Source organism: Herbidospora galbida, from assembly GCF_005233835.1.
Taxonomy (GTDB): domain Bacteria; phylum Actinomycetota; class Actinomycetes; order Streptosporangiales; family Streptosporangiaceae; genus Herbidospora; species Herbidospora galbida.
In genome coordinates this window covers 223,006-279,925 of the sequence record NZ_SZQA01000001.1, presented here as the reverse complement: position 1 = coordinate 279,925, position 56,920 = coordinate 223,006, and the positions used below count along the sequence as shown (strand labels likewise).

Sequence of the window (56,920 nt, the reverse complement as noted above, 5' to 3'; positions counted from 1 at the left end):
ACCAGGTCACGGCCGTAGAGGAACAGGTCGGCCAGACCCTGCTCTGAGCGGGCGCGGTCGGTGACGTCCGCGGCGGCCTGGCTCCAGGCGCGGAACCGGTCACGGTCGTCGTAGGGCACGCCGAGAAGTTCGCAGATGACGGCGATCGGCAGCGGCAGGGCCAGAGCGCTGTGCAGATCGGCGGGGGAGCCGGCGGCCTCCATCTCGTCGAGCAGCGCTGCGGTGAGGGCCTTGATCCGGGGCCGCAGCGCCCGCATGCGCTTGGGTGAGAAGTGGGGCTGGAGCAGGGCGCGCATGCGGCGATGGTCGCTCTGCTCGGTGTCGAAGTTTCCGAGGGGTCCGCCGAAGAGGGCCGACTCTCCGCTGCGGGAAGCGCGTTCCGGCTCGGGATGGGCCCGGCCGAAGCGGTCGTCGGCGAGCAGGCGGCGGACTTCCTCGTATCCGGTGACGAGCCAGGCGGGGTCGCCGACCGCCGTGGTCACCGCGTGCACCCGACCCTTTTCCTGGAGTTCGCGCAGCTCAGGAGGGCGGCGCAGCGGGCCTTCTGACTGTTCGAACGGAAGCGTGGACATGGGACCTCCCGATAAGTAGACACCCATTTGTATACTCCGGCGTATAAGAATCTAACTTGTACACTTTGGGGGATACAAGAGGAGGGGTCTGGATGGTCGACCAGGCGGCCCCGGTCCGGCGGTTGCGGCGCGCCGAGCGGCGCGAACAGATCCTCGACGCGGCCACCCGCGCCTTCGCCCGCAACGGGTTCGCCGACACCGGCCTCGACGACATCGCCGCCGAGGCGGAACTGACACGGGCCATGCTTTACCGGCACTTCGAATCCAAGGCCGACCTCTACCGGGCCGTGCTCGACCGGTCCTGCGCCCGACTCATCGAAGCCACCGGCTCCGGCAACTACGACGACCGTGCGATTCCCGCTCTGGTGGAGGCCGCGAGCGCCGATCCCGACGGGTTCCGGTTGTTGTTCCGCCATGCCGCGCGCGAGCGCGAGTTCCGCGACCTGACCAACTTCATGGCAGTCGCCTCCCGAGAGGTCGCCCATCGCAACCTCGCCCGCGTCATCCCCCCGGGCCCGTGGCTGGAGTGGGCCGCCGACTTGATTCCGGCCCTCACCGTCGAGGCGGTCATCGCCTGGCTTGACGCCGGACGACCCGATCCCGACCAGGTGGCCGACCGTATCGCCGGGGTGGTGCACGGTGTCATGGCCGCAGCGGGAGCACCCTTGCGAACGGCCGTGCTCTGATGGTCATGTACGACTGAGCCGTGCCCTCGGAGACCAGCAGCCTGTTCTTGGGACGTCGAGTTCATCGGCGGCCTGGTTCATGGATGAGGCCACGCCCTGCGCAACCCAGCATGGCGTCGAGGGCGAGGAGTTGGAGAACGTCGTCGTGATCGATGACTCCGCGTGGCACCTCTCCAAGATGGGCAACCTGCTTGCGGGCCGGGACACCGGAGCCTCCACTGGTCCCGGGCTGCTTCAGGGTCAACTGGATCGGGTGGATGAGCGGATCGCCACCTAAGCCCGTAACCCGAACCCTTATAGCTCTCTAGGCGATCGAACACCCTCGGCGAGCCTGGTGGCGTGCTGCTCGCCCGTCGCTCACTCTCGGATCCGAGCGAGATCGCTTACCACGTCTGCTACGGACCCCGCCGCTCGACGCTGCTGGACCTGGCGTGGATGGCTGGGACTCGCCGGCGGATCGAGGAGTGCTTCCAGCGGGCCAAGAACGAAGCCGGACTCGATCAGTATCAGGTCAGATCCTGGCGGGCGCGGTATGCCCACATCACCCGGCTACCGTCACGATGGAGGGCTCCATGTACCAGGCGCCTTGGTGTTCTCCGATGTGTCTTCGTGGATTTCCGGTGGACCAGTTAGGTCGTCCGGGCGATGGTGGTGCCCGGGAGGGCGTACTCGCGCTGGGTGGGCGCTTTGCCCGCGAGCTGGTCGGTGATGAGGTCGGCGACCTTGAGGGCCACCGCGTCCCAGTCCTGCTTCACCGTCGCGTAGAACGGCCCGGCCTTCTGGATCTCGGCCAGCGCGAAGTCCTGCCCGTCGACGCCGACGACCGCGATCCCCATGCGGCCCGCTTGCCGGATGGCCTGGGTGGCGCCCAGAGCCGGTTCGTCCCAGGCGGCCCAGATGCCCTTGAGGTCGGGAGTGACGGCGAGGAGGTCGGTGGTGAGCTTTCTGGCGCCCTCGACCGGGCCGGGGACCGGTACGTGCTTGACCGTCACCACGGTCACGCCCGCCTTGTCGAACTCCGCACGGGCCGCCGCGGCCCTGGCGCGGACGCCAGGGTGGGGGTCGTGGCCGAACATCGCGACGTTGCCGCTTCCGCCGATCGCCTCCAGCAGCGCCGCGGCGCTCTTGCGGCCCAGGTCGGCGTTGTCGGAGGTGACGTTGGCCGCGATGCCGTCGGCCTGGGCCGCGTCGATGGCGAAGACCGGGACCTTGTTGTCGCCGGCCGCCTTCAGGCCCAGGGTGAGCTGGGTCGGGTCGCCCATGGCCAGCACGATGGCGCTGGGCCTGCGGGAGGCGGCACTCTGGATCTTGTCGTTGAGCATGCTGAAGTCGCCGGCGGTGTCGGTCACGGTGACCTGCCAGCCGCGTCGCTCGCCGATGGCCGTGAACTTGTCGACGACGTCCTTGGTGGCGGCGTTGGCCAGGTAAGGGGTGACGACCGAGATGGCGGGGGCGCCGGGGGGCTGTGCGGTGCCGGAGCCGCATCCGGACGCGGCCAGTACCAGGGCGACCGCGATCGACAGATGCCTCATGCGCATGGGGTGCCTCCTCGGCTGGAGTGGGCGAGCGCGGCGAAGGTGGGGGCCAGCGCCGCGTGGAGCCGCCGGTGGACCTGGTGGAGCGGGGCGTATGCGGGCGCGTCGGGGCCCGGTTCCACCGGTGTGCCGGGTGAGGTCGTGGCGAGGTCGGGGAGAGGGACGCCGGTGACCGCCCGCAGGCCGCACGACGCCGCGCCGAACGCGGCGGAGAACGCGGCGTCCACGGCGATGATCGGCCGTCCGGTGACGTCGGCCATGATTTGCGACCACAGTGTGGAGGCGGCGCCTCCGCCGCACACCGGCAGCGGTCCTTCCGCCACGGGCAGGGCGTCCAGGAGGGCGCCGAACACGTGCGCGACGCCCTCCAGCATGGCGCGGTACATCTGCGCGGGGGTCGTCGAGGGGGTGATGCCGATCAGGACGCCGCGGGCGTCGGGGTCGCGGACGGGGTAGCGTTCACCGGCCAGCGAGGGGAGCGCGATGAGGCCGGAGGGGCCGCAGCGGGCGGCCAGCGTGTCGGCCGCAGCCGGATCGGCGCCGGGCAGGAAGGCCGCGCGGGCCCAGTCGGCGGCGGATCCCGCGTTCAGCATGGCGCCGATCAGCAGCGTGTGCCCTGGCCGGGGGAGAGCGAGACGGTGGGTCGCCTCCGGACGGTCCGGACGGTCGGTGACGACGGCCAGCCAGCCACTCGTGCCCAGGTAGGCGTAGGCGCGGCCGGTGTCTGCGCCGACGACGCCGAGCGTCGTCGCGGCCGCGTCGCCGGGTGCCAGCACCACGGGGATGCCGGTGGGGAGGCCGAGGTCGCGGGTCCGCAGTTCCCCGGTGACCGTGTGGCCGTCGACCAGCGGCGGCAGGAGCCCGTCGAGGCCCAGCAAAGTGACGGCTGGTTCCCACCAGGTGCGCCGGCAGGCGTCGAGGAGGCCGGTCGTCGTTGCGGTGGTCAGGTCGCAGGCGGCGATCCCGGTGGCCCGGCGGACGAGGTGGCCCGCCGCGCCCATCAGCAGGACCTCGGCCGCGGCCAGGACGGCGGGTTGGGTCTGCCGCAGCCACAACAGCTTGCCCGGGAGGCTGGTGACGTCGGGTGCGTTGTCGGCGACCAGGGGCCACTCGTCCGGCAGCAGGGTCAACGCCTGGTCGTGTTCGGTGACGGCCCGGGTGTCGCTGTAGAGAATCGCGGGACGGCCCGGACAGATCAGATCCTGCATCTGGCCGGTGACGGCCAGGATCTTGACCCGGTTCCGGGCGGCTCCGCACTGTGCCAGCGCCTCGGCCGCCCCGCGCCACCAGTCGTCCGGGTCCTGCTCCACCCGACCGGGACCCGGCCGGTGGGTGGGATGGGAAGCCTGGCCGCGGGCGACGATCCGCCCCTCGGCGTCGGTGATCAACGCTTTGACGGCGCTCGTGCCGACGTCCAGGCCCGCGATCACGGGCGCTCCCCTCGGCGGCGGGACAGGCCCACCGAGACGACGATGATCAGCCCGGTGAGGATCTGCTGGACGTAGGGGTTCACGTCGAGCAGGTTCAGGCCGTTGTCGAGCACCCCAAGGACGACGACCCCCAGGATCGTTCCGGCGACGCTCGGCCGGGCGGCCTGGGCGGCGGTCAGCCCGATGAACACCGCGGCGATCGAGGTCAGCATCAGCGGATCGCCGGCGGTGGGGTGGGCCGAGGCCAGTCTGCTGGACAGCAGCAGCCCGGCCAGCGCCGCCCCGGCACCCGACACGACGAAGGCCAGGAGCCTGGTCCGCCCGACGTCGATTCCCGCGTACGTGGCGGCTTCGGCGTTTCCCCCGACGGCGTGCCAGCGGCGGCCCTGGGCGGTGCGCGACAGCAGGAACCAGGTGACCGCCCCGACGGTGATCGCGATGAGCACGACCGTGGGAATGCCCAGCGGCCTGCTCTGGCCGAGAAGGAGAAAGTCGTCGGGCAGCCCGAAGATCGTCGATCCGTCGGTCAACAGCAGCGAGCCTCCGGCCAGCGCGGTCATCGACGCGAGTGTGGCGACGAACGCCGACAGCTTCAGGTAGGCCACCAGCCACCCGTTCACCACGCCGATCACGACGCCGGCCGCCATCGCCGCTGCGATGGCGGCGACCGTCGGCCAGCCGGCGACCAGGAGCTGGGCGGCGATCACGCCGCTGAACGACGCCGTCGCGCCGACCGACAGGTCGAAGTCGGCCACCGCCATGACCACGGTCTGCGCGCACGCCACGATGGTGAGGACGGCGATGTGCTCCAGCAGGTTGCTGAGGTTGCCCGGATCGGGGAAGACGGTGGGCCGCAGGATCGTGAAGAGCGCGATCAGGGCCAGCAGCCCGAGCGGCGCCCCGGAAAGGCGGCGCAGCGCCGGTCGTACACCGGCTCCGGCGGTCATTCAGCCCCTCCGTAACAGCGTCGCAGGACGGTGAACTCGTCCGTCTTCCGGGGGTCGAGGTCGGCGGCCAACCGGCCCTCGACGAGTACCAGGAGCCGGTCGGCCAGCGACAACAGCTCGCTCAGGTCGGAACTGACGACCACGACGCCGGCGCCCCGGGTGGCCAGGTCCGCGATCAGCGATCGGATCGCCTGCTTGGCCGCCGCGTCCACGCCCGCGGTCGGTTCGTCCAGGAGGAGCACGTGGGGCCGGGTGGCGAGCACCCGGCCCAGTACGACTTTCTGCTGGTTGCCGCCCGACAGCTCGCCGATCGGCTGCTCGGGTCCGGCGGCCCGGATCCGCAGCAGGGCGGTCATCTCCTCGTACAGGGCGAGTTCTCTGCGGCGGCGCATGAGCCCGCCGCCGCTGAGCGCGGTCAGGCTCCCCAGGGAGAGGTTCTCGCGGACGGAGCCGGACGCGACGACCGAGTGGCGCCGGCGGTCTTCGCCGACCAGGGCGATGCCGGCGGTCAGCGCCGCGCGGGTGGACCCGGGCCGCACGGACTGCCCTCGGCAGCGCACCCCACCCGCTCGTGCCCGCTGCACCCCGCCGATCAGGCGCAGCAACTCGCTCCGGCCGCTGCCGCCCAGCCCGGCGACGCCGACGACCTGCCCGCGTGTCACCTCGAAGGAGACCGACTCGACCCGGTTCCCGGTGAGCCCGTCGACGCTCAGCACGGCCTCGCCCGCCGGGCGCGGCGGCCGGGGCGGAGCCTGGCTGGCCTCCGTCGCCGTCATCAGCGCGACCAGGGCGTCGGGGTCGGTCTCGGACGGGCGCGCCCGGGCGACCACGCGCCGGTCGTGCAGCACGATGACGCGATCGCACAGCTCGAAGACCTCGGCCATGCGGTGGGTGACGTAGATGATCGCCGTGCCGCGCTCGCGCAACTCGCGCACGACGCCGAAGAGCACCGTGGTCTCGTGGGCGGTGAGGGAGGCGGTCGGCTCGTCGAGGATGAGCACGGCCGGCTTCTGTTCGATGGCCCGTGCCAGTGCGATCGCGGTCCGCTGCACCGGTGACAGAAGCCGGACCGGAACATCGAGGGGGGCCGAGACGGCCAGCGCGCCCAGCGCGGCGGCGGTGTGCCGGTGGGCCGCGGCCCGATCGGCGAACAGGCCGTGCCGGGGATAGGGGCGGCCGAGGTACATGTTCTCCACCGCGTTCAGGCCGTCGACCAGGCCCAGGTTCTGGTGGACGGTGACGACCCCCGCCCCCTGTGCTTCGGGGACGCCCGTGAGTCCTCGGCCGTACACCTCCACTTTTCCGGCCGAGGGGCGCAGCGCGCCGCTCACTATCTTGATGAGGGTCGATTTGCCGGCGCCGTTCTCGCCGAGCAGCGCGTGCACCTCGCCGGCCGGGATCTCCAGGTCAATGCCGTCGAGCACAGTGTGGCGGCCATAGGCGTGGCGTAAACCCGTCACCCGGAGTGCGGGCGACTTTGCAACTTTCACAGTTCTCCCATTGCGGTCCCCTGCGCTGCCAGCCCATACAGTGAACGCGGGCGCCGATCATGTCAAGAAGGTGTTTCTCCTGAAATCGTGGCCTGCTTTCTCTGACCATTTCGGCACGATCGGTTATCGTTCCGCGGGTGGAGCGGGGACAGCCGGTCGTGACCGGAATCGCGATTTCTTTCATCGGATATACGAGCACTTTCGCGGCCGTCCTGGCGGGCCTGCGCGCGGTCGGCGCGACCCCGGCCGAGGCGACCTCGGGGCTGGTCGCCCTCTGCGCCTCGCTCGGGCTGGTGTCCCTGGTGCTGAGCCGGCGCTTTCGCATGCCGATCACGGCCGCGTGGTCGACGCCGGGCGCCGCCGTGCTGGTGAGCGCGGGTGTGGTGGACGGCGGATGGCCGGCCGCCGTGGGCGGGTTCCTCCTCGCGGGCGCACTGGTCGCCCTCACCGGGCTCTGGCCGCGCCTGGGCGCCTTGGTGGCGTCGATCCCGGCGCCGATCGCGCAGGCGATGCTCGCCGGTGTCCTGCTCGCCCTGTGCCTGATGCCGGTCAAGGGGCTCGCCTCCCACCCCTGGCAGGTCGCCCCGATCCTCCTCACGTGGGTCATCGTGACCGTGACCGCACCGCGATGGGCGATCCCGGCCGCTTTCGGCGCGACTGTGGTCGTCGTCTGCGTCCTCGCCGTCCGGGGCGACGGCCTGCATGGGCCGTGGCTGCCCTACCTGACCCTGACCGCGCCCGGGCTGAGCTGGGCCGCGATCGCAGGGATCGGACTTCCGCTGTACGTCGTCACGATGGCCGCCCAGAACGTGCCCGGTGTGGCGATCATGAGCTCCTTCGGCTACCACGTCCCGTGGCGGGCGACCATGGGCGTCACCGGTCTCGGCAGCATGCTCGCCGCGCCGTTCGGCGGGCACGCCGTCAACCTCGCCGCCATCAGCGCGGCGCTGCCCGCCTCCCCACAGGCTCATCCCGACCCCGCCCGGCGCTGGCTTTCCTCCCAGGCCTTCGGCATCACGTATCTGGGCATCGCCGCCGGGACCACGGCGCTGCTCAGCTTCCTCGCCGTGGCCCCGCCCGAGGTCATCGGCACGGTGGCCGGTCTAGGCCTGCTCGGGACACTGGTCCATGCATTGACCTCGGCGGTCGCCGGGCCCGGCGGTCCCCACCCGCCGGGCGAACAGACGGCGTCGGTCGTCACCTTCCTGGTGGCCGCGTCCGGCACCACGCTGGCGGGGGTCAGCTCCGCCTTCTGGGCGCTGGTCGCCGGCCTGCTGATGCGGCGGCTGCTCCGGCCGGCCGCTACGAGTGAACCCTGACCCCCGGCGGCAGGTTGGGAGCCTGCTCCGACAGCGTCACCCAGACCTCGCCGTCGACGATCTCGGCCCGGTGTACCCGAACGGGCAGCAGCGCCGGTGAGGCGTCCACCTCGCCGGTGCGCAGGTCGAAGCGCGACATGTGGAGCGGGCACTCAACGATGCAGTCGTCGACCCAGCCGTCCGTCAGCGCGGCGTTCTGGTGGGTGCACATGTCGTCGAGGACGTGGACCGTGCCGTCGGAGGTGAGGAAGATCGCCAGCGGCGGTGACACGGACGTGACGCGGAGACCCTGGTCGACGGACAGGTCCGCCACCGCGCAGACCTTGATCGGAGCTGCGGACATGCTCTCTCCTCAGAGCTCGATCGTGTGGTTCTGGTAGCGGATCTTGTCCTGGTAGGTCTTGAGCAGCAGCGGATTGGCCTCCGGCACGTACGCCAGGTTCAGCGTGCCGGAGACCTTGATGCCGAACTCGGTCAAGCCGCCGACCTTGCCGGGGTTGTTCGTCATCAGCGTCACCGAGGCCACGTCGAAGAAGCGCAGGATCGCCGCCGCCGGCTCGAACGTCCGCGCGTCCCGGGGGAATCCGATGCGCGCGTACGCCTCGGTCTGCGCGACGCCCTCGTCCCTGAGCTTGGCCGTGAGCAGTTCGGCCATGCGGCCGTTGGCCTTGCCGTCCTGGTCGAGCCAGATGATGATGCCGGTGCCTTCCTGGTCGACCTTGTCTTGCGCCATGGCCATCTGCTCGCGGCAGTCGCACTCGATGCCGTTGAAGACGTGCCCGGTCGTGCAGTGGGAGTGCACCCGGCAGAGCACATCCTCCTTGCCCGAGATCTCTCCCTTGACGATCGCGATCGATTCCTTCCGGCCGTCGTAGAACAGGTACTCGGTGAAGTCGCCGTACCGCGTGTGCAACGGCCCCTGTGCCAGCAGAACAATCACTTGGATCCAATCCATCGGTGAGAACTCGACATGATCGCCGGGAAGTCTTCGGCCGCCTCGGTGAACCGCTCCGTGACCAGGGAGTACTGCTCCCTCATACGGCTCCAGGCGCTGGGCTCCTTGGCGTCGAGCACGTGGTCGGCGGCGCCCAGGCGCAGGCGTCCCACCTTCCGGATGCCCAATGCGGTGGACGTGGTGAACAGGCTCAGTTCCTCCTTGCGGGCGAGCGCGTCCGACACCTCGGCCAGCGGGATGTCCCGTTCGACGACCTGCTCGCCCATGCCGGCCAGCAGGTCCAGGACGGTCCGGCGGGTGATCCCGGGCAGCAGCGCGCCGGTCTTCGGGGTGACGATCCGGCCGCCGAGGCACACGAAGACGTTCATGGTCGTGCATTCCTGCAGGTTGCCAGCGCCGTCCAGCCAGAGGATCGTGTCGCAGCCCACCTCGCGGGCGCCGCGCATCGCCAGCGCGGAACTCGTGTAGTTGCCCGCGGTCTTGACGGCCGCGAACACCGGATGGGTCCGCGGCATGGTCTCCTCGACCAGGACGCCCATGTCGGCTGGGGCGGGGTCGAACCTCTTCACGAGGACCACGAAAACGTATCTGTCGCTCTGCAGCGGCATGACGTCGCCGCCGGCCGCGAACACCACGGGCCGCAGATAGAGCCGGGTGGCGCGGCCGTCCCAGTTGGCCCGTACCGCCTGCTCGATGGCTTCAGCGAACACCTCGTACGACGGACAGGGCAGTGTGAGCGCGCCACACGAGCCGCGCAGCCGTTCGTGGTGGTCGCGGGCCCTGAAGACGTGGAAGGCCGGATCCGCGACGTAGGCGCGCATCCCCTCGAAGACCGAGAAACCGAACTGGATGGCGTCCGCGCCGAACTCGGCCAGGCTCCCGACCTCGTTCGATGTCAGCGTTGGTCTCTCGTAGCCGGTGCCGTCGAACCGGGACAGCGCGACCGTGGGCAGCCACAGATCGGCCATGCGGGCGACCACCTCTCTAGTGCGGGACGGGGCAGGAGCCGGCGAAGCCCTGCGCGGCGGCGGGACCGAGGACGGCGATGAACTGGGCGTGGGAGAGGTTGTTGAAGATGATGTCCTTGTCCTGGGCGTTGCCGATCTGCGCGTCCGGGTGGGCGGTGACGAACTCGCTGACGAAGTTCTTGGCCATCACCATGCCGAGGTTGCGTCCGGGGCAGCTGCGCCGGCCTTTGCCGAACGGCATCACGTACGGCTCGGCCCCCTTCTCGATGTGGAGGAAGCGCTCGGGTTCCCAGGCCGCGCCGTAATCGGCGTGCAGGGCGTGGATGTTGGGCATCACGCGGGTGCCCCGCTTGAGCAGGTACCTGCGGCCCTCCACCTCCATGTCGAGGTCGTCGACGACCATGTTGTTGATCACCGACCCGGGCGGGCTGAGCCGGAGCGATTCGCTGACGCACGCCTCGACGACCTCGTCCTTGGCCTCGCCGGTACTGGTCGCAATGGCCTCGCGCCACTTCAGGTTCTCCGGCGACAGCACGTACCAGAGGGTGGCGAGGATGGTGTTCTGCACGGTGTCCAGACCGGCGATGGAGGCCGTCAGCAGGTCGTCGCGCGTGATCTCGACCGGGATTCCGAGCTTGGTGTTGCCCGCCGCGACCTGTTCCCAGACCGTGCCGGGCCCGGGGCCGCCCTTGAGCACCGTCGCCAGGTGCTCCTGCAGTGACCTGATGTTGTGCTGCAGACGCCGGGCCTCGCGCGTGACCGGCCAGGTCGCGATCGGGAAGTGCACCCGGTTCCAGAACCGGTTGGAGTAGAACCGCAGACCCGTGAAGGTTTCATTGAGCGCGAACATGAAGGGCACCTTGGACACGTGGCCGTCGGGGTGCTTGTAGGACACCTCCAGCGCCATCGCGTCCCGTCCCCAGACGAACTCGCCCATGACCTCCCGCGTGTAGTCGCCCGCGACGCGCTTCAGATCGAGCGGGGTGTCCACGTCAAGGGCGGCGCACATCTCGGCGGCGCGGCGGCGCGAGATGTCGGTGACCCGTTCCTGGTCGAAGCCCTTGCCGAGGTTGCGTTTACGGTCGCCGAAATGCGGTGTGGTGATCTTCTGGAACGTCATCGCCGAAGGCGACAACTGTCCGAACGAATAGAGCGCGGGCGTGTCGCGGTCGATGTACTTCCCCGTGATCGCAGGGCTGACCAGGACCTCCGTCGTCTGCCTGTTGACCGCGTACAACTGGATGTCGAATCCGCGAATACTGCCGACGAAGTCGGCGGCCGGCTTGTCCAAATACAGATAGTCGCGCGTTCTGTTACGGCCAATGAGTCCCGAAACATCGGTTTCGGAACCGATGAACGGGTAGGTCTTGGTGAACAGAACACCCTGCCTCTCGTAAAATCTGCGATCGAGAACCGTGCGCGCGGCTCTCACGGCGAATGCAAGAGTGGCGGCGCCCGCAACGGCAACCGGGGCGTACCGAAATGGCCTCATGATCGCTCCTTAACACTTTAGGGCAGCCCAAAATTGCCGGCTGGCCCTGGTCAGCGGCTCGGGAAGTCCCCACGTTCGCCTGGTACCCGGCGTCATCATCGACGCCGGAACACCTGCCGCCGAAATCGCGGCAAGGAGATCAATATCGCGCGACCACGTCAATATAAGAGGCGTGCTACGGCATTGCAACGGTTATATCGCCATGCGATAGCGAAAACGCATACCGTGAAATTAGAGATTCTCCAGAGCGTCACGCTCGGCGCACATCCGCTCACAGACCTCCCGGTCGAGGCGACCATGCCAGACGCCGCCGGACTTGATGGAGCTGCCGACGATGGCCCCGTCGGCGTGGGGAACGATGTCGGCCAGGTTCTCGGCCCGCACCCCGGACCCCGCGACCAGAGGCAGATCCGTGGCCGCGCGGATCGTCCGCAGATGATCGGCCACGGGCGCGTCACCGAGCCGGGTGCCCGTGACGATGAGGGCGTCGGCGTCGAACCAGGCGGCATCCTTGGCCTGCTCGGTGAGCGGGCGGTCGGCCGTGATCGCGTGCGATCCCAGCTTCACCTGGACGTCCGCCCAGACGGTGACGTGGTCGGCGCCGATGGCGTGCCGGTATCGCGTCATCAGGCCGGCCCGCCCTTCGACCAGTCCCTCGTTCGCGACGTAGGCGTTGACCCACTGGTTGGAACGGACGAACCGGGCCCCCGCGGCCACGGCGACGGCGAGCGACCGGTCGACGGCGTTCGCCAGGCAGTTGACGCCGAGCGGAACCCCCACCGCGCGGGCGACCTCGGCGGTGGCGACGGCCATGGCCGCCGGTGTCTCGGGACCGATGTCGTCGGGCTTGAGGAAGGGGATGTCCCAGCCGTTCTCGACGATCAGCCCGTCGAAGCCGGCGTCGACGAGAACCCGCGCCTCCTCGACCGCCCGCCGGATGACCGCTTCCATCCCGTGTTCCGGGGTGAACCGCGGCGAGCCGGGAAGCGGCAGCAGATGGATCATGCCGATCAATGCGAAACGCCGCCCGAAAAGCCGCTCAAGGTCACCGCGCTGCTGCCCGGCGCCGACGCGGTCGGTCGAGGTGATGCCGATATCCGCCATGATTGCTCGTCAGGTTAACCCTGGAATGAGGGGAATCGCCAGCAGCCGGTTCTTCGGTCCTCTCCACGGCCGGCTGAGGTGGAGGGGACTCGGCGCCACCTCGCCTTCTCGAACTCGCGCGCCGGCGGTTCGAGCTTTGAGGGCCGGCCCCAGCACGGGCACCAGCCGGTCTCGCAGCCCCATCACGATGCGCGGATCGCAGGCGTCGATCATGGGCTGACCGCCATCGCTCGTCCCCTCGCGTACCCCCTGGCCTGGGATGTGCGTATCGGTGTTGGCGACTCCGCCTGGCCGCGCCCTGGTCGAGTCGGCCACCGGCAGCGACTGACTGACCGGGGTTACCGTCTGAAGGTGATCCTTCACCCGTCTTGATCATGCCCTGGGACTGACACGTGGTGTCGCCGGCCGGAGCCCGAGGATCTCCTGCGGCCACACCCCGGTTGGTTCGGGCCGCGCCTGGCCGGCCGATGTAGCGGGTATCGATCACATGGCGTCGTACACGTAGCCGGCACTCGCCATTCGTGACAGTGCATCGCCCAAGACCTCAACGCCGGGGCCGAGGAACATCCGCAGATAAGGCAGATGGTTTACCCTGCCACTCAAAGGCCATGGCCAGGCGGATCCCAGCATGACCCCTGTTTCCGAAAAACAAGAGCGCCGGAACGCCTCAACGCTCTCGGGCGAACCGGAATATTTCTCCGGGACGGCGAAGAGGGAATATGGCGTGCATTCTCCTGTGTGAATCTTGTCGGCCGGATATCCAAGATCCTGCTCAAGGGTCGTTCTGAAGAACCGGCGCTTACGCTTGTATTCCTGTCGCTGTTCGGCCAGGAAGGTGTCTGCTGAATCTTCGGCCAGCCACCGAGCCATGGCGGCCTGCAGCACACCTCCATGAGACAAGCTGTGCCGGAGGCGATAGCCGTTCACGAGAAGATCGAGGACGGGAGGGGAAGCCACCATCAGTCCCAGCCCCCATCCGCTGCAATGAAACTGCTTACCCAATGACCGAACCGCCAGCCACGGGAGGTCCCGAGCGATGCGTTCATCCTTTACCGCCTGCAGTAGAAGCTGCAGAGACGAGGTGGGCGTGACTCCTTCGTCGTGTACGGCGTAATACGCATCGTCCAGCAGGATCGGGACTTCATGTTCTATCGCCAGGGAAACCGCGTCCCTGACGAAAGACGCATCCCAGTTCACGGCGGTTGGATTGTGCTGAGCGTTGAGGACAATGATGCCTGGTCTCATGCGAGTGGATCCGACGGCGGACACGACCAGCTGTCGAAGGTCGTCGATACTTGGGCGGAACTCCCTCTCGGGAGTCAATGGAACATACTCTGTGGCGTATCCTAGCGGCCCGAAGACTCCGGCATAGTCCCAGCTCGGCCCGGCGGCGAAGGTAATGGGCCGGCGACCATCGTCGTACCGATCCAGGAGAAGTCGCGCGAAATCGCTCATCGCCTGCCGCGTGCCATTCCAGGTGATACTCACTTCGTAGGAATCGCCCTCTTCCGCGACTTCATCCAGTCGGTGTTCGGCTCGGATCCGGCGAGAAGCCACTTGGTGGAGCTCCGGGATGCCATACATTGAAAGATGATATCCGTGGGAGTGGATCTCGGTCTTGCCGAGTTCGGCTGCGAGCCCCGGGGCGATCTCGCTCCACGTCTCACCGATCGCAAGATAGATCGGATGTCCGTATGGCGCGCCATTTTCCATGTACTCGCCCAGTGAGATCACATCTGGATTCGGCATCGGCAGGGAGGGCCTGGCAATAATTTTAGAAAACGGTACGTTCACGGGCGCACGGTCCTCCTTGCGTCTATTGCCGGAAGGCAATGGGGTACATTGACCCATCTACCAGACTTGTTCCACCACTCGAGTCTGATCGATCCGAGCAGAGTTCGGGTCACGGTGCAGATGTCGCGATCCACACCGAACCCGAAGGCCCTTTCTGCCTCCAGGACGTTCATCCGTAGTGGTCAGTACGATCCGCCGCGCGGCGCGACGGCCTCGACCAGCACCGCGTGCGGGTTGGCGAGGTAGTCGTCGAAGAACGCGCGGGGGGCGTCCGGGGAGACCCTCAACGGGTGCCAGCGGACGTCGGTGTAGCCGGCACCCGTGATCACCTCGCGGTAGGTCCGCTCCGACCAGTACCGGAGGGAGACCGACACGGTCGAGCCGCCGACGGCGACGTTCAGCGTGGCAGGATCGCCGTCCACAGGGTGGAGCGGCCAGTCGAGGGTGAAGCCGTACTTGCCCGAGCCCGGCCCGGCCGGGTCCATCGCCGGGTTGGGGATCAGCGTGAGCAGGCGGCCTCCGGGGCGCAGGTTGGCCGCCATCGCGTCGCACATGGCCCGCATGTGGTCCAAGTCCACCGCGTAGTGCAGGAGGTAGGTGGCGGCGACCACGTCGAACTCGCCGAGCACGGGCATCCGCGCCGCGTCGTGGACGTGGTAGACGATGCCGCGCGGTTGCTCCTCCTCCGCCGATCGGCCCAACCGGACCATCTCGGCCGAGGAGTCCACCCCGACCACCTGGCCGGCCCCCAGGTCGGCGAACCGGCGGGTGTAGAAGCCCTCACCGCAGGCGACGTCCAGGACCCGCAGGCCGTCGGCCGGGCCGAGCGTGTCAAGCAGGGAGTGGGCCTCGACGAGCGTGCGGAAGGCCGTGAGGTCGGCCTGCTGGTAGGACTCCGCCACTTCGTCGTACTGGTCGACGTGCAGGGTCATGGTGCCTCCGATCCGAACTTTTGCGCCGAGTCTCACGGCGGCCGGAACGCGGGGCCTGAGTAGTCGGTACTCGACCGGAGGATCACCTTCGCGGCGGGCCGGATGTGATGGCGCGGACGCCTTGCGCCCCTCCGGCGGCCGGTTACTCTCGTTGGAGATCTCCTCGACGTGAGAGTCACCATGGCGCCGGCTGAAGAGACCTCAACCGACTATCCCGTCGTCGGACGTGAACGCGAGCTGAGCCAGTTCGCCGCCGTCCTGCGTGACGACGACCTTCACGCGTTCGCCCTCCACGGCCCGGCGGGGGTGGGCAAGTCACGCCTGGCCGAGGAGTGCCTCGCGATCGCCGGGCAGGCCGGTTTCGCTTGCGGCCGGGCCACCGCCGGCCCGTCCATGAACGCCGTTCCGCTCGGGGCGCTGGCCCATCTGCTCCCGGCGGACGTCGGCTTCGACCCCGTCCGTGACTTCACTCGTGTCGTCGAGACGCTGGCCCGGCCGGCCGGGGGCCGGTGGGTGCTGATGGTGGACGACCTGCACTGGCTGGACGCCGCCTCCGCCGTCCTGCTCCGGCAACTGCTGGACGCGGGGGCGGTGAAGCTCGTGGTGACGATCCGCTCCGGTGAGCCGGTCGGCCATGCCGTCGCCACGTTGTGCGGCGGCGATGCCGTACGACGAGTGGACCTCGCCGAGTTCGACCATGAGGGCGTCGCGCGGTTCATGCGGGCCGCCTTGGGCGGCCCGGTGTCCGAACGCGCCGTCCGCAGTATGCACCGCCATTCGGGCGGCAACGCACTCTACCTGCGCGAGCTGCTCCACAGCGGGCTGGCCTCCGGCACGCTCACCCACGACGGGCAGCTGTGGGACATCCCCCAGGCCGCGCCGGCGGCCACGCCGCAGCTCGCCGAGCTGGTGCGCGCCCGCCTGGCCGGCACCGGCGACGACGCCCGCGCCGCCCTGGAGATGCTGGCCCTGTGCGAACCCGTTTCGCCGGCCGACGTCCAGGCGGTCGCGTCGCTGGAAACCCTGACCGGACTCGAACGTTCCGGCATCGTCAGGACCGGCACCGACGGCCGGCGCCTCTTCCTCGCCCTGGCCCACCCGTTGTACGGCGAGGTGCTGCGCGGCGAGATCCCCGCCGAGCGGCGGACGACACTGACGCTGGCCCAGGCCGGACGCGTGGAGGCCTTCGGCGCCCGGCGCCGCGAGGACGAGCTCCGGGTGGCGGGCTGGCGGCTGGACGCCACGGGAACGGCCGATTCCGACCTGCTCAGGCGGGCCGTCGTGCTGGCGCGGCACGCCAACGACTACCGGCAGATCGTTCAGCTCACCGACGCTCTGCCCCCGGCCGAGCGCACCCTCCCGATCAAGGTGCTGCGGGCCGAGGGCCTGCTCGAGGCCGGTCACTGGAAGGAGGGCGAGGAGATCCTCTCCGAGGCGTACACCGACGCCGCCACCGACGAGGAGCGGCTCAGGATCGCCTACATGCGGGTGATCAACCTGTTGTGGATCGCGGCCCAGCCGGAGAGGGCCCTTCAGGTCGTCCGGGAGGCAGAGGCGCGGATCCGGGGCCCGGTCGGCAGGCGCCTGCTCAGGATCGTCGAAGGCACCGTGCTCGCCGTCTCCGGTGAACCCGGCCGTGCGGCCGGGCTACTCGCCGAGCTGGAGAGGGACCCCGAGCATCTGCGCGCCATGAACGCCAACGCCTGGCTGATGGGCGCCTGGGCGTTGCCCGTGGCCCTGGTCCAGCTCGGCCGCTCCCAGGAGGCCGTCGCGTCGGCGGAGCGGTACCACGCCGTCCACCTCCAGGTGAGCGAGCACTCCCCGGTGACCCCGCCTGCCCACCAGCTCATCGCCCTGGTCCTCGCCCTGACGGAGGCTGGAGAGACGGCACGGGCGGTCGAGGCCGGCGCGCGCGGCTTCGAGGAGATGATGGGCGCCGCCCGGGAGGACGGCACGTGCCACCAGGGCCGCCAGGCGGTCTGGCGCTGCGGCGCGGTCTGGATGGCCACCTTCCTGGGCCGGACGTTCCTGCTGACCGGGCGCCCGGCCTCGGCGCGGCGATGGTTCTCCGAGGCGGCGGCGGTCGCGAGGGCGCACGGGCACATGAAGAGTCTGCACCGGGTCTACACCGGCCTCGCCGCCGCCGCGGCGCAGCTCGGCGAGCTCGACGCCGCCCGGAGCGCCCTGGAAGAGGCCTGGCTCTACCCCCGGAGCGGGTTGATCACCGGCGAGGACGCCCTGGGCGCGGCCTGGCACCTGGCCGCCCTGGGGAACCTCGCCGAAGCCCGGGAACTTCTGCTGACGGCGGCCGGGCAGGCGCGGGCCGCCGGGCACGTCAACGCGGAGGCGTGGTTGCTGACCGACGTCGCCCGGCTCGGCGGGGCCCGGGAGGTCGTCCGCCGTCTGGAGGAGCTGGCCCACGCGGGCGACGGGAAGCTGATCTGGGTGCGGGTGCAATTCGCGCGAGCCCTGGCCTCGCGCGATCCCGACGACCTGGTGCTGGTCGCGGCCGGCGCGGAGGCCGTGGGCGCCGACCTGTGGGCGGCCGAGGCCGCGTCGGCCGCCGCGGGCGAGTGGCGCCGTCGGGGTGAGGAACGACGGGCGAATGCCGCCCTCCAGCAGGCGGCCGGGCTCCTGTCGCGATGCGAGGGGAGCCGCACTCCGCTGCTGGTCATGGCTCCGCGCGCCACGCCGCTGACCGCGCGGCAGGTGGAGATCGCCACCATGGCGGTGTCCGGTCACTCCAGCATGGAGATCGCCCGCGCGCTCTTCCTGTCCGTGCGTACCGTCGAGAACCACCTCAACCAGGTGTATGCGAAACTCGGTGTGGCCGGCCGTCCAGCGCTCGCCGAGGCGCTGCGGAACGACTGAATGTCGGCCCGCCGGGTCGAACTTCATCTTGGCAGCGGCGAAAAGCCCGCATCGACGGTGGTCATGGGCGGTACACCTCCGGGCCGATGTAGACGGTCACCGTGGGCTGATGGGCGTTCTTGAATCCGGCCCAGCTCTGCGCGGTGGACCGTTCGAGCGGCCGGGTGATGCCCGCGGCCAGGGCCGCGCGGTACCCCGCGTCATCGATTCCGGCGTGCCGCATCAGCTCGGACACCCGGTCGGCGGCGACCGCGTCGTTGGGCAGATTGGGAGACAGCGGCAGGTGCAGGGTCACCTCGTCCACGACCCCGTCCTCACCGCGGAAGGTCACGCAAGTGATCGGGGCCTTTCGGTAGGGCCCGGCGTGCCCGAGCACCCGGCCGCAGACCTCCGCCAGCAACCCTCGTTCCCCGTACGACATCAGCGGACCCACCCGGTCGATCTGGGCGGCGGTCATCCCCTCATGCCGGAAGTAGACCTTGACCCTGCTGTCGGGTGACCCGACGAGGTCGAGGGAGAAGAACACGGGGTGATCCCGGAGATCGGCGAACCCGCCGAAGGCGGTCTCCAGCACCCGCCACGACTTCCTGCGGCCGAGTCGTGTCATGGCCCGCCTGACCAGTTCCGGGGCCGCGCCGTCGCCTTTCACCCGCGGGTTGAAGTACACCTTGTGCATGGGCGTGGTGCGATCCCCCCACACCACGGAGTGCCACAAGGAGAAGGGCGACACCGGCTCCCGGTCCAGGAAGACGTCCTCGATCGCCAGGTAACGGCCGATGGACACCCCTTGCCTGATGGCGAGCGCACGCACCAGCCGGGCCGCCTCCGCCTGCACCGACCTCGGTGTCGGGTGCGCGCCCAGGGGCTCGACGAGGGCGCGGACATGGGCTGTGTCCGGCGTCCAGGCCAGCGAGAACTCGATCGGCATGTGGTCGTTGGCGACGCCGGAGAGATAACGCGGCCTGGTCCCGACGGGCAGTTCGCCCCAGCCCGCCAGCATGCTGGAGAAATCTCGGCTCATCCGGTCGATTCCCGCCGTGCTGTAACCGAGGGCGGTCCCGAACGCGGACAACATGTACCGGCCGATTCCGGCATAGGTCCTGCCGCCGGTCCGGGTCAACTCCGTCGAATCACTGCCGCGGTGCAGACGAGTCGTCATTCCGCATTCCCTTCGTCCCCCCGGGGGAGTCGCCCGGTTCCTCTGGGAATTAACGCCGTCGCATCGGTGCGCCGGCACGAGTAACCGGTACTCAGATACGCCGTTGGGCGGGGCCGATTGGAAATGAGTAACGTTTACTCATACGCCACCTCGGCGCGTGGCGGATGAAATGGAGCCGGGCGTAACGTCGTCGCGCCGCGACGCCGCGTCCGCCCGGGCGGACGGAGGTGGCCGTGGGGCCGGTGCGATGGCCCCTTGTCGGCCGGGACGAGGAGCTCGGCCGCATCAGCCGGGTCCTGCTCGGCAAACGGCCGGGCGGGGTCGTCATCTCCGGGCCCCCTGGGGTGGGCAAATCACGACTCGCCGAAGAGTGCCTGTCCAGGGCGGTACGCAGAGGGTGCCGCGGCTCGCGAGCCACGGCGAGCGCGGCGGCGGGTGCGGTTCCGCTGGGCGCGATCGCCCACCTCCTACCCTCCGGGGCCGACCTGTCGGACCCCGCTGCGGGCATCGCCGAAGTGGCGGCCTCGCTCGGGGGCGACGGTCTGCCCCCGCAGGTCCTGCTGGTCGACGACCTGCACCTGCTGGACGCGGCCTCGGCCCTGCTGCTGGCGCGGCTGGCGGCGGCGGGCGTCGTACGCCTGATCGGCACCCTGCGGAACGGCGAGGAGGCGGGTGAGGAGGTCCGGTCCCTGGTGGAGGCGGGTGGGATGAGCCATGTCCGGCTGGCCGAGTTCGCCCCCGGGCAGGTCGAGGAGATCCTTCGTGCCGCGCTGGGCGCCCCGGCCGACCGGCGTACCCTCAACAGGCTTTACGCCGCCTGCGGCGGGAATGTCCTTTACCTGCGGGAACTGGTCCACAGTGCGCTGGAGTCCGGGGACCTCGCCGGGGACGGCGAGGTCTGGCGGCTGGCCGACGCCTGGGTGCCCGGCGGTTCCCGGCTGACCGAACTCATCGGCGCGCGCCTGGCCGCCGCCGATCTCGGGGACCGCCCGGCGCTGGAACTGCTGGCGTTGTGTGAGCCGCTGTCCCTCGCCGACGCCGAGGCCTGCGCGTCCCCCCGCGCGCTCAGCGAACTGCGCGAGCTCGGCCTGGTCCGCATCCTGCCTGACGGGCACCGTATGATCGCCGCCCTCGCCCATCCCCTGTACGGCGAGGTGCTGCGCGCCGCCATGCCGGTTCTCGGCCGACGGGCCCTGCTCGTGGCTCAGGCCGAGCGGGTGGAGGGATACGGAGCCCGCCGCCGGGACGACGCCCTGCACATCGCCACCTGGCGGCTGGCCGCCACCGGAACCGCCGACGCCGCGTTGTTGATCCGGGCGGCCGCCCTCGCCCGCCACGCCAGGGACTACGAACAGGTCACCGCCCTGCTGCGGGCCGTGCCCGCCCCCGCCCACACCGCGCGAAGCCTGCTGCTGCTCGGCGAGTCGTTGTTCGAACTCGGCGACCCTCAGGGCGCGGAACAGACTCTGACCAGGGCGGCTTCGGCCGCCGATGGGGACCGGGAGAAGCTGGAGGTCGCTTTCGCCCGCAGCATGAGCCTGTTTTGGGCCGACGGCCGTACCGACGACGCCTTCACCGTCAACGAGGCGGCCCGCGCCGAAGTGACCGCTCCCGCCGAACGCCGCATGCTGGACGTCAACGAAGGCTGGATGCGCACCGTCGCGGGAAGTCCCCGGCGCGGCCTGGACCTGCTCCAGCAGGCCGGGCCCGACCCCCGCGCGGCGGCGAACGTCAGCATCTGGTTGATGGGCGCGATGATGCGCCCCGCCGCGCTGGCCGCCCTCGGCCACACCGATGAGGCGATCGGCCAGGCCGAGCACGCCTATACCGTGCACGAAGAGCTCGATGACCAGTCGCTGCTCCTGCCTCCCGCCGGTCAGCTCATCTCTTTGGTGCTGGCGCTCACCGAGGCCGGCCGCCTTGCCGAGGCCAGGGAAGTCAGCCACCGTGCCTGGACCCTGCTGGAACGGCGGCCCGACCCGGTAAGCCTGATCTGGCTCTCCTACCACCAGGCTCGCGCCGAATGGCTGGCCGGCCGCGTACGCAGCGCCCGCCGCTGGTTCGCCGAGTCGGCTGGTCAGGCCCGCGCCCACCGCAACCACCGGGCGTCGGCTCTGGCCCTGTCGGGTCTGACCGCGTGCGCCGCTGTTCTGGGGGATCAAACCAGGGCCGAGAGCACGGAGCGGGAGGCCCGCACCTACCGGCCCATGGGCTACCGGGCAGGTGAGGAACGCCTGGGCGGGGCATGGCTGCTGGCCGCCCGGGGCCGCGTCGAGGAGGCTCGCGCCGTCCTCACCGCCGCCGCCCGCATCGCGTCCGCCAGCGGTCACCTCACCTCGGAGGCGCTCCTGCTGACCGACGTGGCGCGGCTGGGCGGGGCCAGGGAGGTGGCATCCCGGCTCGCCGAGCTGGCCGGGCGGTGCGATGGACGATGGGCCCCGGCCCGTGCCGCCTTGTCCGCCGCCCTGGCGGCCGACGACCCTGAAGCATTGCTGGCCTGCGCCGACGACCTCGAAGCTGTGGGTGCCGACCTGCTCGCCGCCGAAGCGGCCACCATGGCGGCCGTGATCTTCCGCCGCACCGGCCACGCGCGCCACGCCGAGGCCGCCACCCAGCGGTCCGCCGCCGCCGCGTCTCGCTGCCAGGGCGCCCGCACTCCGCTGCTGATCACGGGCCACGCCACCGCCGTCCTCACCGTGCGCGAGGCCGAGATCGCCCTGCTGGCCGTCCGCAAGGCCAGTAGGGAGATCGCCGACCTGCTCGGCCTGTCGGTCCGTACGGTCGACAACCACCTCCAGCACGTCTACCAGAAACTCGGCGTGACGGCCCGGCGGGAACTCGCGGCGGCCTTGGGCGTGGATAGGTAGCGCTTACTCATCAATCTCCGGCCGGTCGTTCCTATGGTCGTCGGTGTCCGAGAAAACGCCACCTGTCGAAAGGCCGAAATGGCCACCGGAAGAGCCTTTTCCCTGGGCGCCGTCATGGCCGCCACGATTCTGGCCGTCACCGCGCCCCCCGCCCACGCTTATGTCGAGAAGCACGAATCCCGTTATGTGCCGCCGTACGAGCAGGGCAGGTATTTCGATTTCGGCTGCCCCGCCCGGCATCTGGTCCGGGACCTGACCCTGCGGAGCACCCCGAACGTCTGGTACGGGCAGCCGGTCATCTCTCCGGACGAGAACGCCTTCAAGGTCGCGGCCGCCAACATCGGCGCCGATGCCGGGGCGATCTTCGCGAGCTACTACTGCGTGGAGCCGCCGAGGAACATCACCCGGACCCTCTGGATCCCGCCCTCGATGGTGATCCTCCCCGGCAGGGCCGAGCTCACCATCCAGTGCCCGCAGGACTACCCGTTCGTGGAAGCGATCTCGGCCTGGCCCGACGAACAGGACACGGACGTGAGCTGGGAGGCCGACCAGGACACCAAACCGAACTCGGTCGAGTTCTCCTTCACCAACCGCCTCCTCCGGTCGGTGCCCGGCAAGGCGTCGATCGCCTGCACGGAACTGAACCTGCCCTAGGGAGGGACGATGCCCGATGTCGCGGACGTGACCTTCGAGACCCGCAAGTCCGACCACCTGCGCCTGGCACTCGACGAACGCAACGAGGCCACCGGCCTGCACGACCTGGACCTCTATCACCTGACGCACGACAGCCTGCCCGAACTGGACTTCGACGAGGTCGGCATCGCCGCCCGCGCCCTCGGCGGGGAGACGCCCACTCCCTTCTACGTCGCCGGCATGACGGCGGGCCACGCCGCCGCCCCCGCCATCAACCGCCGCCTCGCGGAGGGATGCGCGCGGCACGGATGGATCTTCGGTGTCGGCTCCCAGCGCCGGGAACTCGATGACCCCGGCCTCACCGTCGACCGGTGGGGGACGATCCGCGAGGACTTCCCCGACCTGTCGATCGTGGCCAACGTGGGCGCCGCCCAGCTCGCCGAATCTCCGTCCGACCGCATCGTGCGCCTGGCCGAGGTTCTGGACGCGCGGGCGATCGCCGTCCACCTCAATCCATTGCAGGAGTGTCTCCAGCCCGAGGGAACTCCGCGCTTCCGGGGCGTCGTGTCGGCTCTGCGCCGTCTCACCGAGGCATCGGACGTCCCGGTCGTGGTCAAGGAGACCGGCTGCGGCTTCGGGGAACGCGCCCTGGGCAAGCTCGCCTCGCTGCCCATCGCCGCAGTGGACCTGAGCGGCCTGGGCGGCACCCACTGGGGCCGCATCGAGGGAGCCCGTGCGGGGGAGTCCGGCGACGCCGTCCGGGCCGGGGCCGCCGCGACGTTCCGCGACTGGGGCGAACCGACCGCGACCTCGCTCCTGCCGGCCCGCGCCGTCCTGCCGCCCGCCATCGAGCTGTGGGCCTCCGGGGGCGTCCGCTCCGGCCTGGACGCCGCCAAGCTCATCGCCCTGGGCGCGTCGCAGGTCGGCTACGCCCGCCCCGCCCTGTCCGCAGCCCTCGCCGGCCCCGACCACCTCGATGCCTGGATGACCCAGCAGGAGTACGAACTGCGGGTCGCCCTCTTCTGCACCGGCTCGGCCACCCCCCGCGCCCTCTACGAGTCCGCCACCCTGCGCGGACCTCACATCACCGAAGGAAAGAGAAAGTGACCATGCGCACCATCAGAAACCTGGTCGTCGCCCTCGCGCTGACCGCAGGCCTCGCCGGCACGGCCCAGCCGGCCTCCGCCGACTCGCACACCGGGATCTTTCACCTGAACGCCCTGGAGCAGCGATACGTGACCTGGTCCTGCCCGCCGGACCAGGCGGTCGAGTCCTACTCGATCTCATCGTCGCCCCACGTCTCGCACTGGGGCTTCGAGTGGCGGAACAACCACAACGGCTTCCGGGTGGTCGCCTCCAACGACAGCAACCGCCAGACCGGCCAGATCGTCGCGGACTACATCTGCGTGCCCTCCAGCATCACGATCACTCAGAAGATCACCGTCCCTCCCTCGACCGTCGACGGCGGTCACGCCGGCTCGTTCCTGATCTGCCCCGCCAGCCATCCCCACGTGGGCCGTGCCTGGGCGGCCGTACCGGCGAACGTCACCTACACCATGAGCGTCTACGTCGACGTCAAGCCCGAGCGCGCGCGGTTCCTCCTGCGGAACTCCTCCCTGATCGGGACCTCGGCGAAGACCTTCGTCGATTGCCGCGTCTACCCCGCCTGAACCGGAGAACGGGGACCCGGGTGTGCCCGGGTCCCCGTTGCCGTCCTCTGAGCGGTTTACGAGGTCGAGAGGCGGCGGCACCTGAGGCTTCCGCTGAACACGCCTGACTGCAGGGCCGCGTTGTCCACCGTGATGAGCACCCCGTCAGGTTCCCCGACCGCACGGAGCTTGTGATAGGAGAACGTCGCCGCCGGCGGAAGCCGATCCTCGTTCACCGCGAGCTCAACGAACTCCGGATGCGATTCCGGGCAGAGCTCCACCACCATCAAATATGGATCATTCGGGCCGAGGTTGTGGGTGCTGAGCGGGACGATCGTGGTTGCCGGGCCTTCGTCGACGACCTCGCAGGTGTACGTGACGCGCATCCACGTCGTCGAGTTCGCCAGGTTCACGATGTCGGCCCCGAACCCGCCGCCGTGCGAGGAGCTGTCGGCCGCCCGCCCTTCCCGGCTGATCTGCAGGTTGGGGCCGGCCTGGAAGATCCAGGTGCCGAGCGAGGTGCCCGCCGGGCAGTACCAGTAGTCGCGCGAGGCGTAGTTGGGCGGGATCTGCCTGATCTGCGACCGCTCGTCCGCCAGTGCAGCCGACGCACCGCCGATCATCAGCCCTCCGGCGAGGACCAGAGCCGAGACGGCTCGTAAGAACTTCATGAACACACTCCTTTTGCGCGACCACCAAGTACTCGATCGGCATTTCGCCATTTCGGGACTCGCACTGCGCTTCCCGTTCAAAGGAAAGACGGCCTGCGGTGAGTAAGCATGAGTAATTCCTACGCATTTACCGGGCCGCCCCGAGTCCTCAATTCTCCTGACGGGGGTACGGCGGCGGCGCTCACGTCCGAGGGGTCGGCAAGGCCGCCGCTCTACTCCACGAAACACTCCTGGCCTGGCCCTCCGCTGAGAGGACGACCGTGCTGACATCAACCGACGCCGATGAACTGGTGAACGGCCGCGTCTCGGCTCGCGGTGTGGCCGTACCCGGCCTCCTCGTGTCCTGAGTCGTGATTCGTCGGCAGTATGCGGCGAGGGAGTCTGACGGTGATCTCGGCGAAGAGGCGTTCGACGAGGTTGAGCCAGGATGAGCTCGTCGGGGTGGTGCAGGACGAAGCGGGGATGCATGACGAGCCACGTCTTGATCGCCGGGGTTGTGTGTGGGTGGCGTAGTTGTCCAGCGTGACGTGGACGTCCAGATCGGCGGGCACCGTCTTGTCGATGGTGCGCAGGGGAGCCGGGTGACGGCGTTGAGGGTGAGGGCGCCGTCGGGATGACCGCCGGAGCCTCCTCGCCTGTGCTGGAACCAGACCACGCCTTCCTGACCGACCCCGGGGTCACCTGTCCAGTGACAATGTCGCTCTCCAGCGTCTACGTGGGCGCGGGGCTGGCTGACGACGCATGGGTGAACAAGAACGACCCCTCGCTGAATCACCTCACCGACACATGGCTTCGCGTCGGCACGACGTCCACCAGTGCCGACATCGCCGTTTGGTCAACGGAATCCGGTGGGGGCGTGCCCCGGCTACGCACGAAGCCGGGGCACGCACCGGTTGCTCACGCCGGCGGGATCGCGTCCACCACGCGGGCGGGAACCACCCGTACCGTGCCGGGCTGGGCCGCCGCCACGCGGCGGCCGTTCTGGATCAGCCAGACTGCCGCCGAGGTCGGCGACTTGATGAAGGTTCCGTCGGCGATGGTGGTCGGCAGGGCGTCCCACACGCGCCGGGGGATCACCCGCATCGGGTCGTCGGCGTAGCCGGACTCCTCCAGTTCGGCTTGGGAGACGAAGGGGATTTTCGCGCCGCCCACGATCGCCGCCTGGCTCGCCGAGGAGGCGTCCTTGATACGGACGCCATCAGCGATCCTGGTCGGCAGGGCGTCCCACACGCGCCGGGGGATCACCCGCATCGGGTCGTCGGCGTAGCCGGACTCCTCCAGTTCGGCTTGGGAGACGAAGGGGATTTTCGCGCCGCCCACGATCGCCGCCTGGCTCGCCGAGGAGGCGTCCTTGATACGGACGCCGTCGCCGATGGTGGTCGGCAGCGCGTCCCACACGCGGCCGGGTACCACGTGCATCGGGGTGTCGGCGTAGCCGGCCTCGGTGAGTTCGGCCATCGAGTGGAAAGCGACCTTCGCTCCTCCGACGATCGTCGCCTGGCCGGTCGAGTGGGCGTCCTTGATACGTATGCCGTCGCCGATCGTGCGCGGCAGGGCGTCCCACACGCGGGCCGGCACCGCCTGGAGGGGGCGGGGTTCGTATCCGGATTCGATGAGTTCGGCCATGGAGTGGAACGGGACCAGCGCGCCGCCGTAAACGCCGCCCTGGCTGGCGCCGTCAGCCCGGCGCAGCCGGGTGCCGTCGCCGATGCGCTGCGACATCGCAGCGAACGCGCGGGCCGGGACGGCCCGGACCAGAGCGCGCCAGCTCGCTCCGTATCCGGCCTCCTCGACCTCGGCGGGGGTGCCGAAGTCGGTACGGCCGCCGCCCACGATCGCCGCCACGGGAGTGCCGATGCCCTGCACCAGTGTGCCGTCGGCCGGGACGTCGGCGCGCATGGCGTTGAAGGCGCGCAGCGGCACGGCGCGGACGAGCGAGGCCCAGCCGGGGCCGTACCCGGTGTCGAGGAGCTCCTGCGGGGTGGCGATGTTGATGCGGGCCCCACCCACGATCTGCGCGACCGGGCTGGAGGTGCCGCCGCCCGTCCCCTGGATGAGGGTCATGTCCGCGGGCACCCGCGACCAGGCGTTGAAGGCGCGCACGGGGATGGCGCGCACCCGGGAAGCCCAGTCGGCGCCCTGGCCGACGTCGATGACCTCCTGCGGTGACTCGAATGGGACGACAGCGCCGCCCACCAGCATGGCGACCGGGGTGGCCGCGCCGCCGGCGCCTTGGACGAGTGTGCCGTCGGCGGGTTTGAACCCGAGCTCGTGGTAGCTGTTGGCGCTGATCGCCACGACCCGCTGCTGCCAGTTGCCGCCCTGGCCGACATCGGCCAGTTCCTGCGGGTTGGCGAAGGTGACCAGCGCGCCGCCGACGGTCATGGCGACCGGCAGGTCGAGGTTCCCGGCCTTGGCCTGGACGAGGTTGCCGTCGGCCGGGCGGGCGTTCATGTGGTCGCGGGCGTCGATCGACCAGTTGGAGATCTTCACCGGGGAGCCGCAGGTCACCGGGGCCGCGCACGAGTGCTGCCACAGGGGCGCGCCGCCGACGAACAGGTAGACGTTGCCGCGCTGGTCGACGGCCGAGGAGCCGTTGCGCGGGGTGGCCGGCCCGGCGTTGACGACGCTCTGCGTGGTCGGTCGCGACGGCGTGGCGCAGATGCCGTCGGCGCAGGTGGCCTGCCAGACGGGGGAGCCGCCGACCATCTTGTAGATGCGCTGGGTGTCGGTCGTGTGGAGCAAGGTGCCGTCGGCCAGGCCGTTGACGTCGGTCACCGGCTGCGGGCCGGAGTCGGGCGGAGTGACGGTGCCGGGATTGCCGCCGCCGCCCCGGCTGCCCCGGGGCAGCCGGCAGTTTTCGACGAAGTCGGTGACCAGCCAGTCGCACAACTGCACCGCCTTGGGGAACAGGGCGCTGGTGATGGCGGTGAGGCAGGTGTACCCGCCGGGGGTCGTCCAGCTCTGCATCAGGGCGACGATGTCGTACTGCACGACGGGCGCGACGTAGCGGAACTCGCCGGCCACCGTCGTCACCGTCTTGGCGAAGCGGAAGCTGTCGGACAGCGTCTCGCCGTACTTGTAGCCGGCCTCTCCCGCGATCGAGATGATCTTGGCGAGGTCGACCCCGGCGCTGCCGCCGCCGCTGAACTCGGACGTCGCGGTGACCTGCACGGTCTTGTCGTAGGTGATGCTGTCGGGGCCGTCGTGCTTGCCGACGGAGACCCGGTAGAAGGGGTTGTCGGTGGCGAGCCTGGCCGTGGTGGTGGTGACGACCTCCTCGGAGAGTTCGGCGTAGGAACACTTGTCGTGGGCCCAGTCGGCGTGGGCGGCGGGTGTGCCGTGCAACAGAGCGCCGATGACGATCAGAACGATCATCATGGCCCTGGTTCTCAGCATGAGGGTCCTTTGTCTGCGATGGGCAGGTGATGGCACCCGTCCATGCTGAGAGCCGGCCCCGTCGTCTTGCCGTCGTCCCGCCGTCGTCGCCCCGTCGCGGTTCAGACCAGGGCCGTCATGCATCCCTTCGCGCGGGGGAGCGCCTCGCGGGCGCTGTCCTTGCGCTCGCCGGCGGTCAGCCGGGCCATCGCGTCGGCCGGGGCGCGCTCCAGGCGGGTGGCGGCACGGGGATCGCCGAGTCGCCGGCGGCTGACGCCCAGGCCGCCTTGCGCCGCGGCTCGCAGTTCCGGCCACCCGGCCCCCAGCTCCAGGGCGGCGGTGTAGTGGATGATCGCCTTCTCATGGTGGTCTTGGTGGCTGTACAGGTCGGCCAGCCCGAGGTGGAGGGCGGCGTGCACGGCCGGGTCGCCGCCGGGGCCTGCGGCGGTGAAGGCGGCCTGAAGGCACAGGAGCCAGTCGGCCGGCCGCCGGGTGGTGCGGAAGTGTCCACGCAGGGCGTCGGCGATCAGCCAGACCGGCTCACCGGGGCCGGTGCGGGCCAGTTGGTCGAGAAGGGCGACCAGGTTGTCGTGCTCGGCGGCCAGCCAGGCCGCGGCCTGGGCCCTATCGGTGAATGTGCGTACGGGGGCGGGAGACGGCAGGCGTACCAGATCCGGGTGCAGCACCAGGGCGGCGGCGAGCGCGCCGTGCAGATACCAGTCGTGGAGCCGGGCCGCGCCGGCGGCCGGCGCGTGTTCGGCGGCGTAGATCCGCAGCAGGTCGTGCAAGGAGTAGCGGTCGCGGGCGACCCGGCCGATCAGGTGGAAGGAGACGAGCCGGTCCAGGCGCCCTCGTGTCTCGGCCAGCGGCCGGCCGATGAGCGCGGCGGCCAACTCGTCGCCGAATCCGGCGCCCGGCACCAGCCCGAGCAGCGCGAAAAGCTCGCGCTCCGGCTCGGGCAGGGCGGCGTACGAGAGGTCGAAGGTGGTCCGGACCGCGCTCGCCTCGTCGTCTCCGGCCGACAACATCGCCAGCCGGTTGCCTTCACGCAGGTCGGCGAGGTAGCCCTCCAGCGGCTGATCTCCGATGTTGGCGGCCGCGATCCGGGCGGCCAGCGGCAACCCGCCGCACAGGTCGGCGAGTTCGGCCAGCTCGGCGGGCTCTCTTCCGAGCAGCCCGCTGAGTAATCGCCGGGTCTCCTCTGGCGGCAGCACATCGACCGGCACCCGCAGCGCCCCCTGCCTGGCGACCAGGCCGCGCAGTTGGTTGCGGCTGGTCACCACGGCCAGCGACCCCGCCCCCGGCAGCAGCGGACGCACCTGCGCCTCGTCGCGCGCGTTGTCGAGCAGCAGCAGCACCCGCCGCCCGGCCAGCACCGATCGCAACAACGCCGACCGCTCCACCGACCCCGCAGGCATCCGGTCGTCGGGCACGCCGAGCCCGCTCAGCAGCATCTCCAGCGCGCACTCGGGCCGGAGCGGGTCACCCGGCCCGAACCCCCGCAGGTCGACGTAGAGCTGGCCGTCAGGGAAGCGGTCGCGCACCGTGTGGGCCCAATGCACGGCCAGCGCCGTCTTGCCGACCCCGCCAGGTCCGGTGACCACGACGGGCCGGTCGCTGCCGCGCAGACCGTCGAGGACCGCGACCTGGGCCTTCCTGCCGGTGAAGGGGACGACGTCCGCGGGTAGCTGCCGGGGCTGATAGGACTGCTCGGCGGTTCCGGTGAGGATCTCGCGGTGCAGGCGGCGCAGCGGCTCGCCGGGGTCGACGCCGAGTTCCTCGCGTAAGAGGCGATCGACGGCCAGATAGGCCTGCAGCGCCTCGGCCTGCCGCCCGGACCGGTGCAGGGCCGTCATGAGCTGTTCCCACAACCGCTCCCGGAGCGGGTGGTCGGCGGTGGCCCGGCGCAGATCGGGGATGACCCGGCCGTGGCGGCCGAGGCGGATCTGGAGGGCGAACCAGCGCTCGAGGGCGCGTAGCCGCTGCTCGTCGAGCACCGGCACGTGGTCGCGACGCAACGATTCCGACGGTACGTCGGCCAGCGCCGCCCCCCGCCACAACGCCAGTGCCGCGCCGATCAGGTCGCTTTCCGTCACCGGATCGGTGGCTCGCTCGGCCCGCGCGAGGAGATCGTGAAAGGCGGTGACGTCGACGTCACCTGGGTCGGTGAGCAGGACGTAGCCATCCTCGCCGGTGTGGATGAGCCGGCGGCCCGCGTCGTCGGTCAGGGAGCGGCGCAGGCGGCGGATGTGCGTCTGTACGGAGTCACGCGCGTCGCCCGGGACGTCACGGCCCTCCCACATGGCCTCGGCGAGCCGGTCGACGGAGACGTGACGATTGGCTTCGAGCAGGAGCGCGGCCAGGGCGATGCGCTGTTTCTGCGCCGACACCACGATTGGGACCCCGTCACGGACCACCTCAAGAGGGCCCAGAACACCGAACCGCATCCCCATGCCCGGACAGTATCAACCGCCCCCGACAGTACTGGCGGGAATTTCGAGGGGTGGGCTCGCTTCACGCCGGACAGCGCGGTGGCGGGCGTGCCTGTGGCGCGTTTCCACAGGTCATTTCAGCGGCGCGACCAGTGGGGGAGTTCGAGGCCCTGTGCGCGCTCGACCACCACACCGACGTCGATGCACGAGCTTCGCAGCGATCAGAGGTTGTCGAGGAATTCCAGGAGCAGGCGATTGACCTCGTCGGGGCGTTCCTGCTGGATCCAGTGGCCGCAGTCCAGAAGGTGACTCCCGGTGAGGTTGGGGAGGGTCTGGGGATAGGCGTCGATGGCGTCGGAAAGCCACATGGTGGAAGCGTCCCGGGTACCGCCGAGGAACAGAGACGGCTGTTTGATCGGGGAGCCCGCATACGCAGCCAGGTCCTCCCAGTCACGGTCCATGTTGCGATAGCGGTTGAGCGCACCGGTGAAGCCCGTGCGCTCGAACTCGGCGGCGTAGAAGTCGAGATCGTCCTGCGACATCCAGAACGGCAGCACGCCGGAAGGGAAACGCTCCCGCAGCGTGCCGCCGGGGGCGACGAAGTGCGGGTCGGCGGCATCCGCCGCAGGCATCGTGTCGGCGGACAGGGCGCTGTAGATCCCAGCGAGCCAGCCGCGCGCGTCAGGCTCGATCTCAGCCTCGGCCCGTCCCGGCCGCTGGAAGTAGGAGACGTAGAACTCCTGCTCGCCGCCCATCCGCGCGAACACCTCGCTCGGACGAGGCCCGCCGGGCGGAGTGTAAGGAACGCTCAACAGCCCGACCGCACGGAACATCCCAGGCTCGACGAGAGCGGACTGCGCCGCGATGGTCGCCCCCCAGTCATGCCCGATGATCACAGCGGAGTCTTCCCCCAGCGCCCGCACCACCGACACGTTGTCACTGATCAAGTCGAGCATCCGGTAGGCGGCGGGATCCTGTGGCCTGGAGGAACGTCCATAGCCCCGTACGTCGAGCGCGACGGCCCGGTAACCGGCCGCCGCCAGCACGGGAAGCTGCCGCCGCCAGGAGTACCAGGACTCGGGAAACCCGTGGACGAGCAGCACCAGCGGACCAGTTCCCCGCTCCACGACGTGAATCCGTCCTGCGCCCGCTTCCAAGACCCGGTGTTCGCCTGTCACAGTCCCTCCTCGATCAGGACTCGTTGATCGTCCGACCATAAGGTCGAGGCAGGTCAGGGCCCAAGTTTCGTTGCCATTTCAGCAAAAGGCGTCTCAGTCCTACGGGGCCGGGCAGATCTTCCCGGCCGCCGTCCTGACCCGAAGAGGAGGCGTGCCACGCGGCAAGTCATACGGTCACACCTACGCCACACGCGGCCGTCACCAGTGCCGGCAATGGTGTTGAGAGCCTTGTCCTCGTCTCAATGGATCACTTGGATGCTGCTGTCATCGCGGGTGATGTTCCCCGGCCTCGGTGAGCCGCTGACGTCGGGGCTTCATTTCGCGGAAGACGCCAGGGCGAGGGAGTGGAGGCTGGTGAAGGCCGCGCGGATGTGCTCGGAGAGGCCGGCCGTGTCGTCCGCGGCGATCCACGACGTGAAGGCCGACCGGAACAGTGCGATCCCCGTCTCGGCCGCGACCGATGCCGGTCCTTCGGCGGTTCCCCGCGCCCGCAGAGCCGTGCCGAGGGCTTCGGCCAGCCCGGCCAGTTTGAACTCGCCGCCCGCCTTCCGGCGCCAGCCAGGCAGCGCCGGGGGAGCGCATCGTGCCCATGCGTCGATGGCGCAGTGGTCGGCGAGAGCGATCGCGGGCTGGGCTCAGATAGCCGCGGCGCGACGGTGCCGGACGACCGGCATGCTTCATGTACACGGGACGAGCAGTGGGGATCGTGGTACGTCGATATGACGCCGAAACCAGTAGGAATCTACAATGTAAAGGCGTTCGTGTGTGAAATTTATCATTCGACGAGCAACACCAAGAACATCAACGACGTCGAGGTCTCGATAGCAGCATTTTGCGACGGGGTCGCGGGGGAGCGCACCTAACCGGAATGACGGCACGGCATGAGACCGCGGCCAGACGCAGGGGAGCGAGGCCGAGACCGCTTCGAGCCGCGCGACCAGCCACTCGGCCGCGTCGCAGCGTCCGATTCTCGTGTACGCCAGGGCGGCGTCCCGCGCGAAGGGGACCAGGCAGGGTTTTGAGGATGCCGACGCGCTGGGTCGTCTCGTCGAGTAGGTCGAACAGCGCGCAGGCCGTGGCGAGGTCGCCCTCGTGGAGGGCGCGGCGGCCCGGCCGACCGCCGTGAGGGCCTGCCCAGCGGCCGGCCCCAGCTCCGGTTCGGCGTGATCTCCCGCCAGGCGGTGGGCGCCCGCCAGGTAATGCGCGGCCGTCTCGGGCCATCACGTCGAAGGGCACACCCCCGACGCGATGGGCGGGCCGTGGGCCCGTCCGACGTAGAAACCGGCGTCGGCGATCCGGCGGAGCAGCCGGGGCTTCCCCATCCCCGCGTCCCCGTGGATGAGCACCGCCCCACCACACCCCGCCCGGGGCTCCGCCACAAATTCACAGTGTCGCAAAACGCAGGACGGATTCCATTGCAACGGTGGCGCGAAAATCCTTACGTCCCAGCCTCTAGTGAGGGGTTGCGCATCATGGCCTCCCAGTCTGGTCGTCATAGTTGGCGCAGGTAATCTGCACCACCTGGGTGCCGGGTGTTGCGCCTCGGGCGAGAAGGCACTTGTTGCTGTTGAGGTTCCGGAATTTGGTCCACATGCCAAGACTGGTCTGCGTAATTGGCGCACGGCGTCTGCTTCGCCGGTGCGTTGTCGGTGTGGCCTTGAACGACTAGACACATGCCGCTGTTGACGTTGACCATCCAGTCATGACGAGCGATGGCGTCGGCCGTCCTTGCTCAGGACGGAAAGTCGACATGCGCTGTACGCCGTCCCACAGGACGGTATTTCATGAGCGCGACGCCGGAGGGAAAACGTTCGGCGGAGACCAGCTCCAGTTCCAGGGCAGCCTGTCCGTCGTCGAACAGCGCCTTGCCCCGGCGGAGGAACACGGGGTGCACCAGAAGGTGGAACTCGTCGACGAGCCCGAGATCGTCGAGGGAGCGGATCACCCCGAGGCTGCCGTAGACCACGAGGTCCCCGCCGGAACCGCGCTTGAGCTCATCGATCTCTTCGGCCCGGACGCGGTCGATCCGGCGGGTGTTCCGCCACGTGGCGGTACGTCCCGAGGCGGAGACGACGATCTTCTCCATGGCGTCGAGGCGCCGGGCGTAGGCGCGCACCTCCTCCGGTTCGGCAGGGCTCTGGGCGGCTTTCGGCCAGTGTCCGGCGAAGTCGCTGTGGGTGACCCGGCCCAGCAGCAGGCCGCCGGCGTTCTCCACCAGTTCCTGCTCGTACTTCTGGAGCCGCTCGTCGATGAGCAGCCAGTCCATCTGGTCCTGCGGGCCCGCGACGAAACCGTCGAGGGTGATCCACATCGAGACCACGATCCTGCGCATCCGCGTCTCCTTCGGATTCATCGGTCGCCGCGGAGGGCGGCCATGACGGGTTGCGGTGTCTTTTCGGGGAACCGCTCCCGGAAGTCCAGGACGCCGACCCAGGCCGGTCGCAGGGCGATGCGGACCATCCGCAACCCCGGCTGGTCGATCGCCTTCACGTAAGCGGCGCCGGCCTCCTCGCCCATCGCCGACCGCTGCATCGCGGCGTATTCGGGAAGGACGCCGTCGACCTCGGCGAGCGTGACCCGGCCACGGAGCATGAGCACCTGCGGGAGACCGTCGGCGGTGTCGACGCAGATCGCGACGTCAGGGCGGGCCCGCAGGTCCTGGACCTTGTAGTTGCCCGCGAACGCGCCGATCACCAGTTCCTCTCCGGTCCAGCGGAAGTTCACCGGGATCAACCGCGGCGTCCCGTCCTTACCGGTGTACGCCAGGCGGGCGACGAGAGAGCCGGTCAGCAGGTGCCGCGCGGTGGGGGTGTCCAGCAGCCGCGTGTCACCTTGCGGCAGCAGCGTCGCTTCTTGGTCGGAAAGGTCCATGGAGCCCAAAGTAAAGTGAGTTGATCCTAAAAAACAAGCAATACTCCTAAATCAGGATCGGCGCTAGCCTAGAGGTATGAGCGGAAGACGTAGCTATGGGGACTCGTGCGGCCTGGCCCGTGGCTTCGACGTCATCGGCGAGCGGTGGGCGGTGCTGGTCGTGCGGGACCTCCTGCTCGGCCCCAAGCGCTTCGGCGACCTGCTCAGTGGCCTGCCGGGCGTCAGCCCCAACGTCCTGAGCCAACGGCTGCGCGACCTGGCCGACCACGGCGTCGTCCGGCGCGTGGACCTGGGGCCTCCGACCCGGGTCCACCTCTATGAACTCACCGAATGGGGCCGCGAACTGGAACCCATCCTGCTTCAGCTCGGCCGCTGGGGCAGCCAGGCTCCCTCCCCGCCCGACCGCCCGCTCGGAATCGACTCCTTGCTGCTCAGCGTCAAAACGCTCTTCGACGTGACCCGCGCCGCCGAACTCCGCGGCCGCTACGAACTCCGCATCGACGAAGACGTCTACGTCACCGAGGTCACCGAGAACGCGCTGCTCATCGACCGCCGAACACCACCCGGACCGCCCGACGCCGTCCTCACCACCGACCTGGCCACCCTCCGGAACGTGTGCGAACGGCGGATCACCGTCGACGACGCGGCCCGATCGGGCCTGCTGCACCTCGCGGGCGACGAGCCCGCCCGCCGGCGCCTCACCGACCTTCTCCTGTCCCGCGGATAGGACGGGGTCCCCGTAGCAAGCGGCGCCCGCCGGTTCTCCAGGTCCAGGTCCTCGACATTGAGGGAGGGGATCTCGGCTGCGCGGGCGGTCTCGTACAGCATCCGGTAGAGCGTCTTCTCCCGGAGCGGGAGGTCGCGGTGGGATGGCAGCCGTTCCAGCTTGGTTTAAGGGCAGTCATGATCGCCATTGCGGGTCCGGCATAGACCTCAGAAACCGCGCTGAAATCTACAATGTAAAGGCGCTCGCTAGGTGAAAAAACCAAATGACCTCACGCCAAATCCTCAACGACATCGAGGCCCCGGCGCCGTCGTATCGAAAGGGGAATAGTCCTCGTCGCGGGGGAGTGGCGGCATCGGCACGAGCTCTGAGACCACGGGCTGCTGTCCGGGAGTCGCGGGCCAGAGCGCCCATGTCTCTCCTCGGGTTCCGGCGCGTTGGCTGTACGTGCCGGAGAAGTAGTGGCCTCCGCTCTTGGTGATCGCCGTGAACGTCGACCAGGACGTCCCGCGTCGCCTCACGCGGTCATCGGCACAGGCTCCAGGTCCCGGGCCCGGATGAGGAGGAGCGAGATCGCCACGCCGGCCAGCCCGGCGGCCGCCGCCACCAGGCAGGTGGCCGACAGCGCTCCGGTGAAGGCGGTCCTGGCCGTCTCCAGAGCAGGCCCGTTCACCTGGTCGAACCGGCCGGCGGCCACCAGCGCGGCCTGACCGGGCAGCTCCGCGCTGATTCGGGCAGTGAAGATCGCGCCGAAGGCGGCGACGCCGGTGGCGGTGCCGAGGGGGAAGAAGGTGTTGGACAGGCCGGAGGCCATCCCGGCCTGCTCGCGCGGAACGAGGTCGAGCGTCACGCCCAGCAACGGCGGGAAGGCCAGTGCTCCGCCGACGCCGAGGAGCACGAGGCCGGGGAACGCCACGGACCAGTTGCTGGCCGGCTCCACCCTGGCCATCAGCAGGAAGGCGACCGTGATCAGGGCGAATCCCGCGGCCATCAGCCGAGAGGCGGGGATGCGCTGTCCCAGTCGCCCGGCCAGTGGGGCGACGACGAGGATGGGCAGGGTCATGGCCAGCAACCGCAGCCCGGTCTCCAGCGGCGAGTGGCCGAGCATGCCCTGTAACCACAGGATCAGGTACGGCAGGATGCCGAAGCTGCAGATCCTTGCCAGGAACGTCAGCAGCATCGCGCCCATGAACGAGGGAATGCGGAACAGCCGTATGTCCAGGACGGCGTGGGGGCGGCGGGCCTGGAGCGCGATGAACAGCATGAGCAGCACCGGTCCGGCCACCAGCGCGGTCAGCGTCGGGGCTGATCCCCATCCCCGATCCGGACCGGTGATCAGCGCGAAGTTGAGCACGAAGAGCATGGCTACGGCCAGCACGGCGCCGAGTACGTCTATCCGGTCATCGGAGGTCTCCCTCGCTGGCTCGCGCAGCCGCAGCAGTGCCCCGGCCAGTAGGAGCAGGCCCACGGGCACGTTGATCCAGAAGATCCAGCGCCAGCCGAGGGTGTCCACCAGCAGACCGCCTGCCAGCGGCCCGAGCCCGGCGGCTGCGCCACCTGCGGCGGAGAAGGCGCCGATCGCGCGCCGGCGGGCGCGGCCGGCTGGATAGGCGCCGGCGAGGAGCGCCATCGCGGTGCCCATGACCATCGCGCCGCCCACGCCCTGAGCGATGCGGAAGGCCGCCAGCGCGCCCGGGTTCCAGGCCGCGCCGCAGGCCGCGGAGGCGGTGGTGAACAGGGCGACCCCAGCGGTGAAGACGGCGCGGCGGCCGACTCGGTCGGAGACCGATCCGGAGGGGAGCAGCAGGGCGGCGAACGCAAGCGTGTAGCCGTTGACGGTCCACTGCATGCCGTCGAGGCGGGCGGACAGCTCGCCCGAGATCTCGGGGAGGGCGACGTTGACGATCGTGATGTCCAGGGTGAGTAAGACCGCGGCCAGGCAGACGACGGCCAGGGTCCACCCGGCGTTCGGGGACGGAGTCATGCGTACAAAGTACACAGAAGTTAGGCAAACCTAAATAGGTGGCGCGCTGTGAGAGCGATCAGCGGGTCGCGAGCGCGCCCACCAGGGTCCCGAGGCCGGACAGAAAGGCGGTCTGATGGTCGAAGGGGCGGACCGCCCGGCGGACCCGTTCGGGGTCGTCGACCGACGAACTCAGCAGCCCCTCGCGGGCGGCGCGCCGCTCAGGCGCGACGCCGGGCAGGTAGCACAAGTGGCCGAGGACGTACCACCACAGTTGCGCGTACGCGTCGGTCGCCTGCCGGTCGTCCATCCCGAGCTCGGCGAACTGGTCCAGTGTCCACACGAACAGGGAGGCGGCGCGCGGCGCGAACAGCTCCCCTTGCCGGAGGATCTCCACCACCCACACGTGCTGGGCGAGATAGGCGTCCACGGCGGCGAAGGCGGCCACGATCCGCTCCTGCGGGGTCCCGCCTTCGGTGGGCAGCGCCGGCAGCCCTTCGGCTACGTCTTCCAGCAGCGCCATGGTGAGCTCGTGCTTGTCTTTGACGTGGCGATAGATCGCCATGGGCGCCGCGCCCAGTTCGGCGGCCACCCGCCGGATGGTCAGCCCGCCAACCCCTTCGGACTCGGCCACGCGCCTGCCCGCGGCCACGACGATCCGGCGGGTGAGGAACTGGCGGTGTCCGCCGGAGCTCGTACGGGTGACCACTCCGCAACTGTAGTCGTGCTGGAGAGCTTCCACTTGGGGAGAGAGCCGCTGGGACCTTCCCAGCCGCCGGCGCCGTGGCCCGCTTCCGCTGAGCGGCCAAGACATCGGCGCAGGGCTGTGCCGCCTCCGCGCGCTCCAGGACGTGCACGACGCGGGCCTGTTCAGCTGCGGCTGGTCGCGACCGAGAGCATCTGCTGTTTTCTCTCGGCTATGGCCTCACCGGGTCTATTGCTGAGCGCTTTGAGAACCCGGCGATACCAGGGGAGAGGTTTCAGACCCCGTGTAGGGACGGCCGGCGCATCAATCGCGCCGGACGCCGTGCTGGTCGGCCGTAGTCGACGGATGCGCGGCGAAGCCTCTTGTCATCAGCCACACGGCGAGGACAAAACTGTGCAGGCCCAGCGGCACATTCATGGTCAAGTAGAGCGGAGTGACCACGTCAGTCAGACGAAGCAGCACTAAGAAGCTCGCCGACATCGCTGCCGCGATCCCCAGGAATCCCCAACCGGTCAGCCATCGAGGGACGAATTTCGACCGCCATAGAATGAGGAGAAGCAGGAGGTCTCCGAGGCCCAGCGAGATGATCAACGCGACGTGATTGACCAGGTCGCGGCCCGTTCGCAGCACTTCGCCCAGCACTTCAAGTCGGAATGCGTCCGCAGGGCCGGCTTGGGCGAATTCATGACCCAGCACAAGAAACAAGGGCAGCAGAATCACGCCGATGAAGTGGAATGTGGCCGCGATCAGCCTGAATCCGAGGAAGCCCAGGCTGAGCGCTTCGTTCTCCGCCCTCAACGTCGGATAGAGGTACAGAGCAAAGCCGACATAGGCGGGGATCATGATGGACTGCGCAACCGAGCCGATGATGACCTGACTCTCGTGTGCGGGAATGAGAGCGAGGCGGCGTGGATCCTCAAGAACGGGAACGATGCTCAGCACACCGGCGATCATTCCTACGATGACCAGTGTGCCCGCAATCGGGGTTGCCCGCCTGTTTGTATGCATGATGCTGGTCCTGTAATCGTCGTATGGCGGAGCGGGTCGGTGCCGGATCGGCGAGCGGGTCCGGCTCAACGGCGGGCAAGAGGGGACTGCCGGCGCGGCGGGGGTCAGCCCGCGAGCAGGTCCATGTGGAGGAACTCGGTGATGCGGAGCAGCTTCGGTGGACGGAGCACCTCATCGGGGAGGGCCAGGAACGCCTCGTCCTTCCCGATGAGGCGTGGGGCGGTGAGTTCCACCTCTCTCCCGTCGACGCGGAGTCGGGCTCCCCTGGCCGCCAGGACGTTTTGCACCCAGTCGGAGCGCGAACCATACACCAGGACGAACAAGTAGCCGCCGGCGACGGGATGCGCGTCGAGCGGCGTGCGGTAGGCAACACCGGAGGTGCGACCGACGTGAATCAGCACCGGCCATCTCCCGCCGGCTATCGCGCGAGGGTTGAACACCTTCTTGTTCACGTGCCCCCACCACCTCGGCATCGGCATTGAAACCTCCTTTGTCCGCCCGGTTGTGGCAGAGCTCGGATGGACGAGACGGCGAGCAGCCTTACTTTCGTAAGGCAGCTTACGAACGTAAGGTTGGCTTACGCTCGTAAGGCTGTCAACTCGTCCATCACTCGGAGCCGTCGTGTCACCATCCTCACAACCGCTCAGCCGAACCCTCGTGCTGGCAGCCGCGATCCGGGTCGCGGATCGCGGCGGCGTCGCGGCGATCACGATGCGCCGGATCGCGCAGGAACTGGGCGTGGAGGCGATGTCGCTCTACCACCACGTGCCGAACAAAGACGCGATCCTCGACGGCGTGGTCGACATGGTGTTCGCGGCGATCAAGCTGCCCGGCGCCGAATACGACGATTGGCGCGAAGCGATCCGTACGCGCGCCATCTCCGCACGTATGGTCCTGTCGCAGCACAGCTGGGCTCTCGGCCTCATGGACTCCCGCCGCGATCCGGGACCGGCGACGCTGCGCCACCACGACACCGTCCTGGGCGTCCTCCGGAAGGCGGGCTTCACGCTGCCGATGGCCGCGCACGCCGTCTCGCTCATCGACAGCTACGTCTCCGGGTTCGTCCTGCAGGAGGCGAACCTGCCCATGACGACGCCGGACGACGTCCAGGACGTGGCCGGCGGCATCCTCCGGAATCTGCCGGCGGAGGAGTTGCCGTACCTCGCCGAGATGATCCGCGACCACGCCCTGCAACCGGGCTACGAGTACGCCAGCGAGTTCGGCTTCGGCCTGGACCTGATCCTGGATGCGCTCGAAGCCCGCAGGACGGCCCCCCTCCCTGGCGACGCCCCATCCGGACGTGACGGACTCGCGTGATGTCGAAGTGGTCCGGGTGAAACACAACTCGACCTTGTTGCGCCTGGCCCAGGCTCGGGCGCGCCAGTCCTTGCGCGCCGGCAGGTCGTCCACGATGACCTGGATCGGGGCGCCGTCCGGGCGATCCACGCGAATCGACGTGAGCTTGCTCGACCGCGGCCCTGATGGAGGCCGCGTCGGAGTACATGTCGCCCAGCGCCTTGGGATCGTCGCCACACGAGGTGAGGGCCACGGTGCGGATGCTCAGGCTGGTGCAACGCTCCGGGGACCAGCGACGGCGACGGCAGGGTCACCTCATCGGGGCAGGCGATGCGTGGGCATGACGTACGGGCCATCATGCAGTCCCCGCCTCGCAGCATCCACGTGATAGATGTCACCCATTATCTATAAGGCGGGGGCGAGCCGCCCTGTCGCAGGGGAAAACCCCTCCCGACCTGCCGGCGGCGCGACTTGATCAGGCCGTCCGTCCGGCCACAGCGGCGATTAACGTCGCAATCCAAGTGGTCTGCGCAGCCACGCAGTGTCGGCGATCGCCTCGATGGAGTGCCATCCCCATTTGGATCATGACTGACATTTAAGTTGCGTGAATCGTCGCCCATCGAGTTAGATTACGACGGTAATTTAACTGTCCACCACGCTTAGCCGCCCCGAGAGGAACCTCCGATGAGCACCTACCTGATCAACCATCTCCGCATCCCTGGCGACGTCCCGAACGAGCAGGGACTGTCGTACCTGGAGCAGGTCGAGGCCACTGTCGAGCCGTTCGGCGGGAAGTGGCTGGCCAACGGAACAGCCGACGCGATCGAGGGTTCGTGGCCGGGTCTGGTCGTGCTCATGGAGTTCCCCGACCGTGCCGCCGCCGAGGCCTGGTACCGCTCGCCCGAGTACCAGGCGATCCTGCCGCTGCGCGTGCGCAACGCGATCTCGGACATCGTCCTGATCGACAGCCTGCCCCCGGGCTACACCGTGAAGGGGTTCGCCCAGGAGGTACGTGCCGCGGTCGCGGCGGCGGCCGGCGCCTCCGAGTGACGTCGTCATCCCGACCGGAGCCGGCCAGGTGAATGGCCCGGGAGCCGGAGACGCAACGCGCGGAGGACTGCCCTCACGTCATCGATCTCACGAACACGTACTCGTTCAGCGCAGGCGTACGGCTCGGGATGGACGACCGACAGGTCGAAACGGGTCGAAGAGTTGGCGATCCGGACGCCCGTCGCATCGTGGACACCTCGTAACCTTCCGGACCTGCGCGCCGAGTCCCTGCGGCAGGGCCCCGAAGGTCTGCACGCGGGCGTCCGCGCCGACTGAGGTCACCGCGACGCGATCGCGTCTCGACTCCATGCCTGCGAGGGCGGATCCGCCGAAGGAGGTAGCGGTCAGCCCCGCCGGCACAGCCAACGCGGAGGCCGCCGCCAGCGACACCGGCGCCGCACGCAGCCCTGCGGGACACCGAGCGGTCGGGACACCGAGGTGGCTCACACGTCAGCCGGTTTCCGGTTGACCACTGTCGGCAGCCCCTGCCGCCGCCGCATGTGCCGCTTGCAGGATCTGCTCCGACAAAGGCGTGCCCGCGGTGGCACGGGCAAGAAGTATGCCGCCGACGAGCGTGGCATAGGCGGCCAGGCCGGCGTCACCAGGCGCGATCCACCCCGCGAGTTCCTGGACGCCCCTGGCGTAGGTCTCCCTGTGCTTGGGCTCACGCGCGATGTCGCCCGCGAACCCGGCTGCGGGACAACCGGTGCCAGGGTTGTCGCGATGCTCGATGGAGAAGTAGGACTCGAGCAGCGACTGCCACGCCGCCTGATGCCCCCCGGCCTCCTGGTCCAGAGCCACGAGGTCTTGCAGGTTGTCGGCAAAGGCCTTGGCGGCCGCTTCGGCAACGAGAGCATCTTTAGAGGCGAACTGCTTGTAGAAGCCGCCTTGAGTCAGTCCGATCGACTTCATCACATCCGCGATGCCGACCTTGACCACACCGTCCTCACGGAACAGCCGAGAGGCCGCGGCCACCACTCGCTCTCGGTTGACCTTCGCTTCTGCTTGCGAGACGCGGCTCATTGATCATCCTCCGTAATGCCGGCCTTCCGCCCCGTCGCGGGTCGTCACATCGACCGGCGGACCGAGACCCCGATTTTAAGATTACGTCCGCCTTCTATCCCCTGCCGTGGCTCCCTGTCAGCCGGCACCCACCGCCGATCCGTCCGTCCAGGCTCCAGGGCTCGGGCGGCGCCCCGCACGTAAGATGGTGAACACAATCTAACATTCGCACACGGTCGCCTCGCCGTCGATTATCGCGGCCACGGTCCGCCGGCCTCGGCCGCTACATCCGCCTGGCGGGGAGACCTCCGCCCGCATCACCGCCGAGCACGACCCCGCCAACCGGCGCCGCCGTCCCCGCTGACCGCTGCACGCTCCCTCCACAGGCTTCGGCTCCGGCACTCTGACCAGCGGTTCAGCGCTCGACCAGCCGTACTGACCACTGATGTCCCGGAATGAGAAAGGGCCTTCGGGTTCAGTGTGGATTGCGACATCTGCACCGTGACGCGCCGCTCAGCGAGACGGGACGACTTCCGCCTGGCCCGCGGTGTCGTGGACGACCAGTGGCCGCTACGCCGCGCCGCCGAACGCTTCCTGCTGCGCGAGCCCGATGCGCGGGTCGCGTCGAACGGCTTGGCCGGATTATCTGGGGCTCCTGGTCTCCTCTCGCAGGTCAGAGCGGGTTGATCTTTCAGGCTTCACCGCGATGCTGCACGTCGCCGTCGCCGTCGCCGACCTACCAGCTGAAGATCAACTCGGCGGCGATCACGACGTCGATGACGCCGCACCATTCCGCGAAGGACGGGGCCACCACCTTGTCCCGCCGGAGGTGGACGAAGTCCCAGACGCCATGGAAGAACCATCCGGCCGCCACCAGGTAGCGGCCCAGATCCGGATGAACGATCAGCCCGATCAGCCCGAGCGCACCGAAGGCGAGCATCCCCAGCGCCTGCACCTGGAGCGTCCCGGACCGGAACAGGTGCCCGTCCACGACGCTCCAGAGCAGGACGATCAGCGCGATGACGGAGAACACGGCGGCCGGTTCGATCACGTCCAGCACGCGCAGCGCGACGACGCCGGCGATCCCGACCACGAGCAGCGGCCACGTCGCCCGGCGCGCCTCCAGCTTGGCGACCACCAGGTACAGCAACGGCAGGAGCAGGAGGATCGACGCGAACGACGCCACCCCCTCGTCCGACTCGGTGCCGCCGAAGGTCGCCGCGGAAAGTGCCAGCGCCAGCGCCGTGGGCCAGCGGTCGAGCAACCGGCGGAACCGGTGCCCGCGTCCGTGGGGCAGGCTCGCCATGGGGTTCCTCCTGGTGGGGTGGTGGGTGACAGGTGACTGATGGTGGTGCGCGAGTGGGCATCTCCCGCGCTCAGCCTGGCCGCTGGTGGCAGCCGCCAGTAGTGCCGGAACCGCAGGCGTGCGCGTGGCTTTGTCACTCGATTTCATGACAACTGTCATGAACCGGCCCGCAGCGCCGCGCGCTGTCAGAATGACCGTGTGCGCGACCATGGGCCCGACGGCGAGACGGCGGCACTGCGGCGCTTCCGCCGCTACACCCGGTGGAGCCTCACGGGCACCACCGCGTTCTTCCTGGTCACCGTGGCCGGCGCGGGGCTCCTGGCCTCCGGCGTACCGGTCTGGGCCAGGGGTGCGGGCGCCGTCGCGCTCGTCGTGACGGCCGTGTGCTGCGCGGTGCTGCTGCACCACCGGCTGGCGTCCGACCCGGCCGCGCCCGGCCAGCGCCCCGGCCGCCCGCCCGTGGCGTGGATGGCCGCGAGTGCCGCCGGTACGGCCACGCTCGGTGGCGTTCTGCTGGCCGTACGGGACGACGCGTTGTGGTCGCTGGCCCCGGCGATGACGGTGGCGGTCGCCGCGACGTTCCTGCCGTCGCCGCGCCGATGGGCGCTGATCGCCGTGGCGATGGCCGCCGCGGCCGTGCCGGGCGCGGTCGCGGGAGGCGACGATCCGGTGCGCGCGGTGCTGTTCCCGCCGGGACTGGTCGCGTTCAGCGCCTGGGTGACGCTCGGCTCACTGTGGGCGTGGGACATCGCGGAACGGCTGAACGCGGCGCGCCGCCTGGACGGGGAGCTGGCGGTCACCCGGGAACGGCTGCGCTTCGCCGCCGACCTGCACGACATCCAGGGCCACCACCTCCAGGTGATCGCGCGCAAGAGCGAACTGGCCGCGCGGCTGACGGCGGCCGACCCGGCCCGCGCGACCGCGGAGATGCTGGAGGTGCAGCGGCTCGCCACCGACGCGCTCTCGGACACCCGGGCCGTCGTGCAGGGATATCGCCGTACGACGCTGGACGCGGAGCTGGCCAACGCGGGCCGGGTGCTCGCCGCGGCCGACATCGGGGTCCGGATGCACGTCGAGCCCGCCGCAGGCACCGGGCCGCTCCCCGACGCCGACCGGCACCTGCTCGGTCTGGTCGTCCGCGAGGCCACCACCAACGTGCTGCGCCACAGCCGGGCACGCGCCGCCGAGATCGACTACCACCTCACGGACGGCCTGGCCCGGTTACGGGTGCGCAACGACGGCACCACCGGCCCGCCCGGCTCGGGGGCGGGCACCGGGCTGCGCACCCTGGCCGACCGACTGCGGGCCGCCGGAGGCGAGCTGACCTGGGAGCACGACCACGGAAGCTTCGTCGTGACCGCCTGCCTGCCGGTCGACGCGAGCGCGGAGACACGATGATCCGGCTGCTGATCGCCGACGACGAAGAACTGCTGCGGAGCGCTTTGGCCGCGCTGCTCGCACTGGAACCCGACCTCACCGTGGTGGCCGAGGCCGCCACGTCCACCGACGCGGTGCGGCTGGCCCTCGAGCACCGCCCCGACATCGCGGTGCTCGACCTGGAGATGCCGCCCGCCGACGGGTTGCACGCCGCCGCGCGGATCATGGCCGCGCTGCCCGCCGCCCGGGTCGTCCTGGTCACCCGGCACGCGCGGCCGGGGGTGCTGCGCCGCGCCCTGGCAGCCGGCGTCAGCGGGTTCGTGCCCAAGACCACGCCGGCGTCCCGGCTCGCCGAGATCATCCGTGACGTCGCCGCGGGCCGCCGGTACATCGACACCGACATCGCCGCATCCGCCCTGACCGAAGGCCCCTGCCCGCTCAGCGACCGGGAACTCGACGTGCTGCGTGCCTGCCGTACCGGGGCGTCGATCGGGGAGATCGCCGCCCAGGTGCACCTCGCGCCCGGCACGGTGCGCAACTACCTGTCGGCGGCCATGGCCAAGCTGGGCGTCGGCTCCCGCCACGCCGCCGCCCACCGCGCCTGGGAGGAAGGCTGGATCTGATCCGCGGAACAGGCCGCCCACACCGTCATGGCGCTCGCTCCGGCCGAGCGCGCGCCGTGCTATCGCTAGCTGGGGGAGTTCTCCACGCATGAGCATGAGGTGCGCGACTGTCTAGCCGCGCGGGTGTGGTCGACTGCGGACCTTTCCCAAGTTGCGCAAGGCGGGGGGCAAGGTCCGAGCCGCTGCAGTCGATCCTCGCGCCAGGCGTGTCGTGAGCGATGGCCCGTGCCGATCATGGTGAGTGTGGCCTGCAAATCGGTTCTCAACCTCTGTAGGCGTGAGCACTGCGAACGTCACGAGGGCCTTCGCCTGCGGCCGCGGGACAGCGCCGCGCGCAGCTCGGCGAACACGGCGATGACGGGCAGGAAGGCGCGCAGCAGGTCGGCCAGCGCTTGGGGGAGCCGGGCGGCGGTGTGGAGAATCAGGGTGAGAGCGCCGATGGCGGCCAGGATCGTGGTGGTCATGCCCTCCAGGTTCGGTCGCTGGATGCGTTCGGTGCATCCGGCGGAACGAAGTCGGGTGAACCGGCCGTTCAGGGTGGCGATTCGGGTCTAGGCTCCGAACGGAATCGAATGCCGACGAACGCGTCCAGCCCCTAGATTGGGACCGTTCTCGAGGGGTGATGATGGTCGACCCCCGGCCTATCCGGACCCGCGCTGACCTGCGTACGGCGCTGGAGCGGCTGTTCCACGCGGACGGTCGTTCCTATCTGAAGCTGGCCACCGCTGCCGGCATCGGCAACTCGACCCTGCACAGCACGGTCAACGGCGACACCTTCCCCCGTTGGGACACCCTTGCGGCGGTGCTCACCGAATGCGGTGTCCGCGCTCACCAGATGGCTGGTTGGAAACAGGCACACGCCCGGGCTCGCGCCGATCAGTCCGGCCGGCCGCTGCGGGAGGTCGACGATCGGCTCGCCCTCCAGGTCCACCGGCCGATCCAGGTGGACACCTTCGATGGCCGCAGTTCGCCTGCGCTGCCCACGTATGTGCGACGCGCCCACGACGAGCACCTGGGCGAGCTGGTCGACCAGGAGAGGCCGCCGCCAGGCTGGCCGCTGGGTGAGGTGACCGACCCGTTCGAGCACCAACTGGAAATCCACCGCGCCATCCAGGCCACGACCGGCGCCCACGCGGCGTCGGGTGAGCTGCCGCCGCTTCCGGCGTATGTGCCCCGCGTGCACGATCGGGTCCTCGGCGAGGTGGTGGCGCGGGCCGCAGCCGGGACCAGCCAGATCGCGGTGCTGGTCGGCGGGTCTTCTACCGGCAAGACGCGCGCCTGCTGGGAGGCCCTGCACCTTCTGCGAGCCCAGCCGCCGGATCGCCGGTGGCGGCTGTGGCATCCGATCGATCCCACCCGGTCGGACGCGGCGCTGGCCGACCTGGCGCGGATCGGACCGTACACGGTGGTGTGGCTGAACGAAGCCCAGTTCTACCTGGCCGACCCGACCCTGGGCGAACGGGTCGCCGCCGGTCTGCGGGAACTGCTGCGCGATCCGTCGCGGGCGCCGGTGCTGCTGCTGGCCACCCTGTGGCCCAAGTACTGGGACGCGTTGACGACTCATGCCGACCCCGATGCGCACGCGCACGCCCGGGTGCTGCTGAACGGGCGCAAGATCAGTGTGGCGGAGCAGTTCACGGCCTTCGACCTGCGAACAATGGCGGATCAGGCCGGCGGCGATCCCCGCTTGCGGGAGGCCGCCGAGCGCGCCCGCGGTGATCGGATCACCCAATACCTGGCAGGGGTGCCCGTCCTCATGGACCGCTATGAGCAGGCCCCGCCGGCCGCCAGAGCCCTGATCGATGTCGCGATGGACGCCCGCCGCCTCGGCGCCGGGCCACACCTTTCGGTGGCGCTGCTGGCCGGCGCCGCTCCCGCCTACCTGACCGACACCCAGTGGGACCAGACCGGCGTCGACTGGCTGCGACAAGCGCTCGACTACGTCGCCACCCCGTGCAACGGCATCCCCGGCATCCTCACCGCCGTCAAGCCCCGCGCCCTCCCCGACCGGCGTGCCCGCCGCCCGGACAACACCAGCGGCGCGGCCGCCGTTTCCCAGGCCCGAGGGGAAACCGAACCGCAATACCGCCTGGCCGACTACCTCGACCAGCAGGGCCGCCGCCACCGTGCTCATCAGATCCCGCCCATCCACTTCTGGACGGCCGCCGCCGCCCACGCTCACCCCAGTGACCTGAAGGCACTGGGGGACGCCGCCTGGGCCCGGGGGCTGCACCGTGATGCCGCCCACTTCCGCAAGAACGCCACCACGCTGGGCGATGCCGCAGCCGCCGCCGCCCTCGTCGCCCATTTGCACACCTCGCGACCAGGGGACCGGCGCCCCGCCTGCCATGCCGCCGAATATGCCGCGCTCGACGACCCGCGGGCCGTGATCCGGTTGTTGAACCTGCTGCACAGGATGGGAGCGCGGGAGCAGATCGACATGTTGCTCGCCCGTGACCCCGCCGCCCACGTGGCCTTGGACAACCCGGGCGTCGTGGCGGGGCTGCTGGAGCGGCTGCGGAAGTTGGAGGCGCATGGGCAGATCGCCGTGCTGGCTGAACGGGCCGCCGCTCATGCCGCCCTCGACCGCCCGGGGTCAGTGGCCCGATTGCTGAAGTCACTGGGCAAGCCGCCCTTAGGTGAACATGCCGCTGTACTGGCTGAACGGGCTGCCGTCCACGCCGCGCTGGACAACCCGGGTGCCGTCGCGGTCCTGCTGGAGCGGCTGAGCAGGATGGGAATGCATGACCAGGCTGCCGTACTGGCTGGACGGGCCGCCGCCCGTATCGCCCTCGACCGACCGGGCGCTGTGGCGGCGCTGCTGGGTCAGCTGCGCAGGATGCGGGCGCACAAGCAAGCCGACATGCTGCTGGCCCGTCAGCCCGGCGCCCACGCCACCCTCGACGACCTGCGCGCCGTGACAAGATTGCTGGACCGGCTGCGCACGATCAAAGCAGCGCAGGACCAAGCCGCCGTACTGGCCGAACGGGCTGCCATGCACGCCGCGCTGGACGATCCGGGTGCCGTCGCGGACCTGCTGGAGCGGCTGAGCAGGATGAGAGCTCACGACCAGGCTGCCCTCCTCGCTGAACGAGCTGCCGCCCACCTCACCCTCGACCAACCAGGCGCCGTGACAGCGCTGCTGGGCCAGCTCCGCAAGATGGAGGTGCCCGCGCAACTCACCATGCTGCCTGCGGCCAACCCCGCGGCCCAAGTCGCCCTCGACGACCCCGGCGCGGTAGCGCGATTGCTGGCTCGGCTGGACAGGATGCGAGCGCATGAGCAGGTCACCGTGTTGCTGGCCCGTGATCCCGCCGCCAACGCCGCTCTCGACGACCCCAGCGCGGTGGCGGGGCTGCTGAAGCAGCTGGACAGGATGGAAGCGCACGACCAGGCCGACGCACTGGCCGACCGAGTGGTCGCCCACATCCTCCGGAACCGACCGGACGATGCAGTGCGACTGGTGCAAGCACTGGGGGAGGCGGGGGCCCACAACCAGCTCCTGGAGCTGGCCGAGCGAGCCGCCGCCCACCAGCCTCTGGACGGCTCGTCCGTCGTGGCCCCGCCGGTCATGGCGCCGGGGTTGGAAGCGGCGGAGGATCGGCTCGTGGTGCTGCTGGCCCGTGAGCCAGCCGCCCATTTCGCCGCGAAACAAGGGGACGCCGTGACCTGGCTCATGAAGGCGCTGCAGGAGGCGGGCGCGCACGATCAGCTCACCAAGCTGGTCGCACGGCTACCCGCCGCAGGACGCTTCGCGGCGTTCCTCGACATCGATGACCACCGGGAGCGGTTCACGTTTGGACGGGAGCCCGACGGAAGCGCCGCCGCGCCCTGGTCGTGGGAGGACCTGGAATGATCCACCCGGCTGGCCGACTCCGCTCCGGGCCGCCAGGGGGACTTCATCCGGAAGAAGGTCTGTGATGAGCACCAACTACTACGCGATCCCCAATGGGAGACCCAACAGCGACGAGGGGTTCCACATCGGCCGGCGTGTCGGCCATGGTGTGCCGTTCGCCGACTACGAGTCTCGTGACCTGACACCGGACCGGTGACGGAGAGTTATATGACAGTGCGCAAGTCACAGCGTTGGCCACTGTCATCTTCGCTGGCGCCAGACAGCACTTGTGTCTGGGAGCGGTCCACCTGATAGCGCGCAACTGCATCTGATAGCCAGTTGATACCGGCGTTGAGGTAGTTGATAGCGTAGCCCCGCTCCTGCGGGCCTGGACAGTGACGTCTTTGAGTCCGGCCTGCTACGCCCCTGCTCGCCGCCGCGGGCCACGGGTCGGCGCCGCCACGCTGCGAGGACCTGATGCCCTCTTCGCCGCGGCCGACTTTCGGATCGCGGCATAGCGAACCAGCCTCGCGACCGGCGCTCTGTTATGAGCTCGCGGTATGAGGACGGTCCGGTGACGACGACCCCCCACAGCCGGGTGGACGGCTGAAATGGAGCCATGCCGTTACCGCGCCCATTTGGCCGTCGTGCTTCTCAGGCTTCTGCTGTTCCCGCGGCTGTTCCACCGCCTGTACTGCGGACTCCGCGTGCGGCGGCCTGGTGGATCACCCTCGCGGTGCTCCTGGTCGGCGGCGCGGTGGGTGGCACCCTGTGGTGGCCTCACGTCACCAACGTCCGTGGGCAGTACACCTAGGTCAGCCTGCCGGGCGGGCCTCCAGCAGGGAGAACCTTTCGCCGCAGGGGGTGACGCTCTGGAGGGAGAAGCCCCCTGCGGTCAGCAGGCGGGTGTACTCCTGCTCGTCGCGGTCGGCGCCGCCGGCGATGACGAGCATCTCGATGTCGTCGAGCTTGGAGTAGTGGGGGCCGTCGCCGGACGGGACGACGGTCTCCGCCACGAGGAGGGTGGCCTCCGGCGGCGTGGCGCGGCGCATCACACGGAGGATCTCCGTGGCCTCGGCGTCGGAGAAGTTGTGGAGGCAGCTCTTGATCAGGAGGGCGTCGCCGCTCGGCACGGACTCGAAGAAGTCGCCGCTGACGAGTTCGATCCGGTCGGTCAGTTTCTCCTGCTCGAAGGTCTCGTACGCCTTCGCGATCACGTCGGGGCGGTCGAACAGGACGCCTCGGACGGCTGGATGCGCGCGCAGGATGGCGGCGAGGAGAGAGCCGGTTCCACCGCCGACGTCGACGACCGTGCCGTATCGCGAAAAATCGTGAGAAATGGCGATCTGAGTGACCGCCTGCGCGTGGAAGGCCGCGGCCGCCGCGCCGAAGGTCGCCGCCTGATCGGGGTTTTCCGACAAATACTGATAAATGCTCATGCCGTGAAGCTGGTCGAAGGCGGGTTCGCCGGTCAGCACGCTGTGCCGAATGCGTCCGTACGGTGACCAGAAGGGTTCCATGGCGAACATCACGGCGGCGGGCCGCAGGCTCCCCGGGCGGTCGGAGCGCAGGTGCTCGGACATCGGGCTAAGCCCGAAATTTCCGGAGCCGTCGTGGGTGAACAGGCCGATGCTGACGGCGGCCCGGAGCAGCCGGTGCAGGGCGCCGGGATGTGCGCCCACGGCGGCGGCCAGTTCACCGGCCGGGCGTGGGCCGTCGACGAGGTGGTCCGCGATCCCCAGATCGGCCAGCACGCCGATGACCGGCGGATACCACTTCGCCGTGAGCAGCCGCATCAGCTCCGCGGCGTTCGAGTCCGTCATGTCCGGCAACCTCCTGTCATATGGTCAGGCTTCCTGACCATGAAGATAAGGTAGCCTGACCATCATGTCAACGGAGATGGAGCCCGGATCACGTACCGGGCGGCGGATCGGGCTGCTGCACGTCGCCTTCGACCAGGCACTCGCCGCCGTACTGGCCGAGGCCGGTCCGGCCCATCCAGAACTGCGCATGGCGCACCTGCAGATCTTCCGGTTCGACGGAATCGACGGCTCCACGGCCGCCGAACTCGCCGCGCACGCCGGCATGACGAAACAGTCCATGCACGAACTCGTCGTGCATCTCGAACGTTTCGGCTACCTCACCCGGGAACCCCATCCGGGCGACACCCGGGCCAGGCTGCTACGGCTGACACCCGCCGGCCGGGCGCTGGAACAGGACGTGCACCGGGCGATCGCCGGGCTCCTGGAGTCCTGGCGGGACCGGCTCGGCCCCGAACGTTTCGACACTCTCTGGGAGATCCTGCGGGAGATCACCGGAGATCGGCGTCCACTGCCGGATCTCGCCACCATCAGCGTCCCAGGCCGGCTTCGCGGGCCTGAATGATCGCTTGGCCGCGGCCGGCGAACCGGAGCAGTGCGAACACAGTGGAGACGTGGTTGCGACGGCGGTCCCGAAGCTCACCTGCGGATTGCCCTGTTCGCGTTCGTCAAAAGTTCGTTAGATGAACCCCGGACGCCCGCCCCGGTCACCCCCGCGGTGTGTTTCCGCCAGTGCCGACCCCTACGATGCAGCCCACCACCGCCGGCAGAACTACTGCGCCACGCCCACGCCGCAGAGCTCATCGACGTCGGCGTCTCCATCGAGGCCGTCCGCCGCCGCCTCGGCCACCCCTCCACCGAGACGACCCAGCTATACGCGCTGCTGGACGACAAGGTCGCCGACGCCGCGATCAGACAGCATCCTGATCTCAGACGTCTACCGCATCGGCGGTCCTGGACGGTGATCTGCAAGATCAACGCCGTTTGGGCTCATGACACGTTTCTTACGGGCACCCCTGAGAGCGACGTGGGGAACCGGCGGGGGCGGATCATCCGCACCCCACCGGCGCCCTCTCAGGCTTCGCAGCCGCTTTCGGTCTCGGCGGTGCAGGTGTCGAACCCGCCCACCCCGTTGGCGATATCCACGCCAGCGTTGCCGATCAGGGTGTCGTCCCCGGCGCCGCCGTTGAGCCCGTCCCGGCCGGAGCCCCCGTTCAGGGTGTCGAAGCCGCTGCCGCCCAGAATGGACGCCTGCAACGAGGTGTTGTTGGTGACCGTGTCATTGCCCCCGATCACGGCCGCGTCGATGAACTGCACGCTCGTCGAGCACGAGACCACGTTCGTCCCCAGGGCGGAGCACCCGGCTCCCGGGGTGATCCCCGAGGTGGAGTCGACCGTGAGCAGCCCGAACTGGGAATCGATGTTCACGGTCTCCCCGGCGGACGTCCCGACGATGAACAGCGTGCTGCCGCTGACATGGACGGACGTGGTCGAGGCGGCGTTCGCCGGGACCGCTGTCGCGAGCCCGGCGACGATGATCGCTAATGCGGTGAGCAGACGTTGTACGAGCGACATGAGATTCCCCGTCTTTGGTCGTATCGCTGACGGGATTCAGGAAAGCGTGCTCACCGCATCCTGTCTGTGTAGAAATCCTCATGCTCAAGGATTCGTGGATGGAGCCGGAGCGTCCCCCCAGCAGAGTCGACGGCCGCTCGCGCGAGATCGACCTCCCGGCCGAACGCGCCGACGCGCTCGCCGTGCTGACCGGCGCGGCCCGCACCGAGCGGGTGGCCATCGATCGGGACCTGGATCTGTGGACCGGCGCCGGGCCCTCCGGGGCGGCCAACGCGGCGGCCTCAGCGCTGGCCGCCGACTGAGCGGCGAGGCGTAGCGGTCCTTCTACGGGCCGGTGGTGGTCTTGCTCACCGGCTGTGGCTCCGCAGCGAAACAAACGGCCTCACCCGCCGCCCCCATGAGGTCGTCGGCCGCTCCGGCACCGTCGTCTCCTGCGGCAAGCTCTCCGCCGTCGACCCCCTTGCCGCCGCGCGTGACGTCACTCCCCAAAGCCAGGAACGGCACAAGGCTCCAGGCGTGCCGGGACGCGAACTGTGAGGTGCTCGTTTCGGACGGCCAGGTGATTACGCTGGGCGACAAGTGGGGCCTGTCGCCGGTCGAGATCACCGTCGAAGACGAGTCGGTCACCTTCTACTCGGTCTCGACGTCGGGCGCGCAGATGAGCATAGCCGGGCAGACTCCGGACCAAGGCGGCCCCGGCACCATCAATGACGTCAACTTCGAGGTGCTGGCGGTCCAGGGGAAGAAGGCCGTCATTATGATCACGCACGAGTAGATGCGCGTGCGGGCCGACTTTCACATGAAGGTTGTCGAGGCACGTCAGGCAGGTAGGGCCGCGACGGGCTGCACCGCTGGTGGTCGTCGAGAGGTCTCTGCGGCTGGCTGATGTACGCGTCGTGGATCCGCGACGGTTGCACCGTGCGCGCGGGGGAGGAACTCCCTGCCCGAGCCGGGCAGGGAGCTCGTCACCGCTATGGTCGGTCCCCCCGCCGATCAGGCCGGAGGCACGGAGGCTGCCTCAGCCGCTTTGAGGGCGTCCACGACCTGGCGCTGGGTGGTGAAACGGTCGCCGAAGCGGTCGGGGCGCCACTGGTCCAGGGGCGTGCCGCGGGTGATGTGGTCGGCCAAGGCCTTGCCGTAGCCGGGGCCGTAGGTGATGCCGGCCTCGTTGTCGCCGGCGAGAACGTAGACGCCCTCTACGCCGGGGACGGGGCCGATCAGCGCGCGGGAGTCCGGGGTGTGGCAGGGGGCGCCGTGCTTGATGCGCAGCCTCGACCGCCTGGCCAGGGCGGGCATCACGAGTGCGCCGAGGCCGGCGATCCGCAAGATCTCCAGGACGCCGTCGATGGGCAGCTCATCCAGCCGGTCGGGGACGGGCGCGTCGATCAGCACGTCACGCGGGAAGGTCGCATAGGTGCCGCCCCACAGGAGGCCGCCCTCGTGCTCTCGCACCCACAGCAGGGTGCCGCCCCCGGGTTCGTCGGAGGTCAGGCCGGTGAGGAAGAGCAGGGGCAGCGTGCCGGGGATGTCCAGCGGCTCGGTACTCACCCGCGAGGTGACCTGTGGGGCGGCGGGCAGGAAGAAGCCCAGGTCGCGGGTGAGGGCGCCGCTCCAAGCCCCGGCGGCCACGACCACCGCACCGCAGGTGATGGGTCCGGCGGTGGTCTCCACGGCGCGGACCCTTCCCTTGGCGGTGGAGATCGCGGTGACCGGGCGCCGGGTGTCCAGCCGGCCGCCGCCCGCACGAAAGCGCTTCGCCAGCGCCGTCGCCACCTTCGGCGCGTGGACCTGGCCGCCGTCGCTGATCAGCACTCCGCCGCGCACGTTGTCAGCGGGTACGGCGCCATCGGTCACGCGCTCGACCTCGGCGGCCGACAGCGGCGTGCCCGTCTGCCAGGCGATGAGCTCCTGCCACACTGCTTCGCCGGCGGCCACGTACATCATGCCGTCCGAGCGGTAGCCGATGTCGTCGCCCTCCTCCTGCAGGCGGGCGTAGAAGGCGCGGCCGTAGCGGGCGGCGGCGCTCTCCTGCTCATACGGCGCCCAGTCACCGAGGAACCCGCCGCCGGCGGCTGTGGTCCCTTCGCCGACGGTGTCCCGCTCCACGAGCCGGACGTCGCCGGCACCTGCCTCAAGCAGGTGCACTGCCAGCGCGAGCCCCATGACACCGCCGCCGATCACGGCGATGTCGCAACGGTCAGCCATCTTCTGTCCTCCTGAATTCCGGCGCGATTGTTCTGCGCGCAGGGCGAAAGGTGGGCTTCCCGGATCCAGGGAGTGCGGTGAGGCTAACCGAAACGGGGTTCTATGCGCCTATGGAAAATCTTCAGCTCGCTTACCCCGGTAGTCCGGGCCAGGCGCAGGTCGCAGCCCCTGGGCGGACCAACGGCTCCAGGTAACGACCGTCATCAGGGACGGCTTTCGTGCGGGTGGGCGGGCGCGCCGTGCAGCCGTCGTGATGATCGCGGGGAAAGGGCCGGCCGGAGAGCGCGCACCCGGCCGGACTGACGTGGCAGGAAGGACGGTAGGCCTACGACTAAGCAGCCACTCCGCTCTGCAGCCGGGCCAGCCAACAAGCCGGCCCAGCAGTGCCCGTAGCGCGCCGACAGGTGGAGGACGACCGCAGTGCGGTCTTCGCGATGCGCTCTGCTCACGCCAGGCATCGCAAAAATGTGAACGTCAGCTATCCCGACTACTACCGCCGAACCCCCGGCGCGGGTCACCTGCGAGGCCACTCCAGTATGTCCCGCAGTCTGGCCGCTCCCCTTCCGCCGCGTTCACCGTGGCCCGCTGGGATATGGCCCGCTGGGATGATGACCGCGTACACGCGATCGCGGCATCCAGGTCTCCGTACCGCCGAGTAGCTGCCACCAACGGGCGGCTGGTGACCAGCGCATCTGACACCATGCCCTCCGAGGCGGCCAGCAGCTGATGAACCGCTCGCCCATGCCTCAGCGCCACGGCGTCTGACGGGCATACCCGTCAACGGCGGTGATGTCAGGAAGACGTCAGGCAGAAGGGGTGGCCAGCCGGATCCAGGAGTACCCGCCAGCGTCCGTCACCGGGCTGATGGTCCGGTTTGGCCGCGCCGAGTTTCAGAGCCAGCTCTTCCATCGCATCGAGGTCGTCAGCGCGGAAGTCCAGGTGGAACTGTTGTGGCACGTCCTGACCCGGCCACTGCGGAGCCCGGTATCCGTCAACCCTCTGGAATCCCAGATCACAGCCGGAGTCGTCCGTCAGAGCGACGAACTGGTCCGTACTGAAGAGTTCGCGCATCCCGGTCAGTGCACCGTAGAAGCCCGCCAGCGTCTGCGGGTCGGCACAGTCCAGAGTCACCCCTCGCAGTACAGCGCCTGGCACCATCCGCTCCTTCGCGTCCGCTCTGTCTCCGTGAGCCGCCGCTACACGCGATCACCGGCCACTGCCTGAGCCACAGCGTACTCGCCACATCCATCGCTGAAGTAGCGGTTTACCCCTGCCTCCTAGCGTTCCGGCTGACGGCTTTCGCGCCGCCCTACGGGTCGGAGTTCGAACTCAGCGCGCTCACCGGCCGGTCCGGGGACATTCGCATCAAGACGATCGCCGGGGGCGGCCAGATCGCCTGCTCCTGCAGAACGTTCATGAGGGCCACCATGGGACTATGCTCCGTTTCGTCGCGCTCCTGACGGTGCTGGTGGTCGTCGTCACCGAAGTGGCCCTCCA

Annotated in this window: 51 protein-coding genes and 2 pseudogenes (2 of these 53 running past the window's edge); 21 read left to right on the top strand and 32 right to left on the bottom strand. The window is 69.6% G+C overall.

Features of this window, described 5'->3' with window-relative positions; all coding sequences use genetic code 11:
• Positions 1–572, bottom strand: partial view of a cytochrome P450 gene (locus FDA94_RS01370; protein ID WP_137245151.1) — the beginning only. The gene continues 604 nt to the left of window position 1, outside the view; only the first 572 of its 1,176 coding nucleotides appear in the window; it begins with the start codon at positions 570–572; the stop codon falls past the left edge of the window.
• 92 nt (positions 573–664) lie between these two features.
• On the opposite strand from FDA94_RS01370, the gene FDA94_RS01365 reads away from it, so the two are divergent.
• From FDA94_RS01365 to FDA94_RS01355, 3 genes and pseudogenes are all read left to right on the top strand, one after another.
• Positions 665–1,258 (top strand): TetR/AcrR family transcriptional regulator, encoded by a 594-nt coding sequence (locus FDA94_RS01365; protein ID WP_137245150.1) that lies wholly within the window; start codon positions 665–667, stop codon positions 1,256–1,258.
• A 79-nt stretch (positions 1,259–1,337) separates the two neighbouring features.
• Positions 1,338–1,535: a hypothetical protein gene (locus FDA94_RS01360; protein ID WP_137245149.1), complete on the top strand. Its 198-nt coding sequence runs from the start codon at positions 1,338–1,340 to the stop codon at positions 1,533–1,535.
• A 56-nt stretch (positions 1,536–1,591) separates the two neighbouring features.
• A pseudogene (locus tag FDA94_RS01355) lies at positions 1,592–1,804 on the top strand (IS701 family transposase); the annotation flags it as partial.
• 83 nt (positions 1,805–1,887) lie between these two features.
• Here the strand turns inward: FDA94_RS01355 and FDA94_RS01350 are convergent.
• Genes FDA94_RS01350 through FDA94_RS01335 form a run of 4 tightly spaced genes read right to left on the bottom strand, consistent with a single transcriptional unit; the run spans position 1,888 to position 6,594 of the window.
• Entirely contained in the window at positions 1,888–2,796 is a 909-nt protein-coding gene (locus tag FDA94_RS01350) for a sugar ABC transporter substrate-binding protein (protein WP_137245148.1), read from the bottom strand.
• On the bottom strand, positions 2,787–4,223 hold the full coding sequence (locus FDA94_RS01345; protein ID WP_137245147.1) for an FGGY family carbohydrate kinase: 1,437 nt from the start codon (positions 4,221–4,223) through the stop codon (positions 2,787–2,789). Before FDA94_RS01345 ends, FDA94_RS01350 begins: the two co-directional genes overlap by 10 nt.
• Positions 4,220–5,170: an ABC transporter permease gene (locus FDA94_RS01340; RefSeq protein ID WP_137245146.1), complete on the bottom strand. Its 951-nt coding sequence runs from the start codon at positions 5,168–5,170 to the stop codon at positions 4,220–4,222. The genes FDA94_RS01345 and FDA94_RS01340 overlap by 4 nt, the downstream gene beginning before the upstream one ends.
• Positions 5,167–6,594, bottom strand: coding sequence for a sugar ABC transporter ATP-binding protein (locus tag FDA94_RS01335; protein WP_170990735.1), 1,428 nt, complete (start codon positions 6,592–6,594; stop codon positions 5,167–5,169). Before FDA94_RS01335 ends, FDA94_RS01340 begins: the two co-directional genes overlap by 4 nt.
• Before the next feature lie 203 nt (positions 6,595–6,797).
• Between FDA94_RS01335 and FDA94_RS01330 the strand changes: the two genes are divergently transcribed.
• Positions 6,798–7,979 (top strand): benzoate/H(+) symporter BenE family transporter, encoded by a 1,182-nt coding sequence (locus tag FDA94_RS01330; protein ID WP_212735105.1) that lies wholly within the window; start codon positions 6,798–6,800, stop codon positions 7,977–7,979.
• On the opposite strand, the gene FDA94_RS01325 is transcribed toward FDA94_RS01330, so the two are convergent.
• The 7 genes from FDA94_RS01325 to FDA94_RS01295 form a co-directional block, all read right to left on the bottom strand.
• A complete protein-coding gene (locus tag FDA94_RS01325; RefSeq protein WP_137245143.1) occupies positions 7,963–8,322 on the bottom strand; it encodes a non-heme iron oxygenase ferredoxin subunit in 360 nt (119 codons plus the stop codon). The two genes, FDA94_RS01330 and FDA94_RS01325, sit on opposite strands and share 17 nt — an antisense overlap.
• A gap of 9 nt (positions 8,323–8,331) precedes the next feature.
• Entirely contained in the window at positions 8,332–8,919 is a 588-nt protein-coding gene (locus tag FDA94_RS01320; protein WP_137245142.1) for a GTP cyclohydrolase II, read from the bottom strand.
• Positions 8,916–9,902, bottom strand: coding sequence for an aminotransferase class IV (locus tag FDA94_RS01315; protein WP_137245141.1), 987 nt, complete (start codon positions 9,900–9,902; stop codon positions 8,916–8,918). The genes FDA94_RS01320 and FDA94_RS01315 overlap by 4 nt, the downstream gene beginning before the upstream one ends.
• 16 nt (positions 9,903–9,918) lie before the next feature.
• On the bottom strand, positions 9,919–11,394 hold the full coding sequence (locus FDA94_RS01310; protein WP_137245140.1) for a cytochrome P450: 1,476 nt from the start codon (positions 11,392–11,394) through the stop codon (positions 9,919–9,921).
• A 231-nt stretch (positions 11,395–11,625) separates the two neighbouring features.
• Positions 11,626–12,498 carry a BtpA/SgcQ family protein gene (locus FDA94_RS01305; protein ID WP_137245139.1) on the bottom strand — a complete coding sequence of 291 codons (873 nt, stop codon included), beginning with the start codon at positions 12,496–12,498 and terminating at the stop codon, positions 11,626–11,628.
• A gap of 483 nt (positions 12,499–12,981) precedes the next feature.
• Positions 12,982–14,292 carry a pyridoxal phosphate-dependent aminotransferase gene (locus FDA94_RS01300; protein ID WP_170990734.1) on the bottom strand — a complete coding sequence of 437 codons (1,311 nt, stop codon included), beginning with the start codon at positions 14,290–14,292 and terminating at the stop codon, positions 12,982–12,984.
• Positions 14,293–14,474: 182 nt separating this feature from the next.
• Positions 14,475–15,224 carry a class I SAM-dependent methyltransferase gene (locus FDA94_RS01295; RefSeq protein WP_137245137.1) on the bottom strand — a complete coding sequence of 250 codons (750 nt, stop codon included), beginning with the start codon at positions 15,222–15,224 and terminating at the stop codon, positions 14,475–14,477.
• A gap of 168 nt (positions 15,225–15,392) precedes the next feature.
• Here FDA94_RS01295 and FDA94_RS01290 point away from each other — a divergent pair, with 168 nt between their 5' ends.
• Entirely contained in the window at positions 15,393–18,095 is a 2,703-nt protein-coding gene (locus tag FDA94_RS01290) for an AAA family ATPase (protein WP_212735104.1), read from the top strand.
• A gap of 61 nt (positions 18,096–18,156) precedes the next feature.
• Here the strand turns inward: FDA94_RS01290 and FDA94_RS01285 are convergent, their stop codons facing one another.
• On the bottom strand, positions 18,157–19,254 hold the full coding sequence (locus FDA94_RS01285) for a tryptophan dimethylallyltransferase family protein (protein ID WP_137245136.1): 1,098 nt from the start codon (positions 19,252–19,254) through the stop codon (positions 18,157–18,159).
• Positions 19,255–19,496: 242 nt separating this feature from the next.
• On the opposite strand from FDA94_RS01285, the gene FDA94_RS01280 reads away from it, so the two are divergent.
• The 4 genes from FDA94_RS01280 (at position 19,497) to FDA94_RS01265 (ending at position 24,424) form a co-directional block, all read left to right on the top strand.
• Positions 19,497–22,121 (top strand): LuxR C-terminal-related transcriptional regulator, encoded by a 2,625-nt coding sequence (locus FDA94_RS01280; RefSeq protein WP_137245135.1) that lies wholly within the window; start codon positions 19,497–19,499, stop codon positions 22,119–22,121.
• A gap of 114 nt (positions 22,122–22,235) precedes the next feature.
• Positions 22,236–22,775, top strand: coding sequence for a hypothetical protein (locus FDA94_RS01275; protein ID WP_137245134.1), 540 nt, complete (start codon positions 22,236–22,238; stop codon positions 22,773–22,775).
• A gap of 9 nt (positions 22,776–22,784) precedes the next feature.
• Positions 22,785–23,861 carry a type 2 isopentenyl-diphosphate Delta-isomerase gene (fni, locus tag FDA94_RS01270; RefSeq protein WP_137245133.1) on the top strand — a complete coding sequence of 359 codons (1,077 nt, stop codon included), beginning with the start codon at positions 22,785–22,787 and terminating at the stop codon, positions 23,859–23,861.
• A 2-nt stretch (positions 23,862–23,863) separates the two neighbouring features.
• Positions 23,864–24,424 carry a hypothetical protein gene (locus tag FDA94_RS01265; RefSeq protein ID WP_137245132.1) on the top strand — a complete coding sequence of 187 codons (561 nt, stop codon included), beginning with the start codon at positions 23,864–23,866 and terminating at the stop codon, positions 24,422–24,424.
• 56 nt (positions 24,425–24,480) lie between these two features.
• On the opposite strand, the gene FDA94_RS01260 is transcribed toward FDA94_RS01265, so the two are convergent.
• The 5 genes and pseudogenes from FDA94_RS01260 to FDA94_RS01240 all read right to left on the bottom strand — a co-directional run bounded on the left by FDA94_RS01260 (position 24,481) and on the right by FDA94_RS01240 (position 32,062).
• Positions 24,481–25,074: a hypothetical protein gene (locus FDA94_RS01260; RefSeq protein ID WP_137245131.1), complete on the bottom strand. Its 594-nt coding sequence runs from the start codon at positions 25,072–25,074 to the stop codon at positions 24,481–24,483.
• Between the two features lie 353 nt (positions 25,075–25,427).
• Positions 25,428–25,646 (bottom strand): annotated as a pseudogene (locus FDA94_RS40245) (transposase); the annotation flags it as partial.
• 325 nt (positions 25,647–25,971) lie between these two features.
• Positions 25,972–28,455 (bottom strand): hypothetical protein, encoded by a 2,484-nt coding sequence (locus FDA94_RS01250; RefSeq protein WP_137245130.1) that lies wholly within the window; start codon positions 28,453–28,455, stop codon positions 25,972–25,974.
• A 119-nt stretch (positions 28,456–28,574) separates the two neighbouring features.
• Positions 28,575–30,905 carry an AfsR/SARP family transcriptional regulator gene (locus tag FDA94_RS01245; RefSeq protein WP_137245129.1) on the bottom strand — a complete coding sequence of 777 codons (2,331 nt, stop codon included), beginning with the start codon at positions 30,903–30,905 and terminating at the stop codon, positions 28,575–28,577.
• A 200-nt stretch (positions 30,906–31,105) separates the two neighbouring features.
• Positions 31,106–32,062: an alpha/beta fold hydrolase gene (locus FDA94_RS01240; RefSeq protein WP_212735102.1), complete on the bottom strand. Its 957-nt coding sequence runs from the start codon at positions 32,060–32,062 to the stop codon at positions 31,106–31,108.
• 344 nt (positions 32,063–32,406) lie between these two features.
• Here FDA94_RS01240 and FDA94_RS39775 point away from each other — a divergent pair, with 344 nt between their 5' ends.
• A complete protein-coding gene (locus tag FDA94_RS39775; protein WP_212735101.1) occupies positions 32,407–32,925 on the top strand; it encodes a hypothetical protein in 519 nt (172 codons plus the stop codon).
• Between the two features lie 357 nt (positions 32,926–33,282).
• On the opposite strand, the gene FDA94_RS40975 is transcribed toward FDA94_RS39775, so the two are convergent.
• From FDA94_RS40975 to FDA94_RS01230, 3 genes are all read right to left on the bottom strand, one after another.
• Positions 33,283–33,408, bottom strand: a complete 126-nt coding sequence (locus tag FDA94_RS40975) for a hypothetical protein (RefSeq protein WP_281286513.1) — start codon at positions 33,406–33,408, stop codon at positions 33,283–33,285.
• A gap of 386 nt (positions 33,409–33,794) precedes the next feature.
• Positions 33,795–34,394 (bottom strand): dihydrofolate reductase family protein, encoded by a 600-nt coding sequence (locus FDA94_RS01235; protein WP_170990733.1) that lies wholly within the window; start codon positions 34,392–34,394, stop codon positions 33,795–33,797.
• Between the two features lie 17 nt (positions 34,395–34,411).
• Positions 34,412–34,933, bottom strand: a complete 522-nt coding sequence (locus FDA94_RS01230; RefSeq protein WP_137245126.1) for a pyridoxamine 5'-phosphate oxidase family protein — start codon at positions 34,931–34,933, stop codon at positions 34,412–34,414.
• A gap of 76 nt (positions 34,934–35,009) precedes the next feature.
• Here FDA94_RS01230 and FDA94_RS01225 point away from each other — a divergent pair, with 76 nt between their 5' ends.
• Positions 35,010–35,660: a winged helix-turn-helix transcriptional regulator gene (locus FDA94_RS01225; protein ID WP_212735100.1), complete on the top strand. Its 651-nt coding sequence runs from the start codon at positions 35,010–35,012 to the stop codon at positions 35,658–35,660.
• 514 nt (positions 35,661–36,174) lie between these two features.
• Here the strand turns inward: FDA94_RS01225 and FDA94_RS01215 are convergent.
• The 4 genes from FDA94_RS01215 to FDA94_RS01200 form a co-directional block, all read right to left on the bottom strand.
• The gene (locus FDA94_RS01215; protein WP_137245125.1) at positions 36,175–37,641 is read right to left on the bottom strand and encodes an MFS transporter; all 1,467 of its coding nucleotides are present in this window, start codon (positions 37,639–37,641) and stop codon (positions 36,175–36,177) included.
• A gap of 58 nt (positions 37,642–37,699) precedes the next feature.
• A complete protein-coding gene (locus FDA94_RS01210; RefSeq protein WP_170990732.1) occupies positions 37,700–38,329 on the bottom strand; it encodes a TetR/AcrR family transcriptional regulator in 630 nt (209 codons plus the stop codon).
• A gap of 300 nt (positions 38,330–38,629) precedes the next feature.
• Entirely contained in the window at positions 38,630–39,334 is a 705-nt protein-coding gene (locus tag FDA94_RS01205) for a DUF4386 domain-containing protein (RefSeq protein ID WP_137245123.1), read from the bottom strand.
• A gap of 104 nt (positions 39,335–39,438) precedes the next feature.
• Positions 39,439–39,786: a nitroreductase/quinone reductase family protein gene (locus FDA94_RS01200; RefSeq protein WP_246059445.1), complete on the bottom strand. Its 348-nt coding sequence runs from the start codon at positions 39,784–39,786 to the stop codon at positions 39,439–39,441.
• A 205-nt stretch (positions 39,787–39,991) separates the two neighbouring features.
• Between FDA94_RS01200 and FDA94_RS01195 the strand changes: the two genes are divergently transcribed.
• Both FDA94_RS01195 and FDA94_RS01190 read left to right on the top strand, forming a co-directional pair.
• Positions 39,992–40,651: a TetR/AcrR family transcriptional regulator gene (locus FDA94_RS01195; RefSeq protein ID WP_137245121.1), complete on the top strand. Its 660-nt coding sequence runs from the start codon at positions 39,992–39,994 to the stop codon at positions 40,649–40,651.
• A gap of 663 nt (positions 40,652–41,314) precedes the next feature.
• Positions 41,315–41,680 (top strand): DUF1330 domain-containing protein, encoded by a 366-nt coding sequence (locus tag FDA94_RS01190; protein ID WP_137245120.1) that lies wholly within the window; start codon positions 41,315–41,317, stop codon positions 41,678–41,680.
• Positions 41,681–42,130: 450 nt separating this feature from the next.
• On the opposite strand, the gene FDA94_RS01185 is transcribed toward FDA94_RS01190, so the two are convergent.
• Both FDA94_RS01185 and FDA94_RS01175 read right to left on the bottom strand, forming a co-directional pair.
• Complete coding sequence (locus FDA94_RS01185) at positions 42,131–42,703, bottom strand: TetR/AcrR family transcriptional regulator (RefSeq protein WP_137245119.1); 573 nt, start codon at positions 42,701–42,703, stop codon at positions 42,131–42,133.
• Positions 42,704–43,418: 715 nt separating this feature from the next.
• The gene (locus FDA94_RS01175) at positions 43,419–43,988 is read right to left on the bottom strand and encodes a hypothetical protein (protein ID WP_137245118.1); all 570 of its coding nucleotides are present in this window, start codon (positions 43,986–43,988) and stop codon (positions 43,419–43,421) included.
• 198 nt (positions 43,989–44,186) lie between these two features.
• On the opposite strand from FDA94_RS01175, the gene FDA94_RS01170 reads away from it, so the two are divergent.
• Positions 44,187–45,386 (top strand): sensor histidine kinase, encoded by a 1,200-nt coding sequence (locus FDA94_RS01170; protein ID WP_212735098.1) that lies wholly within the window; start codon positions 44,187–44,189, stop codon positions 45,384–45,386.
• Positions 45,383–45,988: a response regulator transcription factor gene (locus FDA94_RS01165; protein WP_137245117.1), complete on the top strand. Its 606-nt coding sequence runs from the start codon at positions 45,383–45,385 to the stop codon at positions 45,986–45,988. Before FDA94_RS01170 ends, FDA94_RS01165 begins: the two co-directional genes overlap by 4 nt.
• A gap of 293 nt (positions 45,989–46,281) precedes the next feature.
• Here the strand turns inward: FDA94_RS01165 and FDA94_RS38955 are convergent, their stop codons facing one another.
• Entirely contained in the window at positions 46,282–46,452 is a 171-nt protein-coding gene (locus FDA94_RS38955; protein WP_170990730.1) for a hypothetical protein, read from the bottom strand.
• A 158-nt stretch (positions 46,453–46,610) separates the two neighbouring features.
• Between FDA94_RS38955 and FDA94_RS01160 the strand changes: the two genes are divergently transcribed.
• Together FDA94_RS01160 and FDA94_RS40970 are read left to right on the top strand one after the other, a co-directional pair.
• Positions 46,611–49,844, top strand: coding sequence for a hypothetical protein (locus tag FDA94_RS01160; RefSeq protein ID WP_137245116.1), 3,234 nt, complete (start codon positions 46,611–46,613; stop codon positions 49,842–49,844).
• Positions 49,845–49,908: 64 nt separating this feature from the next.
• The gene (locus tag FDA94_RS40970) at positions 49,909–50,040 is read left to right on the top strand and encodes a hypothetical protein (protein WP_281286512.1); all 132 of its coding nucleotides are present in this window, start codon (positions 49,909–49,911) and stop codon (positions 50,038–50,040) included.
• A gap of 598 nt (positions 50,041–50,638) precedes the next feature.
• Here the strand turns inward: FDA94_RS40970 and FDA94_RS01155 are convergent.
• A complete protein-coding gene (locus FDA94_RS01155) occupies positions 50,639–51,646 on the bottom strand; it encodes a methyltransferase (protein WP_137245115.1) in 1,008 nt (335 codons plus the stop codon).
• 64 nt (positions 51,647–51,710) lie between these two features.
• On the opposite strand from FDA94_RS01155, the gene FDA94_RS01150 reads away from it, so the two are divergent.
• A complete protein-coding gene (locus FDA94_RS01150) occupies positions 51,711–52,208 on the top strand; it encodes a MarR family winged helix-turn-helix transcriptional regulator (protein ID WP_246059443.1) in 498 nt (165 codons plus the stop codon).
• Between the two features lie 509 nt (positions 52,209–52,717).
• Here the strand turns inward: FDA94_RS01150 and FDA94_RS38950 are convergent.
• Positions 52,718–53,218 carry a calcium-binding protein gene (locus tag FDA94_RS38950; protein WP_170990729.1) on the bottom strand — a complete coding sequence of 167 codons (501 nt, stop codon included), beginning with the start codon at positions 53,216–53,218 and terminating at the stop codon, positions 52,718–52,720.
• A gap of 98 nt (positions 53,219–53,316) precedes the next feature.
• Between FDA94_RS38950 and FDA94_RS38945 the strand changes: the two genes are divergently transcribed.
• Together FDA94_RS38945 and FDA94_RS01140 are read left to right on the top strand one after the other, a co-directional pair.
• Positions 53,317–53,520 carry a hypothetical protein gene (locus FDA94_RS38945; RefSeq protein WP_170990728.1) on the top strand — a complete coding sequence of 68 codons (204 nt, stop codon included), beginning with the start codon at positions 53,317–53,319 and terminating at the stop codon, positions 53,518–53,520.
• Positions 53,521–53,777: 257 nt separating this feature from the next.
• On the top strand, positions 53,778–53,993 hold the full coding sequence (locus FDA94_RS01140; RefSeq protein ID WP_137245114.1) for a hypothetical protein: 216 nt from the start codon (positions 53,778–53,780) through the stop codon (positions 53,991–53,993).
• A gap of 218 nt (positions 53,994–54,211) precedes the next feature.
• On the opposite strand, the gene FDA94_RS01135 is transcribed toward FDA94_RS01140, so the two are convergent.
• Positions 54,212–55,423, bottom strand: coding sequence for an NAD(P)/FAD-dependent oxidoreductase (locus tag FDA94_RS01135; RefSeq protein ID WP_137245113.1), 1,212 nt, complete (start codon positions 55,421–55,423; stop codon positions 54,212–54,214).
• Between the two features lie 792 nt (positions 55,424–56,215).
• Positions 56,216–56,554, bottom strand: coding sequence for a VOC family protein (locus tag FDA94_RS01130; protein WP_246059442.1), 339 nt, complete (start codon positions 56,552–56,554; stop codon positions 56,216–56,218).
• 304 nt (positions 56,555–56,858) lie between these two features.
• Here FDA94_RS01130 and FDA94_RS39770 point away from each other — a divergent pair, with 304 nt between their 5' ends.
• Positions 56,859–56,920 carry the start of a hypothetical protein gene (locus tag FDA94_RS39770; protein WP_137245112.1) on the top strand. The gene runs 313 nt beyond the window's last position, so 62 of the gene's 375 nt are visible here — the first part of the coding sequence; its start codon is at positions 56,859–56,861; the stop codon falls past the right edge of the window.

Bases quoted from the DNA above. Each gene is read 5' to 3' on its own strand.
- FDA94_RS01365 (WP_137245150.1), top strand. From the start codon at position 665: ATGGTCGACCAGGCGGCCCCGGTCCGGCGGTTGCGGCGCGCCGAGCGG.
- FDA94_RS01360 (WP_137245149.1), top strand. From the start codon at position 1,338: ATGGATGAGGCCACGCCCTGCGCAACCCAGCATGGCGTCGAGGGCGAG.
- FDA94_RS01350 (WP_137245148.1), bottom strand. From the start codon at position 2,796: ATGCGCATGAGGCATCTGTCGATCGCGGTCGCCCTGGTACTGGCCGCG.
- FDA94_RS01340 (WP_137245146.1), bottom strand. From the start codon at position 5,170: ATGACCGCCGGAGCCGGTGTACGACCGGCGCTGCGCCGCCTTTCCGGG.
- FDA94_RS01325 (WP_137245143.1), bottom strand. From the start codon at position 8,322: ATGTCCGCAGCTCCGATCAAGGTCTGCGCGGTGGCGGACCTGTCCGTC.
- FDA94_RS01315 (WP_137245141.1), bottom strand. From the start codon at position 9,902: ATGGCCGATCTGTGGCTGCCCACGGTCGCGCTGTCCCGGTTCGACGGC.
- FDA94_RS01310 (WP_137245140.1), bottom strand. From the start codon at position 11,394: ATGAGGCCATTTCGGTACGCCCCGGTTGCCGTTGCGGGCGCCGCCACT.
- FDA94_RS01305 (WP_137245139.1), bottom strand. From the start codon at position 12,498: ATGGCGGATATCGGCATCACCTCGACCGACCGCGTCGGCGCCGGGCAG.
- FDA94_RS01295 (WP_137245137.1), bottom strand. From the start codon at position 15,224: ATGACCCTGCACGTCGACCAGTACGACGAAGTGGCGGAGTCCTACCAG.
- FDA94_RS01285 (WP_137245136.1), bottom strand. From the start codon at position 19,254: ATGACGACTCGTCTGCACCGCGGCAGTGATTCGACGGAGTTGACCCGG.
- FDA94_RS01275 (WP_137245134.1), top strand. From the start codon at position 22,236: ATGGCCGCCACGATTCTGGCCGTCACCGCGCCCCCCGCCCACGCTTAT.
- fni (WP_137245133.1), top strand. From the start codon at position 22,785: ATGCCCGATGTCGCGGACGTGACCTTCGAGACCCGCAAGTCCGACCAC.
- FDA94_RS01265 (WP_137245132.1), top strand. From the start codon at position 23,864: ATGCGCACCATCAGAAACCTGGTCGTCGCCCTCGCGCTGACCGCAGGC.
- FDA94_RS01260 (WP_137245131.1), bottom strand. From the start codon at position 25,074: ATGAAGTTCTTACGAGCCGTCTCGGCTCTGGTCCTCGCCGGAGGGCTG.
- FDA94_RS01250 (WP_137245130.1), bottom strand. From the start codon at position 28,455: ATGATGATCGTTCTGATCGTCATCGGCGCTCTGTTGCACGGCACACCC.
- FDA94_RS01245 (WP_137245129.1), bottom strand. From the start codon at position 30,905: ATGGGGATGCGGTTCGGTGTTCTGGGCCCTCTTGAGGTGGTCCGTGAC.
- FDA94_RS01235 (WP_170990733.1), bottom strand. From the start codon at position 34,394: ATGCGCAGGATCGTGGTCTCGATGTGGATCACCCTCGACGGTTTCGTC.
- FDA94_RS01230 (WP_137245126.1), bottom strand. From the start codon at position 34,933: ATGGACCTTTCCGACCAAGAAGCGACGCTGCTGCCGCAAGGTGACACG.
- FDA94_RS01225 (WP_212735100.1), top strand. From the start codon at position 35,010: ATGAGCGGAAGACGTAGCTATGGGGACTCGTGCGGCCTGGCCCGTGGC.
- FDA94_RS01215 (WP_137245125.1), bottom strand. From the start codon at position 37,641: ATGACTCCGTCCCCGAACGCCGGGTGGACCCTGGCCGTCGTCTGCCTG.
- FDA94_RS01205 (WP_137245123.1), bottom strand. From the start codon at position 39,334: ATGCATACAAACAGGCGGGCAACCCCGATTGCGGGCACACTGGTCATC.
- FDA94_RS01190 (WP_137245120.1), top strand. From the start codon at position 41,315: ATGAGCACCTACCTGATCAACCATCTCCGCATCCCTGGCGACGTCCCG.
- FDA94_RS01185 (WP_137245119.1), bottom strand. From the start codon at position 42,703: ATGAGCCGCGTCTCGCAAGCAGAAGCGAAGGTCAACCGAGAGCGAGTG.
- FDA94_RS01175 (WP_137245118.1), bottom strand. From the start codon at position 43,988: ATGGCGAGCCTGCCCCACGGACGCGGGCACCGGTTCCGCCGGTTGCTC.
- FDA94_RS01165 (WP_137245117.1), top strand. From the start codon at position 45,383: ATGATCCGGCTGCTGATCGCCGACGACGAAGAACTGCTGCGGAGCGCT.
- FDA94_RS38955 (WP_170990730.1), bottom strand. From the start codon at position 46,452: ATGACCACCACGATCCTGGCCGCCATCGGCGCTCTCACCCTGATTCTC.
- FDA94_RS01160 (WP_137245116.1), top strand. From the start codon at position 46,611: ATGATGGTCGACCCCCGGCCTATCCGGACCCGCGCTGACCTGCGTACG.
- FDA94_RS40970 (WP_281286512.1), top strand. From the start codon at position 49,909: ATGAGCACCAACTACTACGCGATCCCCAATGGGAGACCCAACAGCGAC.
- FDA94_RS01155 (WP_137245115.1), bottom strand. From the start codon at position 51,646: ATGACGGACTCGAACGCCGCGGAGCTGATGCGGCTGCTCACGGCGAAG.
- FDA94_RS01150 (WP_246059443.1), top strand. From the start codon at position 51,711: ATGTCAACGGAGATGGAGCCCGGATCACGTACCGGGCGGCGGATCGGG.
- FDA94_RS38950 (WP_170990729.1), bottom strand. From the start codon at position 53,218: ATGTCGCTCGTACAACGTCTGCTCACCGCATTAGCGATCATCGTCGCC.
- FDA94_RS38945 (WP_170990728.1), top strand. From the start codon at position 53,317: ATGGAGCCGGAGCGTCCCCCCAGCAGAGTCGACGGCCGCTCGCGCGAG.
- FDA94_RS01135 (WP_137245113.1), bottom strand. From the start codon at position 55,423: ATGGCTGACCGTTGCGACATCGCCGTGATCGGCGGCGGTGTCATGGGG.